Raw genomic sequence first — 57671 nt, forward strand, 5'->3', positions numbered from 1 at the left:
TACAAACACCACGGCAGAGTATGATGCAGCAACCAATACCTATCGCTATAACGTGATTGCGAACCCGACATTCACGACGGTAACGACGGGGAACAGTAAGTTAGATACCAACGGACTTACAATCACCAATCCAGCAGATTCGACCAAGACGGTGAGTGTGACTGGGGCGGGAATCAATGCAGGTAATAACAAGATCAGCAATCTTGCAGATGGTATAAACACCAATGATGCAATCAATAAAGGTCAGTTAGATAAAGCCCAAGCTGCGGCGACTACAAGCCTTCAAGATGGTAAGAATATCAGCGTCACAACAACGACCAATACAGACGGTAGCAAGACCTATGTCGTTGCGACCAAAGACGACGTGAACTTTGACAAAGTCACCGTTGGAAATATTACTCTTGACAAGACAACCAATAAAATTAGTGGTGTTGCCGCTGGCGCAGTGACATCGGCATCAACCGAAGCAATCAATGGCAGTCAGTTGTACGATGCAGCGAATAATGTGAAGAACATTATCGGTGGAAATACATCAATCAATGCTACGACAGGTGCATTGACCACGAGTAATATTGGTGGCACAGGTGAGGCGACGATTGACGGAGCGATTGGTCGTATTAATACTGCTGCAAATGCGGGATGGACACTTTCTGCAAATAATGATGTTTCATCGAGTAAGCAAATCAAGCCAAATGGAAAAGTTAACTTTGTCGGTGATGAGAACCTGAGCGTGGCTCAAAGCAGTACTACGGATAACGAAGGCAATATCAAAGTTAACCTAAACAAGGATATTGTACTTAATAGCGTAACGACGGGTAATACTGTTATAAACAACGCTGGAGTAAGCATAGGCAATACTCAACTTAGCAGTACGGGGTTAACCATTGCGGGTGGTGCAAGTGTGACGACACAGGGAATTAATGCTGGTAATCAAAAAATTACTGGCGTTGCCAACGGTGTGAATGCTGCCGACGCTGTAAATAAAGCGCAGTTAGACGCAGTTCAAACAGCTGCGCAAGCAACAGACAATGCAGCAGTAAAATATGATGATCCATCGATCAAAGATAAAGTGACATTAGGTGGTGTTGGTTCAACGACGCCAGTGACATTAACCAATGTAAATGCGGGTCAAATTACAGCCAATTCAACCGATGCGATTAACGGCAGTCAGTTGTACGGTGCAGCGAATAATGTGAAGAACATTATCGGTGGAAATACATCAATCAATGCTACGACAGGTGCATTGACCACGAGTAATATTGGTGGCACAGGTGAGGCGACGATTGACGGAGCGATTGGTCGTATTAATACTGCTGCAAATGCGGGATGGACACTGTCTGCAAATAATGATGTTTCATCGAGTAAGCAAATCAAGCCAAATGGAAAAGTTAACTTTGTCGGTGATGAGAACCTGAGCGTGGCTCAAACCAGTACTACAGATAACGAAGGCAATATTAAAGTTAATCTAAACAAGGATATTGTACTTAATAGTGTAACGACGGGTAATACTGTTATAAACAACACTGGAGTAAGCATAGGCAATACTCAACTTAGCAGTACGGGGTTAACCATTGCGGGTGGTGCAAGTGTGACAACGCAGGGAATTAATGCAGGTAATCAAAAAATTACCGGTGTTGCCAACGGTGTGAATGCTGCCGATGCTGTAAATAAAGCGCAGTTAGATAGTGCGATCACGTCAGTGAATTCAAATGTCAGCCAATTGTCCAATTCAGCCGTGCAATACGACAAAAATGCTGATGGCTCGATTAATAAAGATTCTGTCACATTAGCAGGAATCAATGGCACTAAAATTAACAATGTAGCAAATGGTAATGTAGCAGTTGGTTCAAAAGATGCTGTGAATGGTGGTCAGCTTGCAGATGTCCGTGATAATTTACAAAGTCAAATTACAACTAATACTACTGAGATTAATGATATTAGAAATAATATTAATAACGGTACAGTGGGCTTAGTCCAACAAAAAAATGCTAATGCAGATATTACCGTTGCGAAAAATACTGGCGGTTCACGCGTAAATGTATCAGGTACTGCTGGTGATCGTGTGGTAACTGGTGTAGCTGATGGTGCGATTACTGCATCATCGAATGATGCAATAAATGGCGCACAATTAAATAAGACCAATCAATATATTGCAACTTCATTAGGAGGCGGTGCCAAATACGATAATGGTGGATTTGTAGCGCCAAGTTATAAAGTAGGTGACGCCTCGTATAATAATGTTGGTGACGCTGTTGGCGCACTCAACGATGCGGATAAATCGTTGAGTAACCGTATTACGAATTTAGGAGATCAATTACAACAAGCATTCTATACGACCAACCAAAGAATTGATGATGTAGAGAAAAGAGCAAATGCAGGAATTGCATCTGCTATGGCATTAGAAGCAGCACCATTTGTCGCAGGAAAACTCACTTATGCAGTTGGTGCAGCATATCATGGCGGAGAAAACGCGGTAGGTGCTACTTTGAGAAGAACTGCTGATAATGGCCGTTGGGCAATTACGGGTGGTGTAGCTGCGGGTTCACAAGGTGATACAAGTTTCCGCGTTGGTATTAGTGGTGTAATTGACTAATTTTATAGGTGCTCAACGAGAGGTTGAAAATACTCAACCTCTCTTCTATCTTCTATGAAAAAATATTTAAGAGAACAAAAGCTATGCAAATCAAAAGAACGTTTATGTTCACTATAATGTTGGGCTTCATGATGTCGGTGACAGCAGCTGAACCATTGCCAAACAAAGAACAGATCACTTTTCCTGATCTAAGTAAAAGTTATCTTAAACAAGTATTGCGTTATGACGTAAATGATATTAGGCGTTTAGATGTTGGTCTTGATAAAGATCAAATTAGAGATTTATTAGGCAATCCACAATTTAGCGAAGGTCTTTTTGGTGTAAAAACTTGGAACTATGTATTAGATGTTCGTTTACCTGATACAAATCATTATCAGCGTTGTCAGCTTCGCATCGATTTTGATCAAAAATATAAAGCTGAGCGTTTATCATGGAAAGGAGAGAGCTGTCAGACACTGTCTGATCCTACTCATTCGTCTTAACTGATAACTTTAACTATTGTTTCGGAAGTGGTTAAAAAAGTACACTTGGGTGTGCTTTTTTTTGGAAAGTTTTTTCAATATTTAAGTCTATTCATTCAGCCAAACATAGAAAAAATAGCCTTATTATAAAATTCTTTTAAACTATGATTTTGATTTTTAATATGAAAATAAATAGAATTAATCGTCTTGTGATCCAATCAAATGATTCAAGATCATCTATCTAGGTTTTATTGCCAGCTAAACTAGAATAATATGAAAGCAAACTAAACGATAGAATAAATAGAGAAAGGCTATGAATCATCCTCATTCATTCGTAGAAAATAAACACAAAAATCCCAATCGATTGTCTTTAGATTTAATTGAGGCACAGTACGCCCTGAAAAATAGTTGGGGCGAAAAAAATGCAAAAAGCGTGCTGGTACTGGTCAGTGGGATTGAACTTGCAGGCAAAGGAGAAGCAGTTAAACAACTTCGTGAATGGGTCGATCCGCGCTATTTACGTGTCAAGGCAGATCCGCCGCATGTGCTGAATGTTAATCAACCGTTTTGGCAGCCGTATGCTTCATTTATTCCGGGCGAGGGACAGATCGTGGTGATGTTTGGTAACTGGTACAGTGATTTGCTGAGTACCGCCATGCATGTGTCCAAGCCACTGGACGATACTTTATTTGATGCCTATGTCAAAAATATGCAGGCATTTGAGCAGGATTTAAAAAATAATCAGGTCGATGTGGTCAAGGTCTGGTTTGACTTGTCTTGGAAGTCATTGCAAAAACGCTTAGATGATATTGATGTTTCAGAACGGCGCTGGCACAAACTTCACGGGTTAGACTGGCGCAATAAAAAGCAGTACGACAATATCCAAAAGCTACGAAAACGCTTTAGCGATGACTGGATTGTGATTGACGGCGAAGACAAAACCAAGCGTGATCAGCTTTTTGCTGAATCGATCTTACATGCCATGCAGGATTTGCCTGAACATCCAGATCAGGGCACAATCAACTGGACTCAGGCGCTTGTACCAGACCTGTTGCTACATCCAGAGTCAGACGCGCTTGAGCATGATCAATACAAGAAAAAACTCAAAAAACTGACACGCAGAGTGGCTGAGGCGCTACGTTATGATGAGCGTCATGTGATGGTGGTATTTGAAGGCATGGATGCTGCGGGTAAAGGTGGGGCAATTAAACGCATCGTCAAACGGCTCGATCCGCGCGAATACGATATTTTTACCATTAGTGCACCCGAGAAATACGAATTACGTCATCCGTATTTGTGGCGGTTTTGGACCAAGCTTGAAAATTGTAGTGATATTCGAATCTTTGACCGTAGTTGGTATGGGCGCGTTTTGGTGGAGCGGGTAGAAAATTTTGCCAACGAACTTGAATGGCAACGCGCTTACGATGAGATCAACCGCTTTGAAAAAGATCTGATCGACAGTCAGACGGTTATTATTAAAATCTGGTTATCGATCAGTAAAGATGAGCAAGAACAGCGTTTTCATGCTCGGGAAAAAACACCACACAAACGCTTTAAAATTACCGAAGATGACTGGCGCAATCGAGAAAAATGGAATGAATATTTAAATGCGGCGGCCGATATGTTTGAGCGCACCAGCACCGATGCAGCGCCTTGGACCATTATTGCCACAGATGACAAATATAGCGCTCGGATCAAGGTATTAAAAACGATTCTTAAATGCTTAAAAACCACCTGAAGCGGTGGTTTTTAATGCAGAAAACTTTCAAACTTAAGTGGTTTGATTCATCAGTTTCCCCGTGTTTTGTCGAGCCAATTGTGCACCGAGTGGCGCTTTGGGCTCGCTGCGTGACTGACGCTGACGAAACACAATGAGCGTCGCAATCAAACTGATAATTGCGGCAAACATGAGCCAAAAGGCGGGCATGCTTTTGCTGCCACTTTGTTCGACCAGATAAGTCGCAATCATCGGGGTGAGGCCACCAAACACCGAAGTTGCCAGACTGTACGCAACAGAAAAACCTGCAATTCGAACTGAGCTTGGCATCATTTCAGTCAAAGACACCACCAGTGCACCGTTGTAAAAACTATACAACAATGACAGCCACAACAAAGACACCAGCATGTGTGACAGACTGATATTTTGAGTTAACCAGCTCAAAAGCGGATAAGCGGTGACAAAGATCAGCGTCGTGGTTGCAATCAATAGCGGTTTTCGGCCGATTTTATCCGATAAATAGCCACCAATTGGGAGCAGAACAAAGTTACTTGCACCCACCATTACAGTTGCCAATAAGCTTTCTGCACTGGTCAGATGCAGCACTTCTTTGCCGTAGGTTGGCGTGTAAACGGTAATGAAATAAAACATGGTGGTGGTTGTAGCAACCATACACATGCCAGTCAGTACAATTTTCCAATTTGCGGCCAGCGTAGACATAATCTGGGCAGTGGTTGGATGTTCGGTGCGTGAAGCAAATGCTTCGGTTTCTGTTAAGGATTTACGTAACCAGAAAATAAACGGAATGATGGCGCAGCCCACAAAAAATGGAATTCGCCATGCCCAGTCGGCCACTTGTGCCTTGGTAAAGACCAGACTCACCACATAACCTAATGTGGCTGCAAAAATAACCGCCACTTGCTGACTAGCAGACTGCCAACTGGTAATAAAGCCACGATTATGGGGCTCTGCAATCTCGGATAAGTAAACCGAAACACCGCCCAGTTCTACGCCAGCAGAAAAGCCTTGTGCCAAACGTCCGGCAAAGATCAGTACCGTCGCGGCAAAACCAATGGTGGCATAGCCAGGTGTAAGGGCAATAATCAGTGAGCCAACCGCCATGATGCTTAAAGTCACCATGAGGCCTTTACGTCGACCAATACGATCTACATACGGACCCAGTACCAGTGCACCAATCGGGCGCATCAAGAAACTGACCGCAAAGACCAAAAAGGTTTTCATGAGTGCAGCGTAACTGCTATCGGAATGGAAAAACGTTTCGCCAATGGCTTTAGCGTACAAACCAAACAGGAAAAAATCGTATTGTTCGAGAAAGTTACCACTTGTTACGTTAAAAATGGCACGTATACGGGATGTTGATTGTCCATGTTCCACAACGACTCTCCATAGTTTGTTTGTCATCGTGTGATGGATAGTAAGTAGACAATCTTTAAAAAAACTTAAAATTTACGTGAAAAGTCAAATGATGTATTGATACGGGCTGGTCAAATATACAACTTGTTTTTTTAAATCAGGCAGATAAAAGGCACACAAGGTGCCTTTTAAATGATCATTAAACAGCTGCGGTCGTGCTTTTTTGCTGAATACGTTTCGCCAGATGATAACATTCTTGGACATGCGCTTCGGCAACTTTTTTCATCACGATATAGCCCAAGCTCGCAGCGACGATCTGGCCACCAAGCGGAATAAATTTGGTCACTTGCTTGGTCAATACTTTTCCGATCACGCCATTGAGTGACTTTTTGACTGCGGTACGTGCGACAACCAGCCCCGAAAATTCGAAGCCGCGTTTACGTAATTCGTTCCAGTGAATCTGTTTGGTTTCTGGATCATAAACCGTAATATGGTCGGGAGATAAACCGAAGCGAGCGCTGATATCGGGAATAATTTGTGACAAAATGCCGATATCAATCACGACATCAAAAAATGGAATAGGAACGACGGCGGCGCCAGCGGAAAAATAGGCACGCTTTTTGACCATTTCCAGACATTCGTCACGAACGGCTTCAAGGTTTAAACTTGGATCAATTGAATCTGGGATATTCTCAATTTTCATGGATTTATACTCAATGTGGTCCTTTGCTGTTATTCAAACATTTTTTTTGAGGATGACTCAAATTTTTATACACATGGCAAACGTGACATAGTTCGCCAACGATGTATAGTGACGAATCTTTATGATTTTGTGCATAAAAAACTGCGATTTACAAAGGTAAGGGCTACATGGCGATTCATGTAATACAAAGTCAGCGTATCGATGTTTTGCTTCAAGGGGTGTGGCAATCTGTGCAGCAGCCGAGCCAGAATCCGTTTGATGTACTTGAAACTCAGCATTTCATTGTGCCAAGCGCGGCCGTGCAGCAGTGGTTGACCGAAAAACTCTCAGAATTGCAAGGGATTACCGCTAATTATCAATTTCATCAGCGTATCCGCGGGTTCCAGTGGTTTGTCTATCAGCAAGTGTTGACTGAACATAAAGATCAGGTACGTAAAGCCAATATTCCGCGCCTTATTTTAAAGTGGCGTGTGTTTCAGGCGCTCAATCCTCTGATTCAGTCAGCTCATATGACCTTATCGCCTGAGCATCCGGCCTATTCACTGGTCGATCGAATCTATACCAGTGCAGATCAATTACAAGAAGTCGATCAACAGCAACAAAAAAAACAAAAAATGCTGTACTGGGTGGCCGAACAGGTATCGCAGCTATTTGGTCATTACATGACCTATCGCGGGTATTGCCAGAAAAACTGTAGCGGCCCTTGTACCTGTGCCACCAACTGGCTCAGTGCATGGGGAGAGAATCGGGCGCTGGATATCGAGCAACTGATGGGGCAAGCCCGCCAAGAGATTTCGGCGTTTCAGTTCCAGCACGCGCAAGATTTAGAGGCATGGCAACGTTGGTTATGGCAAAACCACTTTCATCAGGATTATCTGGATATCCTGAACATTGACGACTTATTTTGGCAACTCTTAGATGGGGCACAGAGCCGTGAAACTGCCTTGCAGCGTTTGCCTAAGCAAGTGGTTGTATTTACCGTGTTGGATTTGCCGCCGATGCAATTACAGTTTTTGCGCCGTTTGGGGCAATACATTGATATTTTTATTTTGCACTACAATCCTTCTCAGGAATACTGGGCAGATAGTGTCGATCCTCTGTGGAAACAGCAGTACGATGTACGTGTGAAATCCCGATTTATCGAGAAAAAACCACAGGCAAGTGATGCAGACATTGCACAATTTTTTGATCAATTTACCTTGCATTTTAACGCTGAAGCGCGTGAGTCTCGCCATCCCTTACTCACCCGTTGGGGCAAGCAGGCGCGTGACCATTTTAGCCTGTTGGCCAATTTGTCGTCGGGAGATGAAGGGCAGTGGGTCGATGCATTTGTCGATGAGTTTCCAAACACATTGCTGGGGCAAATCCAGTCCGATATTTTAAATTTGGCCGAGCCTGTCGCCAATCAATATTCTCTTGCACCTAACGATCGCTCGATTCAGTTTCATGTTTGCCATTCAAGCTTACGGCAACTGGAAGTTTTGCGTGATGAACTCATTCGCTGGCTGGCCGACACCTCGCATGGCTCTCGTCGTTTAAACGATATTTTGGTGCTGGTTCCCAACATTAAAGAAATCGAGCCAGCGATCCGCGCGGTTTTTCCGGCAACCCCTACCGAAGATACGGTGTTTTTGCCGATTAAAATTGCAGGCGTGGCCCAGCTCGATGTATTAAATGCATGGCAGGCTGTGGTCGGGAGGATCAATTTACTGCATGGACGTTTTGAATTTGACGAATTTGCCGACTGGCTGAGTTTATCAGCAACGCAGCAGTATTATGCCCTTGAAGATAGCCAGATTCGTCGCATGCTCAGTCTACTTGAACAGGCTGGTTTTAAACGCGGTTTCGACGCTGAACATTTACAGCAGAGTTTAAGTCCAGACGATCACGACCATCGTTATAGCTTTAAGTTCGCGCTTGATCGACTGGCACTCGGAATCGCCATTCCGGCACATGTACTGTTTGAGCAGACCTTAAGTTTTAGCGATATCGCTCCTGATGATTTTGAACTGATCGGCGTGCTGATTCAGATTTATCAAGATTTGCATACGCGAAGAAAATGGCGAACCGCACATGAACAACACGAGAAACGTTCGGTTGAAGCGTGGCTTCAATTGCTGATGCAGGATGTCACTGCCTTTGAGCAGGCGGGTGTGATGGCGTTAAAAACGGCTCGGGACATTATAAAAAAACAAGAACGAATGGTGACCTTGGCCAGTTTCTATGGCGATAAAGACACACATGGTTTACGCGATATTGCGCTACCGCTGCCTTACTTGCTTGATGAAATTCAACGTACTTTGGAAAATCAGTCTTCACAAGCCGAACCGACCGGACAGATTACCTTTAGCCAGATCGGTCAGATTCGACCGCTCCCTTATGCACTGGTGGTGATGCTGAATCTGGACACGGGCAAGTTTCCAAACCGAGAGACCCATATTCCTTTTGATTTAATGGAGCAACTGCGCCAGCAACTGGGGGATCGTTCACGTTTGGAGGATGATCAGGGTGCCTTTTTAGATGCCGTGGTATTGGCAAAATCAGCCTTGTGGTTGTTTTATAATGGCTTTGATGTGAGTGATGGTGAGGTACGCGATCCATCGAGTATTGTGCAGGAATTCAAAGTGCATTTGGCCTTAATTGTGGCAGATGCGCCGTGTGCAGAGGAAGCAGTAGCGCTTAATCCATATATTGCAGAGCAGCAGCAATGGCTCAAGCAGCTGGATGTACCTGAGCACCTCTGGCCGATGTACCATGTTCATCCTTTGCAGCCCTTTGACCCACTCGGCTTTGCCAATGATACTGTACCGCAGCGTTATCGAGATCACTGGTACCGCGTGGCACAGCAGGTGCAACAGCCTGAAGGAACGGTTCAACCATGGATAAACACCTTGCAGCCCGCCTTAGATCAGGAATTGCGCGTTGTCGATAGCCGCCAGTGGATGGCCGATGTCACCTTTCCTGCACGGTTGTATTTGAAGCACTTGGGTGTTGATAATATTGCCTTGGCCGAACAATTTGAGCAGACCGAACCGTTGTTTTTAGATGGACTGGGGCGTTATTCCATCCGCCAGTTTTTATATGAACATGATCATACGGCGCCATTAGAATTGCTGCAAGACCAGTTACCAGTCGGCAAAATCATGCACAGTGCATGGCAACAAAGCAGCGCCGAACAAGCACGTTTGCTGGCGCGGTTACAGAACTATGCACCTGCTGTAAGTCGTACCACGCAAACCATCTGGCGCCTTAGCAAACAGTTGCACATGAATATCACGGTTCCGCTCGATAACCGTAGCGACTGGGTGAGTATGGAGGCCTCGAGTGCACGGGCCAAACGCATGGCATGTGTATGGCTTGAGTATTTAATCTGGTTGGCATTTGGTCAGCAGGGTGCAGCCGCAAAAACCTTACGACGCATTGTGGTATTTAGCGATAAAACCGTAATTTGCGAAGGTCTGAATGCCGAGCAGGCCAAGCACTACTTAGATCAGTGGCTGGCGATGTGGCATTATGGCGCTACACAGCCTGTGGTGTTGCCAGCGGCGTTAATACTCAAAGCGCTAGAAAAAGAGAAAAGCCATCATTGGTCTGCCACAGAGCAGGGCGAAATGCTGCTCGACGAGCAGGACCTAAAAAGCCTGTTGAGCGCGTGGCAAGACGCCAAAGCCTATGTCAATCTGGATATCCGTCAAGATGAAAGCAGCCAAGGCCATCGAGATTGGGCATTTATACTTGATCAGCAAGATAGCACTGCATTACTCAAAGATGCGATGAACCGCTATTCATATGCACTCTATGCCCCTATTTTTCAGTATTTGCGTCTGGAGTAAGACATGCCATTAAGCTCAAAAACGTCTTATCAACCGATTACAGAAATTGAATTTTCAGGTCTGCATTTAATTGAAGCGTCTGCCGGCACTGGAAAAACCTATACCTTGTCGAGCCTGATGGTCCGCATTTTCCTAGAGCGCTATTTACCTAAGCAGGTGATTGCCACCACGTTTACCCGTGCTGCTGCGGCAGAGCTTAAGACACGAATCCGTTTGCGTGTCCAGTACATCTATAGTGTGCTGAACGCGTCTCTGGGTTTCACAGAGCAAGAGGTCATACAGCGTGCTGAGCAAGAAGCAGATCCATTGCTACAGCATATTTTGAAGCAATTCGCACCGCGTATGGGCTATGCGGCTGAGCGCTTAAAACTGGTATTGGATCAGCTCGATGAACTTTTTGTTGGTACATTGGACAGTTTTAGCCAAAAGCTGTTACGAGAATTTGCGTTTGAAAGTGGCAAAATTGAAGCAGCGGCAATTACCGACGATGCCAAGCGCTATACCCGCCAACTGATTCATGATGTCCTGCGTGCATGGATCAATGCCCAGCCACAGGCGATTATTGATGGTTTATATAATATTGGTGCGCTCAAACAGATAGATGATTTTGTCGATGTAGTCGAACAGGCACTCAATTTTAGCTCTGCCCAGTTTGATCCCTATGCGGCACCGCAGTTGAATGTTGAACATTTTTATGCACAACTTCGGCAAGCACAGTCCATTCAGCTTGATGATCTCTTGGCTTATACGGCACGAGACGGAGAGTTTTATGGCTTCATCAATGGCACTTCTTTTCGTAATGATGCCTTTCATACCTTATTTTGTCGTGACCTGCCGCAATTGCTCCAAGCAATTGAACAACCCGATTTGAGCATCTTTGAAGCATATCTTGGGTCGGCGCGTGAAGCTGCATATAAATTTTTAGAAAAATATCATCAAAATAAAATTTTTAAAAAATGTTCCGCGGCCATCAGTAACGGTTTTTATCAGCACCCAGCGGTACTCGCTCTGGTCGAGGTGCTGCAATGCTTAAAAGATTACGAACAACAATTTGCCCAGTTGCACCATCATTTAAAGGCTTATTTGTGTCATGAGGTGAAAAATCGTTTACCCGAAGTGTTGCAAGAGAAGGGGGAAACCACATTTTCACAACAGATCCGGACGCTCTCTGAAGCGCTTAAAGGCGAGCAAGGGCAACGCTTTGCCCAGTATGTGCAGTCACGTTATCCACTTATTTTGGTCGACGAATTTCAAGATACCAATCAGGATCAAGATGACATGCTGGCCAGTATCTGGCGCCATCCGCAGCGTTATCAAAATGGCTGCATGATTATGGTGGGCGATCGAAAGCAAGCGATTTATGGCTTTCGTGGCGGCGACATGCTGACATTTTTAAATGCCCATCAAGACATCATGCGCAAGCAGGGACGCAACTACAAACTGGTGCATAACCATCGTTCGGTCAGACCGCTGGTCGAGGTGGTGGATGCACTTTTTCAACGACAGCCCGATTTTGGGGAACAGGTACTTTATGATTCTATTGAAGCCGGGCAGCGTGCGCATCCTGCATTAATCGATCAGGGGCAACATAATCCGGCTCCATTACGCTGGCTGATGCTGGAAGATAAAAATCGTGAGGCTGAGCAGGTAAGCTGGAAAATCCGTGCGCTACTCAATCAGGCCCATCGTGGAGAGTTGTATTTAGATGAACCTGATCAGCAGCGTGGATTGATTAGCGATGATATCGCGGTCATTTCCAAAAACCATAAAGGACTGGATGATGTTCAGGCCAGACTTGAGTATTTGGGAATTAAAGTGAACCGACCGTCACGCCGCAGTGTATTTGATCATGCACTGGCACACGATGTGGCTGCATTTCTCACCGCTATTTTACATCCTTACGATGAAGCCAAAGTCAAACGGGCATTACTTGGGCGCATGATTGGACTGGATTTAAGCACCTTGCAGCACTTGCAGCAGCAGGCATCGGGATTGAGCCAATATATGACTCAGTTTGATGCTGTGCGTGAAATCTGGATGCATCAGGGGTTTTTACCCGCATGGCAACACGCACTGGCCGTGTTTCAGGTATGGCAAAATCTGGTCAAAATCCAGCGCCGTGACAACGAGCGTGCAGTGGTGAATGTCCGCCATTTGGGTGAACTTTTAACTCAGCACAGCGAGCGTTATGCCGGAGCCCAGAACCTTTACCATTGGTATCTGAAACAGCTCACTTCACCCAGTGAGCGCGAATGGGAACTAGAACGCAAGCTTTCAAGTGATGCCGGTGTGCAGCTCATGACCATCCATCAGTCTAAAGGACTTGAGTTTAAGGTGGTGTTTTTACTTGGCGCAGACAAGCCGTTTAGGGAGCAAAGTACAGGGCTGAATTTTTCCGAGTTGACGGTGCCAGACCAAGAAACTGGCGCAGTGCAGCAACGCCGATTGGTTTCGATTGCCGATAAAGCACGTTTAACCGAACGAGCACAGCAGCAACATAGTGATCGGGCTAAAGCCGAACAAAACCGTTTATGGTATGTGGCATTAACCCGCGCCAGTCATCGGGTCTATGCAGTTATGCAGGATGCTCAGGCAAAATCGCAAGATGCACTAGCGTACTGGAAACATCAGGGAGAGGCATTTATTCATCCCTATAGCATGGATGAACCGTGTGAGCCACAATGCCCACCGGCATTATATCGCGCCGCGCAGCAGCAAACCTATCGTCTATATGCGCAGCCCTTACCGTCACAGCGATTTTATCCGCGCGGCAAAACCAGTTTTAGTTATTTGGCCCAGCATCTAAAGCCGTCCTTGCTGTTTGCCGATACACTTGCGCTGACTCAGGTGCCCGAACAACAGGCCGACGATGAACGTGATCTGAATGTATCGTTCAATACAACCACTCAATTGCCACTCGAGTGGATTAAACAGCATTTTCCAAAAGGGCCTCAAGCCGGAAATTTCCTGCACGAAATTTTTGAACATATTGATTTAAAAAAACCAGACGAATGGCCGATTGAGCTGCGTCGTCGTTTTAAAAATGATTACAGTACACTTTGGGAGCAGCTCTATCGCCAATACACCGAGGCCTATCCTGAGCACAATGGTGAAGATGGACTATTGTTTCAATGGCTGACCGAGTGGCTCATGCATGTGGCGACCACACCCTTGCATCAGGGTTTTCAGTTGAATCAGCTTGAAGCAGGGCAGTATTTAAGCGAGTGTCCGTTTTATCTGGCGTTATCTGATCGTGTACTGGCCATGCGTCGCATTCAGCAACTTTTTGCCGAATATGACATTCATATGCCCGATTTTTTAGATGCGCATGCCGCGCGCTACCTGAATGGATCAATCGATCTGATGTACTTCGATGGCCAGCATTTTCATATTGCCGATTATAAAAGTAATTATTTGGGCAGCGACCAGCAAGATTATTCGGCGCAAGCCATTCAGCACAATATGACCCAGTCGAGTTACTGGCTACAAGCCGCATTGTATCTGGTGGCTTTGCATCGTTATTTAAAAGTGAAATTGCAGCATTACCAGATCGAGCAGCATTTAGGAGGGGCAACTTATTTGTATCTTCGAGGCATGACTGGCGCTGCCCATCAGGGCTATTTTTACTGGAAACCGGATAACGAGTTTATTTTGCGTCTAGATGCGATCTTGGGATATTTTGCTGAGGATAAAATGGACAAAAAAAGTGACAAATCTGAATAATAACTTGAAATTCAGGTGGTTATTTTGTGGATAAATGTGTTTATAAGTGTGTGGACAAGCTTGAGGATAACTGTGTGGATAATCAAAACATCAGTCTAGACAAGGATTTGGCATGGCTGAAAATGTGGAGTGAGTATCTGGTTCAGACACCGTTCAATCTCAGGGAGCGCAATTCTGAACAAATTCGTGACATGTTGCAAGCATTAATTGAAGCAAGTTTGCAAGGAGATAGCGGTTTGGCGATTTCTTCGTCAGATGTGGCGCAGTTGGGTAAGTTTGCGGTGCATGCATCCCAAGCAGCACAGACGGTTGCCCCCATGGTCTATGACGACGAGATGCTGGCGCTGTATCGATATTGGTCGCTCGAACAGCGTTTGGCCACGCAAGTACACCGTTTAACACAGATGCAACTATCAGCGGTTGACGTGACGTCGTACACCAATTTGCTCACTGATCCTCACCAGCAGGCAGCCATGAAAATGGTGGCAAACCATGCGCTCAATATTATTACAGGCGGGCCCGGAACAGGTAAAACCTACACCTTGGCCCGTATTATCGCGGTTTTAAATCAGGCCATTCCCGATATTCGAATTGCGATGGCAGCCCCAACCGGTAAGGCGGCACAGCGCATGCAAGAGGCGCTTCAGGCGTCTTTTCAAGATCCTAAGCTGCTCGATTCCGGTTTGTTGAGCGAAGAGCTGCAACAGCAGTCGACTCAAACCCTGCATCGGCTTTTGGGTTTGGGGCACCAGCAGCGACCCCGTTACCATGCCAAACAACCTCTGCCGTATGATGTGGTGGTGGTCGATGAAGCATCGATGCTTGATTTGCAATTGGCGACGCTGTTGTTCGAAGCGATTCCAGCAAATTGTCGTTTAATTTTACTTGGAGATGCTAAACAGTTGGCTTCGGTGGATGTGGGTGCGGTACTGGCCGACTTGCAGCAAGTGCCCGCGCTTAAACACAATCACGTGCAACTGGTGACCAGTCGACGCTTTAATGCCGAGGCAAAAATTGGTCAGTTTGCTGGATTTATTCAACATCTCTCGGATGTGAAGCCAGCTGAAGATATTTTAGCTGCGTTTGAACAGCAAGTGGCATCAGCCCAAACGCTTCAGTCCATTCAGCTACACGATAATATGTCGGATCTGGTTCAGCTCGAATATCTGAACGATTCATTGCTTCATGAGCCCACTGCCTATTATTTGCAACTGATGCAAGGCTATGTACCTTATGTCAATGCGCTCAAACAGTATCGTGAGCAAGCCGCTTTTATTGATTTAGCAAAAGTGATACAGGCATTTGATGATTATCGGATTTTGGTGGCCATTCGTTTTGGTAAGTTTGGGCTTGATCAGATTAACCGCTTTGCAGAAGACTGGCTGACCACGCAATTAATGGTTGTACCTGTGGCAGGGTGGTATTTGGGCCGGCCAGTCATGATGACATACAATGACTATCAGTTAGGGTTGTCGAATGGTGATATCGGTATTTGCTTTCGACACCGCACACAATCCGATCAGTTTGAAGTGTATTTTCCAAGTTTAGACAAATGGGTAGCAGCCAATCGACTGCCCAAAAATATTCAAACGGCCTTTGCATTGACCATTCATAAATCTCAAGGTTCCGAATTTAAACATACTGCAATTGTGTTTGATGCCAGCGCAGAAAAAATTCTGAGTCAGGAGCTGCTTTATACCGCCATTACCCGCGCCAAAAACGTGGTCAGCCTGTTGGTAGATCGTGCGGCCTTTTTACAATCACTTACACAGCGCACCGCTCGAAAAAGTGGCTTAGTGAAAAAATTAATAATGATTTCATTTTAGTAAGTTTACCTAAGGAGTAGACAGCTCTGTACGAAATTGCTTACACGAATTCGAGAAATTAGCTTATAGAGTCCGAAGCAATATTTTGAGATGATGTTCCTGCACAAAAACTTAGCAAGGAATGCTAAGAAAAAACCGCATAAAAATTAGAATAAGTCGAAGACAGCGAACTTACAGTGAAGTAAGGATAAACGAGGAACTTACAGCCGCTAAGCCTTGTAGTTTTGGGAGAGACTACAAGGCTTTTTTATGTCCAGAATTTCAAAAAATAACAAGTTACATGTTTATATTTAGAAAAACTGCTATGTTTTCTGATATATACAGACCTGTACGTTTTTGCTTACATACTGATACGAAAATCACTACTTTTATTCATAATTAAATGTGGCAGAATAGAACTTGTTAGGAAGTTCGTTCATGTCAGGGACAATGACCATAATCAATAAAAGGGTTCTAAGAAAACTCTCCAGATAATAACAAAATACAAGAACAATCGTTCAGAATAAGAAACTACAGCGCATAAAGCCCAAGCACCGCTTGGGCTTTTTATTTTTTACACCATATTGGTTTCGTGGGTATCGCTTCCAAATAATGAGCGACGCTGACCTTTGGCAACTTTAGGACACTGCATCGAGATTTGATACAGCAGTTTGCCCAGTGCAGGTAAATGTGTACCAATGACAGATTTCCCTGTAGTCAGCAGCGAGACACTGATATCCCGCTCTGGATCGGCCCAGCATAAAATATTAGAAAATCCCAGATGGCCAAAGGCTTGTCCTGTCATCGGGCCAAACAGCCCCACTGGATTGCTGCCCAGCATAGGGCCTAATGCATAGCGCATCGGTGCCAATAATGTCCGATCTAGGGTGGTCACTGAGGTGGGTAAAGTGGCACGAAACACGGTTTGTGGTGTGAGAATCTGCTGATCGTGATATCGTCCACCGCTCAGCAACATTTCAAAAAAACGGCCTGCTTGCTCTGCACTGGTATAAATATTACCCGCAGGGCATACCGTATCCATAAAGCGGGGATCATTGGTCAGGTCCACTGCCAGTTGTAAGCCGCCGCCAAGTACATGCTGTAGGTAGTGATCTGTACCTAGGCGAGGGTGTAAGCCTGTTGGGGCATTGAGTGCAACCCGATCACGCCACTCGGGCGCAAGACCATAATTGAAACAGGCCATTTGCATGGGTTTTTCGATGGTTTCATGTAAAAACTGCCGAAGATCCTGTCCGGTTACACGTTCAATCAGCTCTCCCAATATATAGCCGGCAGTGACCGCGTGATAAGCCAGATGTGTACCCGCTGCCGATACTGGCTTCGCGCGATATAATCGTGCCAGAATCTCTGATTTATCGAACAGCAATTCTGGTGTCACTTCAGTTTCAAGCCGTGGAATACCACCCCGATGTGCCAGTAAATGAAAAATGGTGGCGCGGCGTTTACCATTTACGCCATATTCAGGGATGTAATAACTCACTGGGTCGAAAAGATTAATCAGGCCACGCTCATTGAGCACATGGATCAGCATTGCCGTGACAATTTTTGAGGCAGAAAACAGGCAAATCGGTGTTTCGGGCGTTGCAATCTGTGCATCACTTGCCAAGCCATCCACCGTATTGCCGCGTGCATAGCCCAAACTTCGATTTAGTAAAATATGTCCGTTGCGACGCAGGCAAAAACCAATCAGAGGATAATTGCCACTTTTATACAACTGCTCGACACTGTGCCAAATGCGCTGAACCTGTGCAGCAGTCATTGCGCCAGAGGCGGCATCATTTTCATGCTGGGTACGCATCACGCTGTGAATATCGGGTGGTACGTAGCAGGTATTGGCTGATAATAGTTTCACGTCATTCTCATGATCATTCTTTTTATAGTGGCAGTGTGCAATGAATAACACAGTAAGTCAGTGTCTTTTTTGACCAGCTTGTTCAGACACTAATACCACTGATAAGCACCGCCACACCGTATTGAATTGATTTATGAATTGTCAATTACGGTCTTATCCTTTAAAATGGCAAACTGCTGTAGTGATGCACGGCAGTCAAGAAATGCTATCTTTTTAGATAATATTTTTGATTTTTATCATTTTATTAGTTTTTTTAAGCATCTCGGAGAAATCGAATGGCTTTAACAAACGCAGATCGCGCAGCGATTATCGCTAAATTTGCACGTGCTGAAAACGACACGGGTTCACCAGAAGTTCAAGTTGCACTTTTGACTGCTCAAATCAATGATTTGCAAGGTCACTTCAAAGAGCACAAACACGACCATCATAGCCGTCGCGGTCTCATCCGTATGGTTAACCAACGTCGTAAATTACTTGACTACCTCAATGGTAAAGACCACGGTCGTTATGTAAGCTTGATCGGCGAATTAGGTTTACGTCGTTAATTCGATTTTGGCTTGTTTTTCGGTTGTGCGCGCGATGACGTCTCTCACAACTGAAGACGGGCGAGTGTCTGGTGTTTGCATCAGACTACGCTAGAAGGGGCGAATGTTCGCTCCTTCTTTGTGTCTATTCTCTAGTGAGGTCGGCTTCTAAGCTTTGTCATTTATCATTGCTGTTGGGGTGATATGAATGCCAAACCTTAGGGGTCTCCACTAGAATAACTGTTCAAAAAGAACCAGGAAAAAAGATTACATGTCGATGTTTAATATTATTCGTAAAGAATTCCAGTTTGGTCAGCATCAAGTTGTATTGGAAACAGGTCGTGTTGCGCGTCAAGCAAACACTGTTCTAGTGACGATGGGCGGTGTGACTGTATTGGTTGCAGTTGTTGCACAAGCGAAAGCGAAAGCGGGTCAAGACTTTTTCCCACTGACTGTAAACTACCAAGAAAAGCAATATGCTGCTGGTCGTATTCCAGGTGGTTATGGCAAGCGTGAAGGCCGTGCCTCTGAAGCTGAAACGTTAATTTCACGTTTGATTGACCGTCCAATTCGTCCGTTGTTCCCAGAAGGTTACTTCAACGAAATTCAAATCACTGCGACAGTGGTTTCTTCTGACAAAACCATGGATGCCGATATTGCAGCTATGTTAGGTGCTTCAGCGGCATTGTCGATTGCTGGTACACCTTTCCGTGGCCCAATCGCGGGTGCACGTGTTGGTTTAATCAACGGTGAATATGTTTTAAACCCGAACTTTGAACAATTAAAAGAAAGCGATCTTGACCTTGTGGTTGCAGGTACTGAATCTGCTGTCTTGATGGTTGAATCTGAAGCCAAAGAATTGTCTGAAGATCAAATGCTTGGCGCTGTACTTTTCGGTCATGACGAAATGCAAATTGCAGTTCAAGCGATCAAAGAGTTTGCTGCGGCTGCGGGTGCAGTTGAGTCAACTTGGGTTGCGCCAACCAAAAATGAAGCATTGCTTGAGCAATTGAAAGCAGCGTTTGAAGCGAAAATTTCTGAAGCCTATACCATTGCTGTAAAACAAGATCGCTATGCAGCAATTGATGCGCTTTATGCAGAAGCAGTCGCTCAGTTCGTTCCAGAAAATGACGAAACGGGTATTGCTGATGAAGTGAACGAATTGTTTGAAGACCTTAAATACCGTACTGTACGTGACAATATCTTGTCTGGTAAGCCACGTATTGATGGTCGTGACACCAAAACTGTTCGTGGTATCGATGTACAGGTGGGTGTATTGGATCGTGCGCACGGTTCAGCATTATTTACCCGTGGTGAAACTCAGGCCTTGGTGACCACTACTTTGGGTAACACACGTGATGCCCTTATGGTGGATACGCTTGCGGGCACCAAAACTGACAACTTCATGTTGCACTACAACTTTCCTGCATACTCTGTAGGTGAAACAGGTCGTGAATCTGGTCCAAAGCGCCGTGAAATTGGTCATGGTCGTTTGGCACGTCGTGGTGTTCAAGCTGTATTGCCTGCGGCTGACCGCTTCCCGTACGTGATTCGTATCGTATCGGACATCACTGAATCAAATGGTTCATCATCAATGGCGTCTGTATGTGGTGCATCACTTTCATTGATGGATGCAGGTGTTCCTCTTAAAGCGCCAGTCGCTGGTATTGCGATGGGTCTTGTGAAAGAAGGCGAGCGTTTTGCTGTACTTTCTGACATCTTGGGTGACGAAGATCATTTAGGTGATATGGACTTTAAAGTTGCTGGTTCTGCCAATGGTATTACTGCACTTCAAATGGACATCAAGATTGAAGGCATCACCGAAGAGATTATGGAAGTTGCATTGAATCAGGCGTATGCAGGTCGTATGCACATCCTGAATGAAATGAACAAAGTAATTTCACGTGCACGTCCTGAAATTTCAGCACATGCACCAACGTTTGAAGTGATTACGATCAATCCAGACAAGATTCGTGACGTGATTGGTAAGGGCGGCGCGACGATTCGTCAAATTACTGAAGAAACCAAAGCTGCAATTGATATTGAAGACAATGGTACAGTGCGTGTATTTGGTGAAACCAAAGCCGCTGCACGTGCTGCGATTGCGAAAATTCAGGCATTAACTGCTGAAGTTGAGCCTGGCAAAATCTATGACGGTAAAGTCATCCGTATCGTAGAGTTTGGTGCATTCGTGAATATCATGCCAGGTACCGATGGTTTGCTACATATTTCACAAATTTCAAATGAACGTGTTGCGAATGTATCTGATGTTCTTAAAGAAGGTCAGGACGTTAAAGTACAGGTTGCAGATGTCGATAACCGTGGTCGTATCAAATTGACCATGAAAGACATCGAACAGGTTTAAGTTTTAAATCTGTTACATGATTAAAAAAGTCCGCTTCGGCGGACTTTTTTATGGCAAGTCACAACATAAATGAAGCGCTGGCAAATACTCGGGTACATTTTTCATTGAGTATTTTAAGCTAGATTTAGTACCATCAACCTATGCCACACCGCATCGAAAATACGGGTACACATGCAAATTTATTATGTTTATAAGCATGCTGCTGAACAGTATGCCTTTATTAGCCAACAGGTTCAGGACGAGCATCATCTGGCATTTATGTGGGTCGATTGCATTCGTGAAGATGTGGTGATGCAAACCGAGGAATGGCAAAAAAATATCAATGGCCTGACTCGTCTCTCTATTAACGAATTTCATATTCGCGATATCTTAAATATCGATCATCCATGTGCATTTGACACGATGGACGATTATGATTTGCTGATTTTTCGTAAAATCATTACGCCTGACGATCAGATCAGCAACAGCGAAGTGACCGGAGAAGTACATGAAAGTATATTCGGTTTAGCCACAACCCCGATCAGTTTTATCATCTCGCAAGACGTGCTGATCAGTATCCGTGAGACAGGCAATAAGGCGATGGATGCCTATGTGCAGCGTTATGAACAGATTGTACAGCGGGATATCAGTGATCAAAACAAGCCACGCAAGTTGCCTTCGACACCGATCGATTTAACCCTGCGCATGCTCAATAGCATGATTGATGCCTATCTGGATTTGCGTACACCGCTCACGCGTCGGGTCGAACACTGGCAGCGTGAGCTGTTGCAGGGGCGTAAACGATTTCACCAATGGCCACAGTTGTTTCAAGAAAACATGGCATTTCAGCAAGTCGAAAATTTGTGTGAAGAGCAGATTGAAACTTTACAGGAGCTACGAGACGAACTGGTGGAAAATTATCATCATCTGATGGGTCAACACGCTTCGGAATCGCCAGATTTACTGTTGGTTAGAATGAACGATCTGGTGAGTCATATTGAGCGCACGCAAAAACACACCTCCAGATTACGTGCCGCAATTCAGTCGGCCATCGATTTGCATTTTAATGCGATTGCCAATCAAACCAACGAAAATATGCGGATCTTGGCCATTATTACCGCCGTTTTTGCGCCATTGACGCTTCTAACCGGCGTATATGGTATGAATTTTGAGTTTATTCCCGGCTTAAAATCTCCCGAAGGATTCTGGATGATGCTGGCGGCGATGTTGCTCAGCACACTTTTGCTTTTGTATTACTTTTATCGACAGCATTTGGTGGGGCGTGGTGAAAAAAGCGTCATTGAAATGCTGGCACATCAAAAACGGCAGCGTAATATGAATTTGTTTTGGTTTCTAGATTATGAACCCATCAAACAAACTCTGAAAGAAGTTGAAAAAATAACCAAATTGAAATAAAACCGCTTGAAGAGGCTTGGCGTAACTGCTTCACATCAAGCCAAGATTAGACTAAACTGAGCACACAGGAGATGACATTCCTCCTCGCAAAAACCGCCATTCTGGCTAATGATGTCTACGTTACCTCTTTTCAGCAGGGGCGTAGGCATATTGTGCGTGCTCTGCATGAAAAAATATTGGAGCATGCCGATGTACTCATCTTTACTCTCAATTGCTTGTGGCGCTGTGCTTGGTGCATGGATTCGCTGGTTCGTTGGGCTTAAATTTAATCCGACTTTACAGCATTTCCCTTTAGGCACCATTCTGGTCAATCTGGTTGGCGGCTTTATTATCGGCTATGCCATCGCCTTTTTTGCACATGCGCAGATCAGTGCCAATTATAAGTTATTTATTATTACAGGCTTTTGTGGCGCATTGACCACATTTTCGACCTTTTCTGCCGAAGTAATCGATCTGCTTCAGCAGCAAAAATACAGCTGGGCGATTGGCCTGATCTTGATTCATGTGCTGGGATCACTCCTTTGTACGGTACTTGGTTTACTCAGCTATCAGTGGATCAGTCAGAATTAATGACGGTTTGTTTGCTGGTCTGAAGGAGGCGTCAGATGCCGGACAGCATGGCGCAACTGTTGTACTTCATCAAGTAAGTCCAGCATCAGTGCCACCGCCGATAAACTGGCATCAAAGTCACGTTGCAAACGATAGGCTCTGCGCGCCCGTGCGACATCCTCTCCCAAAAACTGATGTTGATCGGGATGTCCCACCAGCAAAATATCATAGTCAATCAATTGCAGCACCCATTCTGGGCTTTGACCACAGACCTGTGCAAACTGCTGTAAATTGAGTCCGCGTTGCTCATCGATAATCTCGGCGGTGGTCTCATTCTGACAAATCACTTCCACATAATGAATTTTAGACATGAGCTGGCTCCTTATCGACGGGGTTGAAATGAAGAAAATGCCTGAGCAAGTGCTTCATAGGCGCTGTGTTGGGCTTCGGTCTGTGCTTCGGGTAAAACCAGATTGATCATTAAATACAAATGTCCGGGCGTTTTATTGGGAATCCCTTTGTCTTTTAAACGCAACTGCTGACCAGTTTTGGAATTTTTCGGTACATTGACACTAACGCGACCACTTGGAGTTTGAACCTCAATTTTTTGCCCAAGTGCTGCTTCCCACGGTGCCACATCGACTGTGAGATAAACATCAGCACCCTCAACATGCATTTGTGGGGTGTTTTTGTAGTGAATTTCGAGGTATAAGTCGCCATTTTCACCACCGTTTATCCCAGCTTGGCCCTGACCATTCAAGCGAATTTGCTGGCCTTCTTTCATGCCTTTGGGGATTTTCACTTGCAAGGTTTTACGCTGTACTTCTGCCTCCCCATAAGCATTTAAAGTTGGAATTTGTAAGGTGAGATTTTGAGTACTGCCATGGTAAGCCACTTCAATATCTACCTCGATTCGTGCATGTTGATCTTCACCACGAAAGCGGTGCGTCTGACGCTGATATTGGTGATTGGCACCACCAAAGCCTGCACCAAAACGACCGAATAAGTCTTCAAAGCCACTAAAGTCAGCGCCCTGACCTTGCTGGTAAAATGGTCCACCATCAAAACCTGCACTGCCTTGAGCACCTTGCCCAAAACCGGAAAAGCCTTGAGGATAATCAAGTTGCTGATCGTACTCTGCTTTTTTTTCAGCGTCACTTAGCGTGTCATAGGCAATATTCAGCGCTTGCATCTGCGCCTCGGCATCTGGCTCCTTACTCACATCGGGGTGATACTTGCGTGCCAGCTTTCGATAGCTTTTTTTAATCTCTTCAGGTGTCGCATCTCGCGAAACACCGAGCGTTTCATAATAGTTCTTGGCCATGTACGGTGTCTTAATTATAAGTGAATTATACTGTGTTATACGGCGATTTACTCATTCAATTCAAGTCATCTGTAATATGAAACTGTTGGGTTTTGGCAATAAAAAACCCGAATCATCTTCTAAGACGATTCAGGTTTGTTTAAACCAAGCCATCACAACATCCAGATCGCTAGAAAATGCGTCTGCGTTGATCTGTGTATTTAGCTGAGATGTTCACCAAACAGGCCTAAAGCCTCTTCTGCGGTAAAGGTATAGCGGGCTTGGCAGAATTGACAATCCATCTGTATTGGATTTTGTTCAGCCAATGTTTCACGTACCGCATCTACCCCGATCTGTTGCAGGGCAGCCGCACAGCGTTCTTTTGAACAGGTGCAGCCAAACTTTAGCTGTTCTTGCTCAGGCAGGCGTACTTGCTCTTCGTTGTACAAACGGTACAAAATTTCATTGGCTGGTAAATCGGTTAATTCGTCTGCTTTGAGCGTTCCTGTGAGCATGATCAGGCGTGGCCAGATGTCTTCATCAATCAGTTGTTGCTCTTCTTCGTTGTTACGCGGCAACAGCTGAATGAGTAAGCCACCCGAACGCTCGGCGGTCGTGGCCAGCACGATATGCGTTGGAATCTGGGCCGACAAATCGTAGTACTGCATCAGGCAGCCTGCGAGGGTTGGCTGATCGAGCGGTACGATCCCTTGATAGCGCTCACCAAATTCTGGCTCAATATTAATAAACAGCACTGGATTTTGCAGTGTGCTCAGTACCACGCTACTGTCTTGTGCCTGCTCAAAATGTGGATCATTTTCATAGTCTGCCAAAGCACGCACTTCACCCAAATGGTTGCACTCGGCCATTCCCCAGCGAAACGTGCCTGAGGCCTGAATTTGTAAACTGATACGACCTTTGATTTTGAGGGTACTGGCCAAAAGTGCCGTTGCGCTTAACATTTCCCCAAGCAACACCTGCACAGCAGGTTGATAGGGACGTTGAGCCAAAATGGTTTGTAATGCTTCTTCTAAATGTACGACTTCTCCACGAACAGGGCAGTCCTCAATAAAAAAGCGTTGGCGTAAATCAGACATATTTTTCTCCATAACCCTGTATTAATGGTGTCAATATTGTAAAACACAAGTCAGTGACGATCATCTTGTGTAACATCAATACGATGATTTTCGTGTCTGTTTTCACGATTGTGTTCGGGGTATTCATCTTGATGGCGTTGATCACTGTCGAAGAGGTGTTCAAGTTCAGCCATTGCATTGCGATGTGTTTCAAAAACTTTCTGTTCGTCGTGATAGATGCTTTGCTGCTGCTCCAGCAACTGTTCATCATAATCACGGAACACTTGAATATTTTGACTGGCTTGCTGCTCTGACAGCCCCAACAGATTGAGCGCCCGATGTGCCATGCCCAAAGACGATAAATACGTTTCACGCCAGATGTGCCTTACGCCCAGATCACGCAATAAATGCACATGGTGCCGATCTCGGGCACGAACCAGTAAATGAATATCGGGATAGTTCAAGCGAATATGGCGTGCAGCATTCATGCTGTCTTCAACGTCATCAATTGCCAAAACAAAGACCTGCGCCTTTTCGATACCCGCAGCACGTAAAATTTCCGGTTCGGTGGTATCACCATAGTATAAGGTGCCACCATAACGTCGGACAAAATCAATCTGCTGTAAATTGTTGTCGATGGCAGTAAAGGCAATCTGATTGATACGTGCATTTCGAGCGATAATTTGACCAAAACGACCAAAGCCCGCAATAATCATAGGGGGTGACTGATCTGGAATTTCGTCAAATTCTGGCGTGGTATCCTGTTGCAGTCTCGGTATAACAACATGCTGAATCAAGGCGTAAAAGAGTGGCGTCAGCACCATCGACAAGGTGACAATCAGCACTACAGGCTGAACAATGGCCTGAGTCAAAACCTGCTCGCTTTGTGCAACGCTCAGCACCACAAATGCAAACTCACCCCCTTGAGCCAAACAGGCTGCCAGCATCAGGCTGTTGTTCCACTTGTATTTAAAGTAACGAGCGATACCCATCAGTAACACGCCCTTTATCACAATCAGTGCAAGTGCCGAACCAATAATGATTTCTGGCATATGCAGCATGAGCGTCAGTTGTGCGGTCATGCCCACTGTCATGAAGAACAGCCCCAAGAGCAAGTCTTTAAAAGGGGCGATGCTGGCTTCAAGTTCATGACGAAACTCTGAGTCTGCCAGCAGAACACCTGTCAAAAATGCGCCAAGTGTAGTGCTGATACCTAAAATTTCCATCAATTGCACCACGCCCAGCACAATGAACAAGCCCACTGCGGTAATCAGCTCTGTCGCACCACTTTTGGCAACAAAACGAAAAAAGGGCCGCATCACAAAACGGCTAAATAGAAATAAGCCGCTAAAGGTGGCTAAAATCGCAGCAAAGTAGGCAATACCATGGTGCGTAGTCGAACTACCGGTCAAAAGTGGAATAACGGCTAAAAGTGGGATGGCTGCGATATCTTGAAACAGCAAAATAGAAAAGGACTGCTGACCATAAGTGGTGTTGAGTTGCTGCTTTTCTGCCAGCAATTGCAGCACAAACGCGGTTGAAGACAGCGCCAGCGCAAATCCGATGATAAAACTACTGGTCACCGATTGCTTAAAGACCAAAAACACCAGTCCCATCAACACCATGCCAGTCAGAATCACCTGCGTACTGCCCATCACAAAAATCGAGTGACGCATTTGCCACAAGCGCTGCGGGCGTAGCTCAAGCCCAATAATAAACATCAGTAAAATGACGCCAAATTCAGCCATATGCATGATGGCTTTGGCATCGGTTGCAACATTCAGAACATGCGGACCCAGTACAATACCGGTCAACAGATAGCCAATGACGGTTGCAATACCAAAACGTTTACCTAGCGGCACCAGTAGTAATGCGGCACCGAGAAAAATCGTGATTTGTAGCAACAGTGACATAGAAAACTCTGAATACGTTGGGAGCTAAGTGAAGGTTTAACTCTAGCATTTTCAGCCATGAACATTAAGCCATCAGCTAAATTCTTGCGGATCGACATCAATCGAAAGCCGTAACTGATGCTGGCGCGGTTGCTGTACGGTATCGGCCCACCAAGAACGTAAAAAGAAATGTAAGCGCGCCCGATCTTGCGCCAAAATCACCATATGTGCCCGATAACGTCCTGCTTTTCGTTCCATTGGCGCGGGAATAGGCCCCCAGATCTCGGCCACACTGCCTGCCTGTTGTAAGAAACGCGCTGCGGCTTGTTGTAAAAAAGCCTGACTGTATTCACGATATTTGGATTCACAGCGGATCAACACGCTATAGCGATAAGGGGGCAACAACGCCACCCGACGTTCATTGAGTATTTCGGCGGCAACGGCACGATAATCTTTTTCAATCAGCGTTGTTAGCATCGGATGATCGGGGCGCAGGGTTTGTAGATACACTTCGCCTTTATGTTCACCGCGACCAGCCCGTCCCGAAACTTGAACAATCAATTGAGCGGTGCGTTCTGGCGCACGGACATCGACACTCAGTAAGCCGGCATCGATATCTAAAATCGCCACCAAGGTCACAAACGGAAAGTGATGACCTTTGGCCAGCATTTGGGTTCCGAGTAAGATCATCGGCTTGTTTTGCTGGATTCGGTCATAAATTTTTTGCCAGCTGCCGACTCGGCTGGTACTGTCACGATCAACCCGAATCACATCATGCTCAGGAAAGAGTTCGGTCAAATGCGCTTCGACTTTGGCAGTGCCCATGCCCAAGGTTTTTAAGGTCGGGTGATTGCAGGCCAAACACGCCTCTGGCATGCGCTGAATAGTGCCACAGTGGTGACAGTGCAGGTAGGTATAGGGTTGTGTATGTACGGTAAAATGTGCGTCGCAATGTGGACAATTGGCTTGCCAGCCGCAACTTTCGCAGACCAGTACGGGGGCATAGCCACGTCGGTTTAAAAAAATCAGGACTTGTTCTTGGCGCTTGAGGGTGTGCTGGATTTGTTCGATCAGCTTTTGGCTCAATCCGTGCTGCTTTTTGGCTACTTTTAAGTCGATCAAGTGTACTTTAGGCATTAATGCCACGCCAGCACGTTGATTTAACTCAAGTAATTCAAGTTTGTTTTGTTCGACCAGATGATAACTGTCGATACTGGGCGTGGCAGAGCCAAGAATAATCGGACAATTTTCCAGATGCGCACGATACAGTGCCACATCGCGTGCATGATAGCGAAAGCCTTCTTGCTGCTTAAAAGAAAGATCATGCTCTTCATCTAAAATGATCAATCCCAAACGCGGTAAAGGGGTGAAAATTGCAGACCGCGTGCCCAAAATAATTGAGGCTTTGCCCATTTTGGCCTGTTGCCAAGCCTGTAAGCGCGTGGAATCGTTTAAACCTGAATGCAGCAACGCGACATCGCAGTGAAATCGGGATTTGAATCGGGCAATGGTTTGTGGTGTCAGACCAATTTCAGGCACCAGCACCAGCACCTGTTTACCTTGCTTGAGCACCTCGTGCATGATGTGCAAATACACTTCGGTTTTGCCGCTGCCGGTTAGCCCATCGAGTAAAAAGGCGCGGTAGGCATGCAAATGTGCCATAACGCGTTCAATGGCATGCTGCTGGTCAGGGTTGGCAGTTAATGGCATTTGTGCCAATTGTACCGGCGTGGGACGGAAATCTTGGATTTCCTGTGTGCAAGTCACCAGTTCTTTTTTTTGTAAAGCCCGAAGGGTCGCGGTATCGACGCCGCTTAAATTTAAAATGGTCTCAGTGGTGCCGGCTGGATGTAGCTTGAGAATTTGATAGGCTTCAAACTGTTTGAGCGAGCGCTTGAGTTTTGCGTCTGGGTCGGGATGCGCCGCGATGCGCCAGATGTGCGTCAGGATATCCTCGTCCTTGCCTTGACGTAGCAAACCGGGTAATGCCGTTTGAATCACTTCGCCTAGAGGAAATTGGTAATATTGCGCCGACCATGTCAATAATTTTAAAACTTTCTGGTCTAAGATCGGTGATTGATCCAGTAAAGCCTGAATCGTTTTTAATTGAAACCTTGGATCGAGTGGCAGATCAGGCGCCAGTTTTTCAGTAATCATACCGACCAGTGTCTGACGGCCAAACGAGACTAAAACGCGTGCACCGATCGCTGCCTGTTCATAATCTGCTGCGCTTACGCTATAGTCGAAGGTATCGTATAAATGCACAGGAACGGCCACACGAACACGGAAAATGTCTTGAGAGGGCTGAGGTGGCGTAGTGTGCATCAAGATGGAGTCGCTCTATGGATCATCTTGCGCATTATACTCAAACTGAGCATGTCTGAGGTGCTTAATCAATCATGCTGGATTTAACACGACGTATTTACATCAACACGATTTTTTGGGAAAAACTAAAATACCACCATGCCTGCATATCAATTTACGGCGCTTGATGCCGCTGGAAAACAACACAAAGGTGTTTTGGAAGGCGATTCTGCGCGCCAAATTCGCCAGCAGCTCCGTGACCGTGAATGGACACCCATTCTGGTCGATCCCGTAGAAAAAAAAGACAAGCAACAGGGGCGTGCATGGTTTCAAAAGAAATTTACTGCCTATGATCTGGCCTTAATGACCCGTCAGCTTTCCGTGTTGGTGGCGGCTGCGATTCCGCTTGAAGAAGCCTTAAGAGCCGTGGCCAAACAAAGTGAAAAAATCCACGTACAAAATTTATTGTTGTCGGTGCGCTCTAAAGTACTAGAAGGGCATTCTCTAGCGCAAGGTATGCAGCAGTCGGGGCGTTTTCCAGATTTATATATTGCGACCATTGCGGCCGGAGAACGATCTGGACATTTGGATCTGATTTTAGACCAGCTCTCGGACTACACCGAAAACCGTTTTGCCATGCAAAAAAAAGTACAAGGGGCCATGATTTATCCGATCATTTTAATGCTGATGTCATTTGCGATTGTGATGGGACTCATGACCTATGTGGTGCCAGATATTGTGAAAACTTTCGATCAGAGCAAACAGGCGCTTCCGTGGATTACTGTGGCGCTGATGAATGCCAGTGATTTTATTCGTCAGGCATGGCCGTTTATGCTGGTGATTGGCTTTTTGAGTATTGTGATGTTTGTACGTTTTCTTAAAACCAGTGCAGGACATTATGCGTTTGATCGCTTAACGCTCAGATTGCCATTATTTGGTAAATTATCACGTGGTATAAACGCAGCACGTTTTGCAAGTACGCTGTCGATTCTGACTCGATCCGGCGTACCTTTGGTAGATGCGCTACGTATTGGTGCGGCTGTCAGTAGTAACTGGATTATTCGAGATGCGATTAATTTGGCAGCAGAAAAAGTGACCGAGGGTGGTAGCCTTGCTACCCAGCTTGAGCGCTGTGGTTATTTCCCGCCAATGATGGTACAAATGATTCGAAGTGGTGAAGCATCTGGCGAGCTGGATCGCATGCTGGAGCGCGCATCGAGTATGCAAGACCGTGAAGTGTCTACATTTATTTCGACAATGCTGGCCTTACTTGAGCCATTAATGCTCGTTCTCATGGCTGCGATTGTCTTGGTGATTGTGATTGCGGTGATGCTACCGATTGTCAATATGAATAATATGATTTAAAAACGATTGAAACTAGAGATGAATATGGAATTAAAACAGACACGATTAAACGATTCAAAGCAGGACAACACCTCTGCGGTTCTTTCTCAAGGCCTGTCGGCGTCTGCATTGCGTGCACCACGCCTGAAGCGTGCCTCTGGTTTTACCTTAATCGAAGTCATGGTGGTGATTGTGATTTTGGGTGTGCTGGCGGCACTGATTGTACCTAACGTCATGGGCCGTGGAGAAAAGGCTAAAGTCGATACCACGCAAATTACGTTAAAAGGGGTGGCAGGTGCGCTCGACCAGTTTAAGCTCGACAATGGCCATTTTCCAACCATGCAAGAAGGTGGCTTAGATGCCTTGGTGAATCAGCCTGCAACTGCGAAAAACTGGTTGCCGGGTGGTTATGTAAAAGGCGGCTATCCGAAAGACAGTTGGGACAATGATTTGCAATACGTGATTCCGGGTACTGAAGGACGTGCCTACGATTTATATTCTTTTGGTGCCGATGGTAAAGCCGGTGGCGAAGGAAATGATGCTGATATTTATTATGCTGAAAAATAATTAAGATAATGATGTTCTTCACTTATGGCTTAAAATAAGTCATAGGTGAAGTGATAATCGCTCTTAGTTATTGTTACATATTTAAGTTGCTGTTATTTAATTAAAAATATAATAACTAAGATATGAGAGTTATAATAAGAATTATTATTAAACTGGATAGTTACAAGAAAAACAATCGGTTAGAAAGATTCAGCTTTTTATTTGATAAAAACTACGCATAATGACAAAAGAAAATAAGTTAAACGCAATGGGAGCGATCAGTATGAAAGCATTGTTCTTATCCGATGAAGTGAACCAATTGCATTGGTCTGTGCTTAAGGCGCTATGTTTTGTGCTGAGTCTTCTGCCGCTTTGTCAAAGTGCAATCACGCTTTGGTCGCTTAGCGATGCCAGTAGCCAGATCATGGTGGCTTTTTTAAGTATTAGTGTTTTGAGTTCAGTATGGCTGGTGACCTTTTTCAATGCATTGCAACTGACTGTGGTTTCCTTGGCGCATTTAAATCTCTCGCCTTTAGAAACTCAACTCATCCGAATTTACCGTCAGGTACCGATGATGACGCTCGCAGGCATGATGGCGTATATGAGCTTCATCAGCCTGTCACTTTAGAGAATATAAAAAAAGCCGAGAATGTCTTCTCGGCTGGTGTTTAGCGTCTGGATTTGTAAGAAACATCTTGAGGCTTACGCGGTCGGTAGAACCAGCCCAAAAGTAATAATAATCCAGAAAAGATTAAAATTGGCCAGTCACTTAGACGGGTATACAGCGTTTCGCCTTGCATTGCAGGCAATTCACCACGCAATACGGCTGCCTGATCCATAGGTGCTTGTTCAACAATATGACCGTTACTATCGATAAACGCGGTTACACCAGTGTTGGTTGCGCGGATAAACCAGCGACCATTTTCTTTGGCACGCATTTGTACCATTTGCAAATGTTGTAACGGGCCAGCCGTACCAGTAAACCATGCATCGTTCGATACCGTGATCAAAAAGTCACTATTTTCAGCATTGCGACGGGTCAAGTTTGGATAGGCCACTTCATAACAAATGGCAGCAGCCAGTGCATGACCTTTAATCATTAACGGTTTTTGATTGTCTGGTCCGCGGCTAAATCCACTCATCGAGGGATCATTTTGTAGTGCCGGTAGCACCCAGCTTAATAATCCAGAAAGCGGAATATATTCTCCAAAGGGCACCAAACGCTGCTTTTTATACAATCCGTGTGCATCGGAACCTGAGGCCATAATACTGTTGTAATACAGCGGTGTTTGGGCCTGACGCGATGCAGGAAGATCCCAGTACGGTATGCCGGTCACCCATGCAGAACCACTGGCCTTGGCTTGCTGGTTCATGGCATCTAAAAACGGTTGAATGTCGGTCTGAAACATCGGGATAGATGATTCTGGCCAAACAATCAGATCTCGGCCCCATTCGCTTCGGGTCAGATTGGCGTAAATCATCAGTGTTTTAAGCTGATATTCGGTAAGCCATTTTAAATCTTGCGGAATATTGCCCTGAATCAGGGAAACCGACAAGGGTGCTGTTTTCTTTGGCTCGACAAATTGCAGCTTAGAGGCACCCCATGCGCCCACCAGTAAAATGGCAGCTGGAATCAGCCAGAAAATACGGCGTTTGAGTAACTCGACCAAGGCACAGGCCAGTATAATCACCACAAACGACACCCCAAATACACCAAAGAGGGGCGCATAGTGATCGAGATAACGCTCGGTAAAGGCATAGCCTGCAAATAGCCATGGAAAGCCGGTAAATACCCAAGTCTTTGCCCATTCAAATACAATCCAGAGCGGAGCGAAGGTGAGGGGAGTTTCTGGGAAAAAACGACGATAAAGCCAAGTTTGAACCGCTGTGAACAGGCCCATCACCAAGGCCATCACGGCAATCATCAGCACACTCAGGGCTGCATTGGTATCTCCATAGACATGAATGGAGGTGTACAGCCAAAATGCCCCAACAAACCAAAGCCCGAATCCATAAGCCCAGCCCAAGGCAAAGCCTTGTTTCGCTGAGCGCCCATGCAATACCGCATACAAAAGGGCTGGCGATAAAATCGCAATCCACCAATAGTAATAAGGTGCAAGGGCCAGGCTAAAAATTGCGCCAGAACAAAGAGAAATCAGTAAGGGAAAAATAAAGGGAAGCTGTTTTTGCTGCCGAGATGATCCCAGCAGCTGACTAAAGTATGCTCTCATTTACGTACAGCTCGAATCAGATGAATTATGCGTGCATCTGCTTCAATAATTGTAAACTGCCAGTTATCAAGCTCAATCACCTGACCTTGTAAATCACTGACCAGTCCAATTTCCTGAAGCAATAAACCGCCCACAGTTTCTACTTCATCGTCAGAAAAATCAGCATCTAAAACTGTATTAAAATGTTCAATTGGTGTAAGTGCTTGCACCATCCACGAGTTGGCTGTGGTGTGGTTGCTGTCAGGCACAATGTACTGGGCTTCTTCATCGACATTGTCATGCTCGTCTTCGATTTCACCCACAATTTCTTCTAAAATATCTTCAAGCGTGACCAAACCTGCCGTCGTGCCGTATTCGTCGATCACAATGGCAATATGGGTTTGGGTGTGTTTGAGCATGCGTAGCACTTGGTCCGAGCGGGCACTTTCCGGCACAAACAGTGGCTGACGCATCAGAGCACGGATATCGACAATGGCAGTTGGTTCGGTCAAGAACGGCAGTAGGTCTTTGGCCAGTAAAATCCCGACCACATTGTCGGGCTGATCCGATGAAAAAACCGGAAAACGGGAATGAGCCGACTCAATCAAAACATGCAAGATGTCGAGTAATTGGTCATCTTCTTGTAAGCTGATCATGGACGTACGAGGGGTCATGACTTCGCGAATTTTTGTGGCGGGAAGATCAAGAACACCTTCTAGCATCGCCACCGTATCAGGTTCTAAAAAACGACGTGAATCTTGAACTAATTTGAGCAGTTCATCGCGTGTTTCTGGCGCAGTTCCTAGCCATTTTCGTAAACCGCGCATTCCCCACGATGGGCCTGATTCCTCGTGCATAATCTTTCCTAAAGACTCTTTATGCTAGTAAATGAATTTTTATCATACCGAAGAAAATATGCTTATGCATCATCCAATCGGCGGGAAAAAGTAAATGATTCAGCTTGATGGATCAAATTTGCCGAATTTCGGGTTCCATGTCGGTTTATGTTAAACTATGGTCTGTTTTTTGAAGTGAAGTGTACGCATGTCAGCACGCGATTTTACCCCGGCCATTCAGTTGAATACGCGTGGTTTACGATGCCCTGAACCGGTCATGATGTTGCATCAGGCAATTCGTAAATCTAAATCTGGTGATATTGTTGAAGTTTTGGCAACCGATCCTTCAACGTCGTGGGATATTCCAAAATTTTGTATGCACTTGGGTCACGAGCTGTTACTGCAAGAAGAAACACAAGATGATCAAGCACTCAAAGCATATCGTTATCTGATTCAAAAAGGCTAATTCAGCGTTCCAATGACCATTTACACGATTTGGGATGTGGGTTATTGAAGGGATGGCATGCGCCGAGTCAAGCGGCGCATGACCACAACATACTTTTATTAATGCGACTTAGATAAAAAATCTTTAAGCTGAGGTTTTACGCCGTGCCAAATCGAAAACGCTTCAATGGCCTGACCCACCAGCATACCAAAGCCATCTGTGCTCGGCACGCCACGCTGCTCGGCTTGTTCTAAAAAGCTTGATGCTTTGCCGTAGGCCATTTCATAAGCATAATCAAAACGAAGGGCAGCGGGCAATTGTAGAGCATCGCCACTTAAACTGGCCGATGTCGCATTGATGACCAGATCAAAATCGCCAGCAAGTTGATCCAGCGCCATGACGTTAAGTTGTGCCGGCGCGACTGCATCATGTAAATCTTCGACCAGTTGAACAGCACGTTCAAGTGTGCGGTTGGCAATGGTTATTTCCTTCACACCTGCTTGTACCAGCGGATAAATCACACCACGTGTTGCGCCGCCTGCGCCCAGAATTAATACACGCGTTTTTTCTAATGGCCAATCTAGCGCACGAATGGCATCGACTAAACCCTGACCATCAGTATTGTCACCATGCAATGCTCCGTTTTGCATCCAGAGTGTATTCACGGCTTTTGCGGTTTTGGCGCGTTCAGTCAAGACATCACAAAGTGCAAAGGCTTGTTCCTTAAAGGGTACGGTGACGTTCATTCCTACACCGCCGTCTTCAAAAAAATTACGCACCGAGGCCTCAAAGCCATCCAGTGCGGCCAGCCGTTTGCTGTAGTGCAGCGTGATGCCGAGCTTTTCTGCAAAGGCATGATGCAACTCGGGCGAGCGAGATTGTTCAATCGGATTACCAATTACAGCAAACTGCTTGGTCATGCAAGACATCCATGAAAGTCAAAATGGCTTCACTATACGTGAAAAATCCCTAAACTTTAAGACGATCTAAAGCAGATCAATCGTCATAATCGTCTGGATGTTTTTGCTCGGAGCTGGGTGAATCTTGCGTTGGAATTTTATAATCTTCACTGGCCCATGCACCCAAATCAATCAGCTTGCAGCGCTCTGAACAAAAGGGACGAAACGGGTTGTTCTCCCAGTGCGAGGGTTGTCCACAACGCGGGCAGGGAAATGTACGTGGCATACCGGAATTCCTTAAATTCATCATCAAGATGTTAGGCAAAGTCATGATGAGTTGTTAGACTTATGCCTGATTTCACGATTAAGTTTAAATAGTTTGCTGTGATTATGTCGATACGTCAATTTCAGGCTCAGCGTATGCAAGCCCCTCGTGCTTTTACTCCTGTGGCCAACACGCCACTGTGTCTCGAAATCGGGGCGGGTAAGGGCAAGCATGCCATGTTGTTTACCGAGCAACATCCAGAGCGGCATTTGGTGGCCATTGAACGAACCAAAGAGAAATTTTTGGCGATGCAAAAGCAGCAAGAACTACACGCGCGTGCGCATTTAACGCCTGTACATGCCGATGCATTGCCTTGGATTGTGCACGCACTGTATCCGGCGCAAGTTGAACAGGCCTTTATTTTATATCCGAACCCAGAGCCGCATAATCCAGCACAGCGCTGGTTAAATATGCCGTTCTTCGAGTTTTTACTGTCACGCATACAGCCAGAAGGCACACTTACACTGGCCAGTAATATTCCAGAGTATATCGACGAAGCCGCTCAGCAACTTGAACAGCTGTGGCAGTTACCTTTTGAAAAACAAATCATTGCGCCTGACTCTGCACGCACGCATTTTGAGATTAAATATTTACAACGCGGCGAGCTGTGCCAGCAACTGGTGATCACCAAGCCCGCGGCATATCAAACTCGCTTTGACCAGTTTATGCCGTTATTGGGTCAAAATCATGCCGAATAAGCAGATTGCGATTATTGGTGCCGGGCCTGCCGGATTGGCCTGTGCCGAGGTTCTGTCGGCACTTGGCACATACGACATCACAGTATATGAGCAAAAACCGTCTGCAGCGCGCAAGTTTTTGATGGCAGGGAAAACCGGACTCAATATCAGTCATGCTGAAGCACTCGATACCTTTCTGACACGCTATGATCACACCGACTGGCTTGAGCCAATGATCCGGCCGTTTCATGCACAGCAGATTCAGACTTGGATGCAAGAACTGGGGATTGCATCATATGTCGGCAGTTCCGGGCGGATTTTTCCCAATGAAATGAAAGCCGCACCCTTACTGCGGGCATGGCTGAAGCGTTTACAAGATCGTGGCGTGACATTTCGCTATCGCCATGAAGTCATCAATGTGTCTGATCTTGAGCTTTCAGTGGTTGATATCCAGCGGCAACAGCATCGTACTGTTCTGGTCGATGCGGTGGTTCTGGCCTGCGGCGCCGTTTCATGGCCGCAATTGGGCAGCGATGGAAAATGGCAAGCGTGGTTGCAACCAGAGCAGATTCAGCCTTTTCAGGCCAGTAATGTGGGTGTACTGGTGAACTGGTCGGCCTATCTTGCTCCTCTTTTTGGACAACCGTTAAAGCGTATTCAGGCGTGGGTTGATGGTCGAGCGCCACAGTTTGGTGAAATGGTCATTAGCCATTATGGCTTGGAAGGCGGTTTGGTCTATCGTTGTAATCGTGATTTGCGTGAAGCAATGCAATCTCAAAACTCCAGCGTTTTATATCTAGATTTGCTGCCAGACCAGCGTGTGGAACAAATTTTACAAAAACTCCAGCAAGGCAATAAGCAATCCCTCAATACCGTGTGGCAAAAAGCAGGACTGGATAAAACCAAGATTGCCTTAATCCGCGATGTGGTACCCAAAACCGACTGGAATGACGCACAGAAAATGGCACAGCACATTAAGCAGCTGGCAATTTGTGTACAAGGTTTTCGTCCGATTGAAGAAGCCATCAGCTGTGCTGGCGGGATTGCACGAGATGCGCTGGATTCAACGCTCCGTCTAAAAGACACAACGGCCACCTTTGCCTGTGGCGAAATGTTGGATTGGGATGCACCTACTGGTGGCTATCTACTGACCGCTTGTTTGGCCACAGGACGGGCGGCTGCTCAGGGTGTACATGCGTATTTGGGGGCTCAATAAGCAGAAAGTCGTGATGTTACTCAGCTGAAAAATCTGTTAGTTTGGTTGAAAAATCAATGCAAACAGGGAGAGCATCCTCATGTCAAATACAGCGCTATTGACCGGCAGTTGTTTGTGTCAGGGCATTCGTTATGAAATTTCAGGCCGTGGAATCGGTGAGATTATCGAATGTCACTGTCAGCGCTGTCGTAAAGCCAACGGTACGGCTTACGCCACCAATGCGCCAGTACACATTGATGATTTTAAGATTGTTCAAGGTGAGCATCTTCTTAAGAAATATCAGTCTACGCCCACCACACAGCGTTGTTTTTGCAGTGAATGTGGTTCACCCATCATGAGCATTAAAACCGATACACCAGAATATCACCGACTGCGTATTGGAACGCTTGATACCAAAATCGAGCAAAAACCGAGTATGCATATTTTTGCAGCGCATAAAGCAGAGTGGGACAGTATTCAAGATGATCTACCTCAATATGCCGAGCGCCCATAAGCAGCGCACGATAGATGAGTCGTTATGCACCGTGCATGGATTATGAGGTTTGTGCGGTGTGCTTCACACATAGATTGAATTTGACTCAGAAACAGTACCAATCTTAATCACAGAAAAATAGAATTCCATTTCACTTTTCGCTACATTGATGGCATAACTTTTCAATGCCTCTTCACCGATACTATGAATGTTCAACTTGATAAATATGATCGCGGAATTTTAGAACTTCTCCAACAAGACTGTACATACGCCATTGGTGATATTGCCGATCGGGTGGGGCTAAGTAATACCGCATGCTGGCGCCGGATTCACAAAATGGAAGAAGCAGGGATTATTTACGGTAAAGTGGCCTTACTGGATCGTAAGAAGCTCAATATCAATGTGGTGGTCATGGTGTTTATCAAGATTGCACAGCACAATATGGAATGGATTCAAAAGTTTCGCGACCATATCCATACCATCGATGAGATTCTTGAAGTATATCGAATGGCAGGCGAAACCGATTATTTGCTTAAAGTGGCGGTGCCAGATGTGATGGAATATGATCGGGTGTATAAACGACTGATTCAGATTCCGGGTTTAGCCGATATTAGCTCAAGCTTTGCGATGGAGCAGATCAAGTACACCACCCGTTTGCCACTCAACTATTTCTAATATCGATGCGGCTTGAGTTATCTGCCTATTCTTTTAATCAGAACTAAAATATAAGTCCATTGAAACTTAACATCGGTGAGATATATGCCGATGATCAACATCGTTAAAAATGTCAGACAAAAGGATGTAATCCACAATAGCAGAATAAATATGGAGCATAATTTCTTTTTAATCTATGAAAGTGAAATAAAATTCTAATTTGAAGTGAAACTGATATTTTTTTTAAACTCAAAATTCAATCGAGCTTAACTATGATGATGTTGTCGAAAAGAACTACATAATCAAAAGGGTATCGAAATGAATCATGTATGTACCGATGTCATCAATTTAGGAAGAACACCGCATCGCTTTGATGGGTTAGTGAATACGCCGGTGTATCGCGGCTCGACCATTTTGGTCAATAGTTTTGAAGAGTGGGAGCAGCATAAGCAAAATGGTGGTGGTTATCGGCATTATGGTCGTTACGGCGCTGCAACCACTAAATCTTTTGAAAGCGCAATCAATACACTCGAAGGCGGTGCTGGCTGTCTGGTGTTTCCTTCTGGGCTTTCTGCATGTACACATACGCTTACCGCCTTTGTTCAAGCGGGTGATCATGTCTTGATGGCCGATAATGTGTACGGCCCGACGCGTAGTTTTGCCGATCAGATCTTACCTCGTATGGGCGTTGAGGTTGAGTATTTTAATCCATGCGACTTAGCAGCATTTGCGCAAAAATTACAAACCAAAACCGCTGTGGTGTATATCGAGTCTCCGGGTTCCATGACCTTTGAAGTAACCGATCTGGCTGCAATTTCTGAACTAAGCCACAAAAAAAATGCCAAAGTGCTGGTCGATAATTCATGGGCAACGCCATTATTTTTTCAGCCACTACAACAGGGTGCGGATGTTTCGATTCAGTCGGTGACCAAATATATTGGAGGGCATTCAGATATTTTGATGGGCACTGCAACGGCCAACGCCGATTCGATCGAACAACTGAGTCGTGTTGTGTATGGCTTTGGTGAAACCACCAGTCCAGATGATACTTATCTGGCTTCACGTGGACTACGCAGTCTGGCAGTACGATTAAAACAGCATAATGAAAATGGTCTGGCGGTGGCGCAGTATTTAAGTGCACATGCCAGTATCGGCCGTGTTAATTATCCTGCGCTTGAACACGCAGCGGGGCATGAAATATGGCGCCAATCTTTTAAGGGCGCGACCGGATTATTTTCTTTTTATCTCAAGCGCTCAGATCCTACTTATGTTGCACGTTTCTTTGATGCCTTAAACTTTTTTCACATTGGATTGTCTTGGGGAGGCTTTGAAAGCCTGATCTTGCCTGTGGGAGTGGCGCATCGCACGCAAAGCTCGGTACAAGAAGGGGGTTACTTGGTGCGCCTACATGTGGGGCTTGAGCATCTGGATGATCTGATTGCAGATCTGGAACAGGCACTTGATTTTGCCGATGCGCTTTAAGCCTGTTTCGAATCATTTGATTATTCCCCAATGCTTTGTTGGGGAATAATCAAAATCTAAAAAGACTTATTTGGCCTGAAGTGCCTTACCTTCAAAAGCCACACCATCCCAGCCATGTTGCATAAACTGACGAATATTTTGATGGTCTGTCCCTTCGGGGGTATTTAAAACGGCAGCATAATGCTCTGCAAACAAGCTTAACGTATCTGCCTGATTCAGCCCTTCAATTTTTGCATAAGACAGTACTTTGGCACTCCCTTGATTTTCTGTTGCGGCATTAGACTGCGCGCCATTTTGAAATGCAGTTGGGGTATGAACAAAATGTGCTTCAATATGAGCCAAGACATCTGCAAATTTGGCTTCGCCATTTTGTAACTGTTGAAGTAATGCCTGAGACATAAGATTCCCTCATTGTATCTGCCGTAAAGGGTTGTAAGCATAACATTGAAGCAAGCAGCAACTAAATGCTAAATCGAGAAATGAGATCGCTCATGGCGACATGAAGCCATAAAGTGCTGTGGATAACAATGAGCTTATACACAGAATCTGGACACAAAAAAAGAAGCCTAAGTGGAGGAGATAGATCCTTAGGCTTCGAATTCTTTTCACCTTAACGTGATAAACTTAAAATAAAATTAACGTTTAAAGCGCTTGAAGCGTTTGTTGAAGCTCGCAACACGACCTTCATTGCTGGCTTGACGTACTTCACCGGTATAAAACGGATGTGAGGCACTTGAAATATCCAAGGTCACGTATGGATAGACCTTACCTTGGTACTCACGTGTTTGTTTGGTTTGAAGTGTACTGCCGATTAGAAAATATGCATCAGCGTTTGTGTCATGAAACAATACTTGTTGATACTCTGGATGAATACCTGAACGCATGTCGACCTCGAATAATGAATCAATAGTTTATGTAATGTTATATTATAACAAATGTTTCAGTCAATGTATGCTCTGCTTAAAAATTGTTAACTGGGGTTGGGTACCAGTTCTTCAAACAAATCGTTGAGGTTGTCTTCAACTTTCAAATGGATCAGATTCCAGTAATGTCCGGAAATCGTGCGGTTAACCATCAAGGTGTCGGGCGACGGTCGAAATACATCCCAGTACTTTAACGACTTTTTAACCAGTGTGACGCTGTCATGATAGGCAGAATTTTCTGCAAAGTTATAAGGTTGAGTTAACGGGCGTAGTAGCACATCAATCCACTGAATATAGAGCTCTTCAGGAAAAGAAGATTTGATGGCAAGTGCTTGTAATGCCTCCAAATGATCTTCAATGGCAGGAATATTGTGTTTGCGTGCAGCATAAATGAGTTGTTTAAAATGTTCTACAATTTCGACACTTAAGGTTTTAACACCGCCAAAATCATAAATCACCACAGTACCATCTGGTCGAAAAGCAAAATTACCCGGATGAGAGTCGCAGTGAAAACGTTTTAAGTAAAACATTTCTTGCCCAAGGGTGCGAATCAATCGACGAGCCAGTGTATTACGCACTTCAAGTGGCCAAGTGCTTGCGGTTTCAAGCGACTCACCATGCTCAAGACTTAAAGTTAAGACGCGTCGGGTCGAATATGCCTTAAATACGCTAGGAATGACCACTTTGGCGTCTAGCGACTGATGAAAGGTTTTAAAAACTTCAAGATTTTGTGCCTCAATTTCGTAATTAAGCTCATCAGATAAGCTTTCTTGAATTTCGGCAAACAGTTTGTCCTGAAGCTTTTTATCGATTTTAATCACGCCCATGAGTCTTAAAGCCAGACGTACCTGTTTCAAGTCACTTTCACAGGCTTCATCTACGCCGGGATACTGAACCTTAACCACAACCTCCTGCCCATCATGCAGTCTGGCCCGATGAACCTGACCAATCGATGCCGCGGCAAAAGGAGTGGGCTCAAAAGATTGAAACGCGACATCGAGCGGTTTTCCGAGTTCTTTTTCGACCTGAGTGCGAATAGTTGCAAAAGGTACGGCAGGTGCCTGACGTTGTAACTTGGCAATCGATTGTGCCACTTCTGGCGGAAAAATATCCTTGTACTGTGAAGCAATTTGCCCCACTTTCATCACCGCACCTTTCATTTCACCCAAAGTTTCTGCGATCTGAATACCAATATCTTGAAATAACTTGGTTTTTGCAGCAAGTTTCTGTTCTTCATCGGCAGTGAGATGTCGAATGGAGTTGGACACGGTTTTGGTTGCAATGCTGGCGGTCATGCCTGCAAGTTTCATAAAACGCCGACCCGGTGAGCTCGCATTTTTTGCCATCTGAAGTACCTTTTCGCTGCGGTTTTTTCAATTTTGATCATAGGTGACAAAGTATATATTTCAAAGTTTAAATTGTTTATATGCTGTTAATAATGCCGAGGAAACAAGGGCTTAAATAAATATAATTTTGAGAAAAGCTTAGCAAAAATCAATTCATAAACAATACGTTAATCCATATAAAGCATGGCAAATTTTGGTGATAAGGTGATAGCACAAATAAGTACAAATCAGTTTCAGGACGCACTCACCATGTCGAATTTAAATCTCAACCGTGCGCATGATTCTCGTAATCATCCAGTACCACATCATTACTTTCAGCATACCGAAAATGCACATCGTATTCGTTCAGACCAAGAGGCCATTGAGATCGCACAGCGGTTGGCCGAGCGTTTTGCCCAAGAGGCCTCACAGCGTGATCAAGCACGTCAGTTACCACTAAACGAAGTTCAGGCTTTTTCGCAAAGTGGCCTCTGGGCGATTACCGTGCCAAAAGCATTTGGCGGTGCTGGCGTGTCATATCGTACCTTGGCCGAGATAATTAAAACCATCTCCAGTGTCGACTCATCTTTGGGGCAGATTCCTCAAAACCACTTGGCTTTTATCGAACATCTTCGGCTCGATGCCAGTGAAGAACAGCAACATTTCTTTTTTGATTTGATTCTTCGAGGCGCGCGTTTAGGCAATGCATTTTCAGAAAAAAATGCCAGAACCGTTGCCGATTTACAGACCACCCTACGCAAAACAGCTACGGGTTATGAATTGAATGGCCAGAAGTTTTTCGCCACCGGCGCATTATTGGCCCACTGGATTCCAGTTGTGGCAATCAATGAAGAAGGGCTTCCGTATGCCGCTTTTATTCCTCAAGGCACCACAGGGCTGAACATTATCAATGACTGGTCGGGTTTTGGTCAGCGTACTACGGCCAGTGGCACTGTAGAGCTCAATCAGGTCGAGGTGACGGAGCAATATCTGGTTCCGATTTATCGGGCATTTGAACGCCCGACGCCGGCAGGTGCAATCTCACAATTTATTCAGGCTGCGGTCGATGCGGGAATTGCTCGCGGTGCAATTGATGAAACCATTCGGTATGTCCGTCAGCACAGTCGCCCATGGATTGATGCGGGCGTCGAACATGCCAGTCAAGATCCGTACACGATTGCCAATATTGGTGATTTAAAAATTAAGCTACGTGCAGCAGAAGCCGTGCTTGATCTGGCGGCCGATGAAATTGACCGTGCGATTGCTGAACCGACCGAACAGCAGGTGAATGAAGCCACCTTGCGTGTGGCAGAAGCCAAAGTCCTCACGACAGAAATTGCGCTGCTGGCCAGCAATAAACTGTTCGAATTGTCTGGAACACGTTCGACCTTGTCGGAATTAAATCTAGACCGTCATTGGCGCAATGCACGTACGCACACTCTACATGATCCTGTGCGCTGGAAATATCATTTGGTGGGCAATTACTACTTAAACGGTATCCACCCGCCACGCCATGCGTGGAGCTAAATTGAAAACGAAAAGAATGGAGAATAAAAATGAGCCAATTTGAACAAATTAAAGAACAGCTTTCACTCGGTGGAGATTATGCGGCCGTTGCAGCAAAGTATCGTCCGATTTTCGCCGAGATTGCACAGGGAGCCTTAGCCCGTGAACAGCAGCGGATTTTACCCTTTGAGCAGATTGAACAGTTAAAGCAGGCCGGCTTTGGCGCCGTGCGTGTACCTGTGCGTTATGGTGGCGCAGGGCTGTCTTTACCACAGTTATTTGACCTCCTTACAGAGCTTGCAGCGGCAGATTCCAATATTGTGCAGGCACTACGTGGGCATTTTGCTTTTGTCGAAGATCGACTGGTGGCGCATAAAACCCAATCTCAAAAGCTTTGGTTTGAGCGCTTTGTGGCGGGTGAGCTGGTTGGCAATGCATGGACTGAAGTGGGGAGTGTGCAGATTGGTGATGTGATTACCCGCGTGACCCAAAATGCTACTGGGCAGCGTGTGGTCAGTGGTGAAAAGTATTACTCCACCGGAAGTATTTTCGCCGACTGGGTCGATTTATTTGCCTTCGATGAAGTGAGTCAGCAAAACGTGATTGCCGTGATTAACCGACATGCTTCAGGGGTGGATATTCAAGATGACTGGGATGGCTTTGGCCAGAAAACCACGGGTAGCGGTACGCTGCGCGTGAATGCAGTTGAGGTGCCGATTTCGCATATTTTGCCTTTCGATCAGCGATTTAAGTATCAAACTGCATTTTATCAGGTGGTGCACTTGGCCACGCTAAGTGGTATCGCTCAGGCGGCTGTGGCTAATTTTAGTGAAGAAGTACGTCACCGCACACGAATTTTTAGTCATGGCAATGCCGATCTGGTTCGCCATGATCCCCAAGTGTTACAGGTGATTGGTCAGGCTTCAGCACAAGCCTATGCCAGTACTGCCATCACACAGCGTGCCGCGGCGGCTTTGCAAGATGCCTATTTAAGTCATTTTGCCGAGCAGCCAGAACAAGACGTTCAGGCCAATATTGCTGCTGAGCTTGAATCGGCACAAGGGCAGGTAGTGATCAGCCGTCTGGTTCTTGAGCTGACTTCGAATCTGTTTAACGCGCTCGGTGCCTCGGCAAGCAGCACGGCCAAACAGCTTGATCGATACTGGCGTAATGCACGTACTGTATCGTCGCATAATCCGATTATTTACAAAGAAAAAGCCATTGGTGATTGGGAGGTCAATCAGGCTGCACTACCGTTTGTATGGCAAATCGGAGCCTCTCCTCGTCAGGCCAGCTAACGCATCAAGTTAGCTCAAACATCAAGCCTGCTGTGACAGTTTACGGTTGTTGCTGTACAAGCGTGCCAGCAACAACACACAGGCAATACTCAAGCCTAAAATCAAACCGAGCCAGATACCGGCCGGCCCCATCTCTAAACTACGCGACAGATATACCCCTACCGGAAATGCGATCACCCAATAGGCCACCAGCGTAATCCACATCGGGCCTTTGGTGTCTTGCATACCACGTAAGCAGCCTGCCGCCCCAATTTGCCATGCGTCCATAAGCTGATAAGCCATTGCAAACAGCAACAACGACAACGCCACATCAAATACCTGTGGATCTTGAGTATAAATTGCAACAATTTGAGGACGGGCAAACCAGATTAAACACATGGTGCATAACGCGAAGAACGTGGCGGTGCCGAGCCCCAGTTTTTGTACACGACGCATTGAAATCCAGTTTTTTTCGCCGTAATACATGCCCACCCGAATGGTCAGTGCAATCGCCAGCGACATTGGAATCATAAAGAGCTGTGAGGTCACAGACATCGCAATTTGATGTGCAGCCACAACCGTATCACCAAGTGGGCTCAGCACAATTGCACCTGTACTAAAAATACTGACTTCAAAAAACACCGCCAGACCAATTGGAAAACCCAGTTTTAAAATACGCTTGATGATCTGCGGATCAAGTTTTTCCCAGTGGGTAAAGATTTGCGTCGACTGATAAGCCTTGGCTCGGTACACATAATTGGCCAGTGTAATCAGCATTAACCATTGCAAAATGGCGGTCGCAAAACCACAGCCTGCACTACCCAAATGCGGAATAGGCCCAAGACCATACATAAACATAAAGTTCAGCGGTACCAGTACCACCAAGGCCAATAAGCTAATCACGGTCACAGGTCTCGGGTGGCCCATGGCCTCCGAATAACCACGTAAGGCTGCGTACATGGTCACGGCCGGCATACCAAAGCCAATTGCATGTAAAAATAGTCCTGCTTTGGGTTGCAGGCTTTCAGGTACGCCAAGTACAGGCAGCAAAAAGGGCATGATCTGCAAAATCAGCATGGCAATCAGCCCCAGACACAGCGCCACCCACAGTGACTGACGTACCAGTCCCGGAATTTTTTCTGGTGTTCGTGCACCTTTTGCTTCGGCCACCAAAGGGGTTGTGGCAATCATGATGGCACTAAACAGCAGCATGATCGGCATCCAGAGGCCAACACCGACAGCAATCGCTGCCAAATCATTGGCCGAAAGATGACCGGCCATGATGGTATCAATCAGCCCCAGACCTGCCTGCGCAAATTGCGTGATCAAAATGGGCCACATCAACTGCAAAAGCTGTTTTAATTCAGTACCAAACCCTGAAACATTTGTCACAACACGTTATCCACTTAAAAAGGTTATCGCTGAAATGTAAAGATCACGCCAGCGAAAATCATGATCGCACCCAAGACACGCTGCCAGTTTACGGGAACTTTTTCATTGCCTAGCCAACCGAAATGATCGAGTAACATCGACATACCGAGCTGACCAAAAATGATCACCCCAGACAAGGTCAAAAAACCAAATTTAGGCGCAGTATAAATGCTCACACTAATTGCATAAACCCCTAAAAAGCCGCCTAACCAGAGATACCAAGGAATTTGCCCCAGTTGCGCGAGGCTAGGTTTTGTTGCATCTTCAAAACTGACCAATAAACCAAGGACAATCGTGCCAATCAAAAAAGAAATAAACGCTGCTTGTAAGGGGGAATGTAACGATTCACGTAATTGTGTATTGAGCGCCGTTTGAATGGCCATGGCAATGCCAATACCGAGTGCCAAGGGTAAAAATAATAACACTTGTGACGAGAGCTTGATCATTCTTTTTCCAGAACTTATTTTTATCTGCTCTCAGTCTAAAGCAATTCGATATGAATTGAAGCCTGTCCTGATTGGGTTCGTGTTAAAATAAGTGGCTTATTATTGTTTGAGTTTCATTCTTGACTGCTTTGCTTAATCCCACCGATATTCCGCTATCGCTGTATATCCATATGCCGTGGTGTGTACGTAAATGTCCCTATTGTGATTTTAATTCGCATGCGGTACCCAATGGCGCATTGTCTATGGATTTGGAGCAACAGTATCTGCACGCACTGGTGGCCGATTTTGCAACGCAACTGGATTTTGCGCAGGGGCGTGCGATTCATAGTATTTTTATTGGTGGCGGAACACCGTCACTGATTTCGGCGCAGGGCTATCACTGGTTATTTACGCAGTTAAGTGCTCTGATTCCCTTCACATCTGGGTGTGAAATTACGCTTGAAGCCAATCCGGGCACGCTTGAGCATGATCCTTTTGCAGACTATTTGGCAGCCGGTATCAACCGACTTTCACTGGGTGTACAAAGTTTTGATTCGGCACATTTGCAGCGCTTGGGGCGGATTCACAGTGCGCAAAATGCCTTAGATGCCATTGGCTTGGCAAAAAAAGCTGGCTTTCAACGTGTCAATGTCGATCTGATGCACGGTTTGCCACAACAAACTTTTGAAGAAGCCATGTACGACCTACACTGTGCGGTTGAACGCGGTGCCACGCATATCAGTTGGTATCAACTGACCATTGAACCCAATACGGTTTTTTTTAGAACCCAACCAGTTTTACCCGAAGATGATGTGCTTGAGCAGATCCAGACGGCCGGCGAAGCCTATTTGACCTCACAAGGCTTTATCAATTACGAAGTATCGGCTTGGCGTAAAGAGCAGCCATCGGCACATAATCTCAATTACTGGCAATTCGGTGATTATTTGGCTATTGGGGCAGGGGCACACGGCAAAGTTACACGACCCGACGGCGTTTATCGTTATCAAAAAACCCGTCTACCCAAAGACTATCTGGCCAAGGTGCCTGCCGAGCATGTGCAATGGAAAAAGATTGCAGCAGATGAATTACCGTTTGAGTTTATGATGAATGCCTTGCGGCTCAACCAAGGCGTACCGACAGCCTTATATGCTGAGCGAACTGGTTTGGAGGTTGACGCAATTGCACCGACACTGGAGCAACTGCGCCAGAAAAAGTTATTGCAAGCCGATGTACAGCGTATTGCCTGTACCGAACACGGCCATATGTACTTAAATTCGGTACTCGATGCATTTTTATAAACTTGATCTGTTTCAATAAACAAAAAAAGCCCCTCAACTGAGCTGAGGGGCTTTTTATATGCCAGTCTTAAATTTTTCCGACCAGATCAATGGATGGTGCGAGTGTGCTGTCACCTTCTTTCCATTTGGCAGGGCAAACCTCACCCGGATGGTTATACACATAATGTGCGGCTTTTACTTTACGCAGTAACTCTTGCGCGTCACGGCCAATCCCACCAGCCGTAATTTCAACAATTTGAATTTTACCGTCTGGATCAATCACAAACGTACCCCGGTCTGCCATGCCTTCAGCCTCAATCAAAACATCGAAGTTTTTGGCAATGCGCCATGTTGGATCACCAATCATTGGATACTGAATTTTCCCAATTGCATCGGAGCTGTCGTGCCATGCCTTATGGGTAAAGTGGGTATCGGTTGAAACCGAATAAATCTCAACGCCCAATTGTTTAAATGCATCGTAGTGTTCTGCAAGGTCTTCAAGTTCTGTCGGGCAAACAAAAGTAAAATCGGCAGGATAGAAAAACACAACAGACCAATGACCTTTCAAATCTGCTTCGGTCAAATCGACAAACTGACCTTTTGAATATGCAGTGGCTTGAAAAGGTTTGATTTCGGTGTTGATTAAACTCATAACTTGCGCCTCTAAATAAATATATATAATTGCTTGAAGAGAGGATTAGCTTAAAAGATTTTTAATCATCGTAAAAACAGAAAATTTTTATAAAATTGATCGAATATTTAGATTTTTACTTTGAATGGCTTTAAATCTAGATTTTTAAAATGAATCAATAAAAAAAGCCTTAGTCATTATGCTAAGGCTTTTTTAGAATCTGGTGGGTCGTCCGCGACTCGAACGCGGGACCAACGGATTAAAAGTCCGCTGCTCTACCAACTGAGCTAACGACCCTGAGTATTTTAAAGCAAGGCTTTAAAAACATTGCAAGATCAGATGTTTTCTTGATCTTACAAGAAAGAAGTTGGTAATTTAGGCTTCTTTCATCAGATCAAACAATAAGTGGTGGGTCGTCCGCGACTCGAACGCGGGACCAACGGATTAAAAGTCCGCTGCTCTACCAACTGAGCTAACGACCCTGTATCGTTTGATGGAGCGTATTGTAGCAAGTTATTCAGCTAACACAAGAGGAAAATTCAAAACAATTGCATAACTGTTTATAAAAAGCACGATTTCCTCTTGTTTAGCTAAAAAATGAACTAAAAACGGTACTTATATGCCTGAATGTTATCAAAAATGTCTTTAGTCACATCACAATAAGCCGATTCGCCAGGTAATAAAACCAGCAATCTTTCCTCGGTTTTGTTGGGATCAAAGGCCTGTTCTTTGAGCTTGTTCTTTTGATATTTGAACGTTCCCGTTGTTTCGACGGTTTCTTGTACACGTAAAAAAACCGGAACAGCATAGGCGGGCAGACATTTTTTAAATGTACTTGCCATGTGGCTCAAATCTTGATCATTCAGTTCTGCATGGTCGGCCAATGTGATGGCCGCCATGCCCGCGCGGCCATTGGTGTGCGGAATTTCGACACCATATACTACGGCCTCGATAATTTTATCGTGTTCGCAGAGCATATTTTCAACTTCAGTGGTCGAGACGTTTTCACCTTTCCAGCGGAAGGTATCTCCCAAGCGATCAACAAATTGTGCATGACGAAAGCCAATGTCACGTACCAAATCACCCGTATTGAAATAGGCATCGCCTTTTTTCAGCACATTTTTTAAAATCACGGCTTTGTTTTTCTCTGGGTCGGTGTAACCATCGAAAGGAGAGCGACGGGTAATTTTACCGACCAACAAGCCCACTTCACCAGTTTTTACTTTCTGGCAAAATCCATCTTTGTCGCGAATCGGCTCATTTTTCTCTTTATCAAATGCAATCACGGCATACGGCGTTGGAGAAAAACCGACAGTATTATCAAAATTAAAAATATTGCTAAAACCGACATTGCCTTCACTTGATGCGTACAGCTCTAAAATTTCATCGACGCCAAAGCGTTGCTTGAATTTATCCCAGATGTTTGGACGCATACCATTACCAATCATTTTGGTTACGCGATGGCTCCGATCTAACTCGGTGGCAGGGGCATCCATGAGATAACGACACAATTCTCCCACGTAACCAATGGCAGAGGCATTAAACTTTTGTACATCTTTCCAGAATGCACTGGTCGAATATTTGCGACGTAAAGCCAAAGTTGCACTGCCTGCAATCACGCCACACCAGCACACCACAATGCCCGTAGCATGGTAGAGCGGTAGCGTTACGTACATCACATCGTCGGGATTCAGATCAAGCACATGGCCATACGTACCATAGGCCAGTGTCCAGCGACTATGGGTAAAGATCACCGCTTTGGGTAATCCTGTGGTACCTGAGGTATAGATATAAAACAGACCATCTTTGCCCTGAACGGTATGGGTCGTAGGTGGGTTAAATTTTGGGAAATGGTCAATTTGCTCAGCCAGATTGATATATCCGTGAGGTGCGGTGCCCACGTCTTGACGTGTGGCCTGATCGGCAAACCAATGAAAACGGTCTTCATTGATATTTAAGTCAGCACGAATTTCATCAATGCAGTGATGTACTTCATCACCAAAAATTAATGCAATCGGTTTGACCAGATTAATACTATGACTGAGCACCTTGCCTGTTTGTGAGGTATTGACCAACGCAATTGTCACACCAATTTTTGCCAGTGCAATCACGGTGGCCAATAATTCAGAGCGGTTTTCAAGCATGACCGCGATCACATCGCCTTTACGCGCGCCCAATGACAGATAGTAATGCGCAATCTGATTGGCCCATTCATTGAGTTCTTGATAGGTATAGCGCTCATCTTCAAATAGTAAAGCAGCCCCATCCGGATTACGCTTCACGGCTTTTTCAAAAGCAATACCGAGGCCCGCAGGCGAAGCAGAAGTGCGTAAATAGGCTTGTTTGAGTCCTTGAAGAAGGTGTGGCACCTTTGGAATCAATTGTGGAATTTTCGCGGCAACAGCCCCAAGCGTAATAATATCAGTCTGTGTGGTCTGGCTCATATACATCCTATTTATTTTTCGATCAATCCAATTATGGTGACGCATCTGCAGAAAAAAATTTCATCTAGAACTGTTCTTTTACGGCCTTTGTTCTAGTGCAATCAACCTAATCTCACAAAAGTATCAAAAAAAACCTAGTCACCGAAATGACTAGGTTTCTTTTAATGATCTGCAATTATGCAAATCATTCGGTACTAGAGGTGGTTTTCTTCGGTGGGCGACCACGTGGACGACGAGGGCGGGCCGGTTTGTCCTGATCTGCATTGGCAGTATTTTCAGACGCCTTAGCCGGTGCTTTGTTTGCTTTGGCTTTGGTCGGTTCCTTTTTTACTGGTGTTGCTTGCTCGATTTCAGGAAGCGAGGCTTGCACAGCATCTGCTGCTTGATTCTCTGAGGCCACAGGTGCTGGGTCTGCTGCCGCATCTGTCGCTTGCTCTGTTGTTGGTACAGCCTCTGCCGAGACAGTTGCTGGCGTTTCTTGAGCAGCATCTGCTACAGATGCATCTGTCGTAGCAGATTGTGCGACGACTTCTGCCGTTTGCGGTGCATCTGCTTGTGCCTGTTCAGCAGCTTGCGCTTGCTTGGCTTGTACATGCGCTTGCTCAGCAGCTTGCTTGGCCAAACGACGACGCTCACGCGGATCGTTGGCAACACGGCTCAGATCAGCCTTCGGTGGTGTGAGCGGTAAAACCGCTGCAGGTTCAGCTTCTTCAACAGGCTTATTGTTTGGAAGCTCTGCATCACGGGTCACTGGCTTTTTATCTTCAGTTTTACCTTCAGACTCGCCTACCACCAATGTAGCGGCATATTGCTCAGTGAATTTCACTAAGGCACGGTTAAAGGTGGGTACTAGACCAAACTGTTCAATTAGAACCGTACAGTCTTCACCATACACATGACGGATCAGGCTGCTAATGGTGTACTGACCGAGCGTTGGCACTTGAGATGGCGTGATCTTCGGTGCTTGTACTTTCGCCTGATGCTGTCCACGTTGTTGACGACGACGCATACGCGGATCGTTGCTGGCACGTTTCACTTCTGAAGATGCAGCGACTGGTTCAGCCACATCTGTGGTTTCAGTGGCTGGAACATCCGCTTTGGGCGCCACTTCCGCTTTTGCAGGTTGAGTCGGTGCTTTGTGCTCAGCTTTCGCCTGATGTGCTTTTGCTGGTGCTGCCGCATCACGTTTTGGCTGCTGAGGCTGACCATTTAAGGCCACAATTTCACTTTTTGCAGTATCGACATTGATCACTAGCGCGGTTGCGAGTACGTCGTCACGCGGTGCATCGACCTGTTCTACACGAACCTGACGCTCATCTGCAACAGCAGGTGCAGCTTTTGGCTGTGCATTGTCCTCATTTAATACGCTTTGATCGCGATAACGATTCGGGCGGTTTGGACGTTGCTGATTGCGGTCACGACGCGGCACATGTTGGGTTTCTTCATGTGACGTTTCGTTATGCTGTTGCTGTTCAGGTTGGTGACGCTTTTGATTGCGTTTAAGGTCACGTTGTTCCTGACGCGACAACTGCACAGTTTCTTCATGCACTTGTTGTGAAGCTTCTTGCACTGGGGCATGGTGTTCACGATGCTCTTTGTGTTTACGCTTTTTGTTGTTCTGACGCTGCTGCTGCGGTTTTTCGTCTTTTTCGTTGGACTCGCGTGGCTCATGTTTGGCTTGCGGCTGCGACATATAGACGTTGTTTGCCGTTGGTGCTGCCGCAGGTGCAGCGGTCTGTGCTGGCACGGCTGCTGGATTTACCTGACCAAACTGACCACGGCTGACTGCGCCGTTGTTGACCATTTGTTCAATCGCAGCGGCTGCATTTTGTGCCGAACGAGATTGGTCTGTGGTTTGAGCTTGTTTCTGAACAAACAAGTTTTCAAGCCAAGCACATGCGCTGGCTGACTTTTGTGGTGCAGCAGCCACTTGAGCGGCTTGTTTCGGCGATTGCTTGGTTTTTGCTGCCTCTACCGCTGGTGCAGCAGCATGAGTGTGTTCAGCTTCTTCTAAATGCCAACCTGAAGATTCATAACCCAGCTCTTTTTCGCTAGAACGTGTTGCTTCTGTGCGTTCGTAGCTTGATGGTGCAAAACCTTCAGGGTTGTACTGGATTTCATAATGTGGTGTTTCAAGATGCGGGTGAGGTAGAACCGTCACGCGTACACCTGACGTCTGCTCAAGATAAACCAAGCTATGACGTTTTTCGTTTAGCAAAAATGCTGCGATTTCAACTGGAACTTCAACCTGCACTTCACCATGACGTTCACGCAAAGCAATCTCTTCGACTTTACGCATAATTGAAAGTGACAGTGAACGCAGATCACGTACCATACCGGTGCCATGACAACGCGGGCAGACATAACCGGTTGCCTCTTCAAGCGACGGACGTAAGCGCTGACGGCTCATTTCCATCAAACCAAAGCGTGAGAGCTGACCAAACTGGATACGCGCACGATCACTTTGCGTAGCTTCACGTAATTTAGCTTCAACCATACGCTGGTTACGGTCTTTGGTCATGTCAATAAAGTCGATCACGACCAAACCGCCAATGTCGCGTAAACGCAATTGACGCGCAATTTCTTCAGCAGCTTCTAGGTTGGTATTCAGCGCAGTTTCTTCAACATCATGACCACGTGTAGATTTGGCCGAGTTGATATCGATTGATACAAGCGCTTCGGTTTGATCAATTACGATCGAACCACCAGAAGGCAATTTCACCTCACGCTCGTAAGCTGTTTGAATCTGGCTTTCAATTGCAAAGTGCGCAAACAATGGTTCATTGAGCGTATAGGTTTTGAGTTTGTCGAGCTGACGCGGCATCACTGCTTTTACAAAGTTGTAGGCTTCGTTATAGGCTTGCTCGCTATCAATCAAAATTTCAGCTACATCATCACGCAAGTAATCACGAATGGCACGTGTGACTACACCTGCTTCTTGGTGAACTAGCATTGGTGATGGGCCAGAACTTGAAGTGCTTTGAATTTGGCTCCACAAATCTAGAAGATGTTGGAGATCCAGTTGCAATTCTTCCTGTGAACGGCCAATCCCTGCTGTACGGACAATCACACTCATGCCACGTGGCATATTCAGTGATGCCAGCATTTCTTTGAGTTCTTCGCGCACTGAACCCGAAATTTGACGGCTGATACCGCCACCTTTTGGATTGTTTGGCATGAGCACCAAATAACGCCCAGCAAGTGAAATAAAGGTAGAGAGTGCAGCGCCTTTATTACCACGCTCTTCTTTTTCGACTTGAACTAAAAGTTCAGTACCTTCGGTGATCAGTTCACGGATATTTGAAGTTTGGCGCGGGTCGGCGTGTAAATACGAATTTGCAATTTCGCGCATCGACAAAAAGCCCTGACGCTGAGCGCCATACTCGACAAAAACAGCCTCTAGAGACGGCTCAACGCGAGTAACATGACCTTTATAGATGTTTGATTTTTTTTGTTCGCGGGTACGATTTTCTAAGTCAAAATCGTAAAGACGATTACCAGTGATAAGTGCAACGCGGACTTCTTCAGCGTGAGTTGCATTAATCAACATACGTTTCATGGGTGTGACACCTAATAGTGACTCACTCAGATCACTGCGATGATCAGCTGCACAAACATCAATCCTTTGTATCAGGACTGGAACTCAGCAAGTGTGGTCCAGATCGTGACGTCCGATTAGTGCATAATGCTTCGGCTCAATAACGGTTTTGATGTTGGCGATACTGCATTGATTGTGGTGCAATCAACGTGCTTGAATTTCTTCACTGGCGGGTAAGCGGTGTATTGGATGATAACTTTCACTGTCACTGAGCTTGAAGATCCTTCTTATGAAGTCTTGATACGGAATGTTCATCGTATCAGTGCTATTTGGCAGTTCCAATACATCAACACTTTAGCCTGAAAAAACCCTCATGGCGCAATGTATCTGATGTGCATCAGTTTACGTTTAATAACCAACGTGTGGGTTGGCGACATATTTCTTTAAACAAACTGTTGTGCAAATGCACAATTAAACGCGACAGTTTGTTTTTTGCCGATATAATAAGCCTTCGGCGTGGGCATATTCTTTTGGGACCTGTCCGAGCTTTTGGTGAAGCCTTGAGCGAATATTCATTTCAAACAGAGTTGAAATTATTTCGTTTTTTGTTCACTTACGGTGGTATCCGTGCGCTGACTATATCAAACCTTGCACGATCTGCCTATGGGCTAATTGAAAGTTTCTTGTGAAATCAAGTAGCTAAACGGTCATTTTTTATTCAAATTTCATCTTTTTCGGGTTTTAATTACTGTATGAATTCTACGCAACAATGGCAAAGCGTCACCTGGTTTGAGGTAGACGAACATCAGGCCGGTCAGCGCATCGATAACTTTTTATTTTCCCGTTTAAAAGGTGTACCCAAAAGTCGTATCTATCGTCTGATTCGTGAAGGGCAGGTGCGAGTCAATAAAAAACGAATTAAAGCGGAAAGTAAACTGAGTATTGGCGATCAGATTCGAGTTGCCCCGATTCGCTACGAACAAAAAGATGAAAGCGATGCGCCAGTCAGCGATCAGGTTGCCAAAAGCCTGCTCAGCCGCGTGGTGTATGAAGATGATGGTTTATTGGTGGTGAATAAGCCATCGGGGATCGCCGTACATGGCGGAAGCGGTGTGGCATACGGTCTGATTGAGGCCATGCGAGCGGCTACTGGAAAAAAATATCTAGAATTGATTCACCGAATTGACCGTGACACTTCGGGTTTGGTCATGATCAGTAAAAAGCGCAGCACGCTTAAGCTGTTGCAGGATTTATTACGCGAACACAAAATTGCAAAAACCTACGCAGCACTCGTGAAAGGGAATGTCAGTCTTGATCGACAGTTGATTGATGCGCCGCTGTTGCGTTATGAACTGGCCAATGGTGAACGCCGTGTGCGAGTGTCGAAAGAAGGTAAGCCAAGTAAAACCAACTGGGTGGTCGCTGAGCGTTTTAAAGATGCAACACTGGTGTATGCATCACCACTTTCAGGGCGCACCCATCAAATTCGCGTACATGGCTTGAGTATCGGTCATCCTTTAGTGGGTGACGATAAATACGGCCATCAAACACCTTATACAGGGCCTGAAGCACGCCGTCTGTGCCTGCATGCAATGCGTCTTGAAATTCCGGGCTATCCTGTGATTGAAGCGGCACTGCCAGAGGATATTCAAAGCGTTGTGGCACAGTTGAGAGCACGTAAATGAATCGTCCAGAACTGATTATTTTTGACTGGGACGGCACTTTATTTAATTCAGTTGGCCAAATTGTTGCAAGTTTACAATTTGCAGCGCAACGCTTTGAGCAACCCCTTACGCATGAGGCGGCACAAGGAGTGATTGGTTTAGGCTTACCTGAAGTGATGCAGACGCTTTTTCCGCAGGTTCCACATTTGCATGAGCAAATTGTGATGGCTTATGGCGAACATTATGTGCAACATTCCACGCATGATGCATGGTTTGATGGCGTTGCCGAGTTGCTGCATGACTTAAAAGCCATGGGGATGAAGCTTGCGGTGGCAACAGGTAAAAATCGCCGTGGCTTAGATCGCGTGCTGACCAAAACGCAAAGTCATCATATTTTTGATATCACTCGTGCGGCAAGTGAAACCATGTCTAAACCTCATCCACGCATGCTGGAAGAGATTTTGCAGGTCACAGAAGTCGAGGCAAAAAATGCCATTATGGTTGGCGATAGCAGCTATGATCTTGAGATGGCCATGAACATTGATATGCCACGTATTGGTGTGAGTTACGGTGTGCATGATCCTCAGGTTTTAGCGCGTTATGCGCCTTTGACCATTGTGAAGAGCGTGCCGGA

Annotated in this window: 43 protein-coding genes, 2 tRNA genes, 1 pseudogene and 1 riboswitch (1 of these 47 running past the window's edge); of the genes and pseudogenes, 24 read left to right on the forward strand and 22 right to left on the reverse strand. The window is 45.6% G+C overall.

What is annotated here, in order from left to right; translation table 11 throughout:
- The 3 genes and pseudogenes from L2096_RS04620 to pap all read left to right on the forward strand — a co-directional run.
- The coding region (locus L2096_RS04620) for a YadA-like family protein (RefSeq protein ID WP_250364956.1) at positions 1 to 2593 on the forward strand (2593 nt) is incomplete at its 5' end.
- A 128-nt stretch (positions 2594 to 2721) separates the two neighbouring features.
- A pseudogene (gene bamE / locus L2096_RS04625) lies at positions 2722 to 3051 on the forward strand (outer membrane protein assembly factor BamE domain-containing protein); the annotation flags it as partial.
- Positions 3052 to 3367: 316 nt separating this feature from the next.
- Positions 3368 to 4792: a polyphosphate:AMP phosphotransferase gene (gene pap, locus L2096_RS04630; RefSeq protein ID WP_250364957.1), complete on the forward strand. Its 1425-nt coding sequence runs from the start codon at positions 3368 to 3370 to the stop codon at positions 4790 to 4792.
- Between the two features lie 33 nt (positions 4793 to 4825).
- Here pap and L2096_RS04635 read toward each other — a convergent pair whose 3' ends face one another.
- Together L2096_RS04635 and L2096_RS04640 are read right to left on the reverse strand one after the other, a co-directional pair.
- Positions 4826 to 6166, reverse strand: coding sequence for an MFS transporter (locus L2096_RS04635; protein ID WP_055414950.1), 1341 nt, complete (start codon positions 6164 to 6166; stop codon positions 4826 to 4828).
- A gap of 178 nt (positions 6167 to 6344) precedes the next feature.
- Positions 6345 to 6848: a hypothetical protein gene (locus tag L2096_RS04640; RefSeq protein ID WP_004932539.1), complete on the reverse strand. Its 504-nt coding sequence runs from the start codon at positions 6846 to 6848 to the stop codon at positions 6345 to 6347.
- Positions 6849 to 7015: 167 nt separating this feature from the next.
- Between L2096_RS04640 and L2096_RS04645 the strand changes: the two genes are divergently transcribed.
- From L2096_RS04645 to recD, 3 genes are all read left to right on the forward strand, one after another.
- Positions 7016 to 10681: an exodeoxyribonuclease V subunit gamma gene (locus tag L2096_RS04645; RefSeq protein ID WP_250364958.1), complete on the forward strand. Its 3666-nt coding sequence runs from the start codon at positions 7016 to 7018 to the stop codon at positions 10679 to 10681.
- A gap of 3 nt (positions 10682 to 10684) precedes the next feature.
- Entirely contained in the window at positions 10685 to 14404 is a 3720-nt protein-coding gene (locus L2096_RS04650) for a UvrD-helicase domain-containing protein (RefSeq protein ID WP_250364959.1), read from the forward strand.
- 74 nt (positions 14405 to 14478) lie between these two features.
- On the forward strand, positions 14479 to 16230 hold the full coding sequence (gene recD, locus L2096_RS04655; RefSeq protein WP_370685417.1) for an exodeoxyribonuclease V subunit alpha: 1752 nt from the start codon (positions 14479 to 14481) through the stop codon (positions 16228 to 16230).
- A gap of 553 nt (positions 16231 to 16783) precedes the next feature.
- Here recD and L2096_RS04660 read toward each other — a convergent pair.
- The gene (locus tag L2096_RS04660; protein ID WP_250364960.1) at positions 16784 to 18082 is read right to left on the reverse strand and encodes a serine hydrolase domain-containing protein; all 1299 of its coding nucleotides are present in this window, start codon (positions 18080 to 18082) and stop codon (positions 16784 to 16786) included.
- Between the two features lie 275 nt (positions 18083 to 18357).
- On the opposite strand from L2096_RS04660, the gene rpsO reads away from it, so the two are divergent.
- The 4 genes from rpsO to crcB all read left to right on the forward strand — a co-directional run bounded on the left by rpsO (position 18358) and on the right by crcB (position 22936).
- Positions 18358 to 18627: a 30S ribosomal protein S15 gene (gene rpsO, locus L2096_RS04665; protein ID WP_004920392.1), complete on the forward strand. Its 270-nt coding sequence runs from the start codon at positions 18358 to 18360 to the stop codon at positions 18625 to 18627.
- A 256-nt stretch (positions 18628 to 18883) separates the two neighbouring features.
- Positions 18884 to 20971 carry a polyribonucleotide nucleotidyltransferase gene (gene pnp, locus L2096_RS04670; RefSeq protein ID WP_171063713.1) on the forward strand — a complete coding sequence of 696 codons (2088 nt, stop codon included), beginning with the start codon at positions 18884 to 18886 and terminating at the stop codon, positions 20969 to 20971.
- Between the two features lie 171 nt (positions 20972 to 21142).
- On the forward strand, positions 21143 to 22366 hold the full coding sequence (locus L2096_RS04675) for a CorA family divalent cation transporter (RefSeq protein ID WP_004943916.1): 1224 nt from the start codon (positions 21143 to 21145) through the stop codon (positions 22364 to 22366).
- A 58-nt stretch (positions 22367 to 22424) separates the two neighbouring features.
- A riboswitch (Fluoride riboswitch) is annotated at positions 22425 to 22491 on the forward strand.
- A 64-nt stretch (positions 22492 to 22555) separates the two neighbouring features.
- Positions 22556 to 22936: a fluoride efflux transporter CrcB gene (gene crcB / locus L2096_RS04680; protein WP_076033426.1), complete on the forward strand. Its 381-nt coding sequence runs from the start codon at positions 22556 to 22558 to the stop codon at positions 22934 to 22936.
- On the opposite strand, the gene L2096_RS04685 is transcribed toward crcB, so the two are convergent.
- The 5 genes from L2096_RS04685 to L2096_RS04705 all read right to left on the reverse strand — a co-directional run bounded on the left by L2096_RS04685 (position 22933) and on the right by L2096_RS04705 (position 29511).
- Positions 22933 to 23286 carry a chaperone modulator CbpM gene (locus tag L2096_RS04685; RefSeq protein WP_088458949.1) on the reverse strand — a complete coding sequence of 118 codons (354 nt, stop codon included), beginning with the start codon at positions 23284 to 23286 and terminating at the stop codon, positions 22933 to 22935. The two genes, crcB and L2096_RS04685, sit on opposite strands and share 4 nt — an antisense overlap.
- Before the next feature lie 11 nt (positions 23287 to 23297).
- Entirely contained in the window at positions 23298 to 24239 is a 942-nt protein-coding gene (locus L2096_RS04690; protein ID WP_151765094.1) for a DnaJ C-terminal domain-containing protein, read from the reverse strand.
- Positions 24240 to 24439: 200 nt separating this feature from the next.
- Positions 24440 to 25315, reverse strand: coding sequence for an Hsp33 family molecular chaperone HslO (hslO, locus tag L2096_RS04695; protein WP_004943908.1), 876 nt, complete (start codon positions 25313 to 25315; stop codon positions 24440 to 24442).
- 50 nt (positions 25316 to 25365) lie between these two features.
- Entirely contained in the window at positions 25366 to 27207 is a 1842-nt protein-coding gene (locus L2096_RS04700; protein ID WP_004932575.1) for a monovalent cation:proton antiporter-2 (CPA2) family protein, read from the reverse strand.
- Positions 27208 to 27279: 72 nt separating this feature from the next.
- Positions 27280 to 29511 (reverse strand): primosomal protein N', encoded by a 2232-nt coding sequence (locus L2096_RS04705; protein ID WP_250365026.1) that lies wholly within the window; start codon positions 29509 to 29511, stop codon positions 27280 to 27282.
- Positions 29512 to 29649: 138 nt separating this feature from the next.
- Between L2096_RS04705 and gspF the strand changes: the two genes are divergently transcribed.
- From gspF to L2096_RS04720, 3 genes are all read left to right on the forward strand, one after another.
- Positions 29650 to 30855 carry a type II secretion system inner membrane protein GspF gene (gene gspF / locus L2096_RS04710; RefSeq protein ID WP_048763890.1) on the forward strand — a complete coding sequence of 402 codons (1206 nt, stop codon included), beginning with the start codon at positions 29650 to 29652 and terminating at the stop codon, positions 30853 to 30855.
- 24 nt (positions 30856 to 30879) lie between these two features.
- Entirely contained in the window at positions 30880 to 31401 is a 522-nt protein-coding gene (gene gspG / locus L2096_RS04715) for a type II secretion system major pseudopilin GspG (RefSeq protein ID WP_004943896.1), read from the forward strand.
- 262 nt (positions 31402 to 31663) lie between these two features.
- Positions 31664 to 32008: a hypothetical protein gene (locus tag L2096_RS04720; protein ID WP_213064096.1), complete on the forward strand. Its 345-nt coding sequence runs from the start codon at positions 31664 to 31666 to the stop codon at positions 32006 to 32008.
- 40 nt (positions 32009 to 32048) lie between these two features.
- Here L2096_RS04720 and lnt read toward each other — a convergent pair whose 3' ends face one another.
- Positions 32049 to 33611 (reverse strand): apolipoprotein N-acyltransferase, encoded by a 1563-nt coding sequence (lnt, locus tag L2096_RS04725; protein ID WP_151868748.1) that lies wholly within the window; start codon positions 33609 to 33611, stop codon positions 32049 to 32051.
- Positions 33608 to 34447: a CorC family transporter gene (locus L2096_RS04730; protein WP_004932593.1), complete on the reverse strand. Its 840-nt coding sequence runs from the start codon at positions 34445 to 34447 to the stop codon at positions 33608 to 33610. Before L2096_RS04730 ends, lnt begins: the two co-directional genes overlap by 4 nt.
- 187 nt (positions 34448 to 34634) lie before the next feature.
- Between L2096_RS04730 and tusA the strand changes: the two genes are divergently transcribed.
- Positions 34635 to 34892: a sulfurtransferase TusA gene (gene tusA / locus L2096_RS04735; RefSeq protein WP_004932596.1), complete on the forward strand. Its 258-nt coding sequence runs from the start codon at positions 34635 to 34637 to the stop codon at positions 34890 to 34892.
- Between the two features lie 98 nt (positions 34893 to 34990).
- Here the strand turns inward: tusA and aroE are convergent, their stop codons facing one another.
- Together aroE and L2096_RS04745 are read right to left on the reverse strand one after the other, a co-directional pair.
- Positions 34991 to 35791, reverse strand: coding sequence for a shikimate dehydrogenase (aroE, locus tag L2096_RS04740; protein WP_119025662.1), 801 nt, complete (start codon positions 35789 to 35791; stop codon positions 34991 to 34993).
- Positions 35792 to 35867: 76 nt separating this feature from the next.
- Positions 35868 to 36056, reverse strand: coding sequence for a DNA gyrase inhibitor YacG (locus L2096_RS04745; RefSeq protein WP_004932603.1), 189 nt, complete (start codon positions 36054 to 36056; stop codon positions 35868 to 35870).
- Between the two features lie 98 nt (positions 36057 to 36154).
- On the opposite strand from L2096_RS04745, the gene L2096_RS04750 reads away from it, so the two are divergent.
- From L2096_RS04750 to metC, 5 genes are all read left to right on the forward strand, one after another.
- Positions 36155 to 36793 carry a class I SAM-dependent methyltransferase gene (locus tag L2096_RS04750; protein WP_171495250.1) on the forward strand — a complete coding sequence of 213 codons (639 nt, stop codon included), beginning with the start codon at positions 36155 to 36157 and terminating at the stop codon, positions 36791 to 36793.
- Positions 36783 to 37988 (forward strand): TIGR03862 family flavoprotein, encoded by a 1206-nt coding sequence (locus tag L2096_RS04755; protein ID WP_250364961.1) that lies wholly within the window; start codon positions 36783 to 36785, stop codon positions 37986 to 37988. The genes L2096_RS04750 and L2096_RS04755 overlap by 11 nt, the downstream gene beginning before the upstream one ends.
- A 79-nt stretch (positions 37989 to 38067) precedes the next feature.
- Positions 38068 to 38481: a GFA family protein gene (locus tag L2096_RS04760; RefSeq protein WP_004932613.1), complete on the forward strand. Its 414-nt coding sequence runs from the start codon at positions 38068 to 38070 to the stop codon at positions 38479 to 38481.
- 183 nt (positions 38482 to 38664) lie between these two features.
- Positions 38665 to 39135, forward strand: coding sequence for an Lrp/AsnC family transcriptional regulator (locus tag L2096_RS04765; RefSeq protein ID WP_227265006.1), 471 nt, complete (start codon positions 38665 to 38667; stop codon positions 39133 to 39135).
- A gap of 297 nt (positions 39136 to 39432) precedes the next feature.
- Positions 39433 to 40596, forward strand: coding sequence for a cystathionine beta-lyase (gene metC / locus L2096_RS04770; RefSeq protein ID WP_250364962.1), 1164 nt, complete (start codon positions 39433 to 39435; stop codon positions 40594 to 40596).
- A gap of 66 nt (positions 40597 to 40662) precedes the next feature.
- Here metC and L2096_RS04775 read toward each other — a convergent pair whose 3' ends face one another.
- The 3 genes from L2096_RS04775 to L2096_RS04785 form a co-directional block, all read right to left on the reverse strand.
- Positions 40663 to 40995 (reverse strand): HopJ type III effector protein, encoded by a 333-nt coding sequence (locus tag L2096_RS04775; protein ID WP_004932623.1) that lies wholly within the window; start codon positions 40993 to 40995, stop codon positions 40663 to 40665.
- Between the two features lie 236 nt (positions 40996 to 41231).
- Positions 41232 to 41480: a type B 50S ribosomal protein L31 gene (locus tag L2096_RS04780; RefSeq protein ID WP_250364963.1), complete on the reverse strand. Its 249-nt coding sequence runs from the start codon at positions 41478 to 41480 to the stop codon at positions 41232 to 41234.
- An 86-nt stretch (positions 41481 to 41566) separates the two neighbouring features.
- Positions 41567 to 42865 carry an ABC1 kinase family protein gene (locus tag L2096_RS04785; protein WP_004932628.1) on the reverse strand — a complete coding sequence of 433 codons (1299 nt, stop codon included), beginning with the start codon at positions 42863 to 42865 and terminating at the stop codon, positions 41567 to 41569.
- A gap of 249 nt (positions 42866 to 43114) precedes the next feature.
- Between L2096_RS04785 and L2096_RS04790 the strand changes: the two genes are divergently transcribed.
- Both L2096_RS04790 and L2096_RS04795 read left to right on the forward strand, forming a co-directional pair.
- Positions 43115 to 44371 (forward strand): SfnB family sulfur acquisition oxidoreductase, encoded by a 1257-nt coding sequence (locus tag L2096_RS04790; protein WP_250364964.1) that lies wholly within the window; start codon positions 43115 to 43117, stop codon positions 44369 to 44371.
- Positions 44372 to 44400: 29 nt separating this feature from the next.
- On the forward strand, positions 44401 to 45648 hold the full coding sequence (locus L2096_RS04795) for an acyl-CoA dehydrogenase family protein (RefSeq protein ID WP_250364965.1): 1248 nt from the start codon (positions 44401 to 44403) through the stop codon (positions 45646 to 45648).
- Positions 45649 to 45669: 21 nt separating this feature from the next.
- Here L2096_RS04795 and L2096_RS04800 read toward each other — a convergent pair whose 3' ends face one another.
- Positions 45670 to 47019 carry an MATE family efflux transporter gene (locus L2096_RS04800; protein ID WP_250364966.1) on the reverse strand — a complete coding sequence of 450 codons (1350 nt, stop codon included), beginning with the start codon at positions 47017 to 47019 and terminating at the stop codon, positions 45670 to 45672.
- A gap of 23 nt (positions 47020 to 47042) precedes the next feature.
- Positions 47043 to 47504, reverse strand: coding sequence for a DMT family transporter (locus L2096_RS04805; protein WP_004943872.1), 462 nt, complete (start codon positions 47502 to 47504; stop codon positions 47043 to 47045).
- Positions 47505 to 47623: 119 nt separating this feature from the next.
- Between L2096_RS04805 and hemW the strand changes: the two genes are divergently transcribed.
- Positions 47624 to 48781 (forward strand): radical SAM family heme chaperone HemW, encoded by a 1158-nt coding sequence (gene hemW / locus L2096_RS04810; protein WP_284444901.1) that lies wholly within the window; start codon positions 47624 to 47626, stop codon positions 48779 to 48781.
- Between the two features lie 67 nt (positions 48782 to 48848).
- On the opposite strand, the gene ahpC is transcribed toward hemW, so the two are convergent.
- The 5 genes from ahpC to L2096_RS04835 form a co-directional block, all read right to left on the reverse strand.
- Positions 48849 to 49412 carry an alkyl hydroperoxide reductase subunit C gene (gene ahpC / locus L2096_RS04815; protein ID WP_004932648.1) on the reverse strand — a complete coding sequence of 188 codons (564 nt, stop codon included), beginning with the start codon at positions 49410 to 49412 and terminating at the stop codon, positions 48849 to 48851.
- 200 nt (positions 49413 to 49612) lie between these two features.
- Positions 49613 to 49688: transfer RNA gene (locus L2096_RS04820), tRNA-Lys, on the reverse strand.
- 109 nt (positions 49689 to 49797) lie between these two features.
- Positions 49798 to 49873: transfer RNA gene (locus L2096_RS04825), tRNA-Lys, on the reverse strand.
- A gap of 120 nt (positions 49874 to 49993) precedes the next feature.
- Positions 49994 to 51835 (reverse strand): long-chain-acyl-CoA synthetase, encoded by a 1842-nt coding sequence (locus L2096_RS04830; RefSeq protein WP_250364967.1) that lies wholly within the window; start codon positions 51833 to 51835, stop codon positions 49994 to 49996.
- 184 nt (positions 51836 to 52019) lie between these two features.
- Positions 52020 to 55394: an Rne/Rng family ribonuclease gene (locus tag L2096_RS04835; protein WP_250364968.1), complete on the reverse strand. Its 3375-nt coding sequence runs from the start codon at positions 55392 to 55394 to the stop codon at positions 52020 to 52022.
- A gap of 731 nt (positions 55395 to 56125) precedes the next feature.
- On the opposite strand from L2096_RS04835, the gene L2096_RS04840 reads away from it, so the two are divergent.
- Together L2096_RS04840 and L2096_RS04845 are read left to right on the forward strand one after the other, a co-directional pair.
- Positions 56126 to 57058 carry an RluA family pseudouridine synthase gene (locus tag L2096_RS04840; protein WP_088458957.1) on the forward strand — a complete coding sequence of 311 codons (933 nt, stop codon included), beginning with the start codon at positions 56126 to 56128 and terminating at the stop codon, positions 57056 to 57058.
- Positions 57055 to 57671: the 5' portion of an HAD-IA family hydrolase gene (locus tag L2096_RS04845; RefSeq protein ID WP_025095340.1), read on the forward strand. Its footprint extends 49 nt past the window's final position; the window shows 617 of its 666 coding nt (coding positions 1–617); the start codon lies at positions 57055 to 57057; the stop codon falls past the right edge of the window. The genes L2096_RS04840 and L2096_RS04845 overlap by 4 nt, the downstream gene beginning before the upstream one ends.

The organism is Acinetobacter sp. ACZLY 512 (assembly GCF_023614015.1).
Lineage (GTDB): Bacteria > Pseudomonadota > Gammaproteobacteria > Pseudomonadales > Moraxellaceae > Acinetobacter > Acinetobacter soli.

What these genes read in the sequence shown, in the direction of transcription:
- pap (WP_250364957.1), top strand. Translation starts at nt 3,368, where the DNA reads ATGAATCATCCTCATTCATTCGTAGAAAATAAACACAAAAATCCCAAT.
- L2096_RS04830 (WP_250364967.1), bottom strand. Translation starts at nt 51,835, where the DNA reads ATGAGCCAGACCACACAGACTGATATTATTACGCTTGGGGCTGTTGCC.
- metC (WP_250364962.1), top strand. Translation starts at nt 39,433, where the DNA reads ATGAATCATGTATGTACCGATGTCATCAATTTAGGAAGAACACCGCAT.
- L2096_RS04640 (WP_004932539.1), bottom strand. Translation starts at nt 6,848, where the DNA reads ATGAAAATTGAGAATATCCCAGATTCAATTGATCCAAGTTTAAACCTT.
- tusA (WP_004932596.1), top strand. Translation starts at nt 34,635, where the DNA reads ATGTCAGCACGCGATTTTACCCCGGCCATTCAGTTGAATACGCGTGGT.
- L2096_RS04745 (WP_004932603.1), bottom strand. Translation starts at nt 36,056, where the DNA reads ATGCCACGTACATTTCCCTGCCCGCGTTGTGGACAACCCTCGCACTGG.
- L2096_RS04700 (WP_004932575.1), bottom strand. Translation starts at nt 27,207, where the DNA reads ATGTCACTGTTGCTACAAATCACGATTTTTCTCGGTGCCGCATTACTA.
- L2096_RS04650 (WP_250364959.1), top strand. Translation starts at nt 10,685, where the DNA reads ATGCCATTAAGCTCAAAAACGTCTTATCAACCGATTACAGAAATTGAA.
- L2096_RS04840 (WP_088458957.1), top strand. Translation starts at nt 56,126, where the DNA reads ATGAATTCTACGCAACAATGGCAAAGCGTCACCTGGTTTGAGGTAGAC.
- lnt (WP_151868748.1), bottom strand. Translation starts at nt 33,611, where the DNA reads ATGAGAGCATACTTTAGTCAGCTGCTGGGATCATCTCGGCAGCAAAAA.
- aroE (WP_119025662.1), bottom strand. Translation starts at nt 35,791, where the DNA reads ATGACCAAGCAGTTTGCTGTAATTGGTAATCCGATTGAACAATCTCGC.
- L2096_RS04835 (WP_250364968.1), bottom strand. Translation starts at nt 55,394, where the DNA reads ATGAAACGTATGTTGATTAATGCAACTCACGCTGAAGAAGTCCGCGTT.
- rpsO (WP_004920392.1), top strand. Translation starts at nt 18,358, where the DNA reads ATGGCTTTAACAAACGCAGATCGCGCAGCGATTATCGCTAAATTTGCA.
- L2096_RS04675 (WP_004943916.1), top strand. Translation starts at nt 21,143, where the DNA reads ATGCAAATTTATTATGTTTATAAGCATGCTGCTGAACAGTATGCCTTT.
- gspF (WP_048763890.1), top strand. Translation starts at nt 29,650, where the DNA reads ATGCCTGCATATCAATTTACGGCGCTTGATGCCGCTGGAAAACAACAC.
- L2096_RS04775 (WP_004932623.1), bottom strand. Translation starts at nt 40,995, where the DNA reads ATGTCTCAGGCATTACTTCAACAGTTACAAAATGGCGAAGCCAAATTT.
- gspG (WP_004943896.1), top strand. Translation starts at nt 30,880, where the DNA reads ATGGAATTAAAACAGACACGATTAAACGATTCAAAGCAGGACAACACC.
- L2096_RS04705 (WP_250365026.1), bottom strand. Translation starts at nt 29,511, where the DNA reads ATGCACACTACGCCACCTCAGCCCTCTCAAGACATTTTCCGTGTTCGT.
- L2096_RS04645 (WP_250364958.1), top strand. Translation starts at nt 7,016, where the DNA reads ATGGCGATTCATGTAATACAAAGTCAGCGTATCGATGTTTTGCTTCAA.
- L2096_RS04730 (WP_004932593.1), bottom strand. Translation starts at nt 34,447, where the DNA reads ATGCACGAGGAATCAGGCCCATCGTGGGGAATGCGCGGTTTACGAAAA.
- L2096_RS04690 (WP_151765094.1), bottom strand. Translation starts at nt 24,239, where the DNA reads ATGGCCAAGAACTATTATGAAACGCTCGGTGTTTCGCGAGATGCGACA.
- pnp (WP_171063713.1), top strand. Translation starts at nt 18,884, where the DNA reads ATGTTTAATATTATTCGTAAAGAATTCCAGTTTGGTCAGCATCAAGTT.
- crcB (WP_076033426.1), top strand. Translation starts at nt 22,556, where the DNA reads ATGTACTCATCTTTACTCTCAATTGCTTGTGGCGCTGTGCTTGGTGCA.
- ahpC (WP_004932648.1), bottom strand. Translation starts at nt 49,412, where the DNA reads ATGAGTTTAATCAACACCGAAATCAAACCTTTTCAAGCCACTGCATAT.
- L2096_RS04805 (WP_004943872.1), bottom strand. Translation starts at nt 47,504, where the DNA reads ATGATCAAGCTCTCGTCACAAGTGTTATTATTTTTACCCTTGGCACTC.
- L2096_RS04720 (WP_213064096.1), top strand. Translation starts at nt 31,664, where the DNA reads ATGAAAGCATTGTTCTTATCCGATGAAGTGAACCAATTGCATTGGTCT.
- L2096_RS04685 (WP_088458949.1), bottom strand. Translation starts at nt 23,286, where the DNA reads ATGTCTAAAATTCATTATGTGGAAGTGATTTGTCAGAATGAGACCACC.
- hslO (WP_004943908.1), bottom strand. Translation starts at nt 25,315, where the DNA reads ATGTCTGATTTACGCCAACGCTTTTTTATTGAGGACTGCCCTGTTCGT.
- L2096_RS04760 (WP_004932613.1), top strand. Translation starts at nt 38,068, where the DNA reads ATGTCAAATACAGCGCTATTGACCGGCAGTTGTTTGTGTCAGGGCATT.
- L2096_RS04765 (WP_227265006.1), top strand. Translation starts at nt 38,665, where the DNA reads ATGAATGTTCAACTTGATAAATATGATCGCGGAATTTTAGAACTTCTC.
- L2096_RS04790 (WP_250364964.1), top strand. Translation starts at nt 43,115, where the DNA reads ATGTCGAATTTAAATCTCAACCGTGCGCATGATTCTCGTAATCATCCA.
- L2096_RS04795 (WP_250364965.1), top strand. Translation starts at nt 44,401, where the DNA reads ATGAGCCAATTTGAACAAATTAAAGAACAGCTTTCACTCGGTGGAGAT.
- L2096_RS04780 (WP_250364963.1), bottom strand. Translation starts at nt 41,480, where the DNA reads ATGCGTTCAGGTATTCATCCAGAGTATCAACAAGTATTGTTTCATGAC.
- L2096_RS04755 (WP_250364961.1), top strand. Translation starts at nt 36,783, where the DNA reads ATGCCGAATAAGCAGATTGCGATTATTGGTGCCGGGCCTGCCGGATTG.
- L2096_RS04785 (WP_004932628.1), bottom strand. Translation starts at nt 42,865, where the DNA reads ATGGCAAAAAATGCGAGCTCACCGGGTCGGCGTTTTATGAAACTTGCA.